Origin of the sequence: Azospirillum thermophilum (genome assembly GCF_003130795.1) — a bacterium.
Taxonomy (GTDB): Bacteria; Pseudomonadota; Alphaproteobacteria; order Azospirillales; family Azospirillaceae; genus Azospirillum; species Azospirillum thermophilum.
In genome coordinates this window covers 828,015-882,321 of record NZ_CP029356.1, presented here as the reverse complement: position 1 = coordinate 882,321, position 54,307 = coordinate 828,015, and the positions used below count along the sequence as shown (strand labels likewise).

Annotated in this window: 59 protein-coding genes (2 of these 59 only partly in view); 29 read left to right on the top strand and 30 right to left on the bottom strand. The window is 68.2% G+C overall.

The features are described from left to right. The 8 genes in view from DEW08_RS25025 to DEW08_RS24990 are tightly spaced (at most 23 nt apart) and all read left to right on the top strand, a layout consistent with a single transcriptional unit that may run on beyond the window. Positions 1-1,739 carry the 3' portion of a methyl-accepting chemotaxis protein gene (locus tag DEW08_RS25025; protein ID WP_109332302.1) on the top strand. 238 nt of this gene lie to the left of the window's left edge, so 1,739 of the gene's 1,977 nt are visible here — the last part of the coding sequence; its start codon lies off the left edge, out of view; its stop codon occupies positions 1,737-1,739. Positions 1,740-1,762: 23 nt separating this feature from the next. Beyond that, complete coding sequence (locus DEW08_RS25020) at positions 1,763-3,322, top strand: chemotaxis protein CheW (RefSeq protein ID WP_109332301.1); 1,560 nt, start codon at positions 1,763-1,765, stop codon at positions 3,320-3,322. A 15-nt stretch (positions 3,323-3,337) separates the two neighbouring features. Then, positions 3,338-4,435 carry a chemotaxis-specific protein-glutamate methyltransferase CheB gene (gene cheB, locus DEW08_RS25015; RefSeq protein WP_109332299.1) on the top strand — a complete coding sequence of 366 codons (1,098 nt, stop codon included), beginning with the start codon at positions 3,338-3,340 and terminating at the stop codon, positions 4,433-4,435. Positions 4,436-4,454: 19 nt separating this feature from the next. Further along, the gene (locus tag DEW08_RS25010; RefSeq protein WP_109332298.1) at positions 4,455-5,069 is read left to right on the top strand and encodes a HEAT repeat domain-containing protein; all 615 of its coding nucleotides are present in this window, start codon (positions 4,455-4,457) and stop codon (positions 5,067-5,069) included. An 8-nt stretch (positions 5,070-5,077) separates the two neighbouring features. Then, entirely contained in the window at positions 5,078-5,938 is an 861-nt protein-coding gene (locus tag DEW08_RS25005) for a CheR family methyltransferase (RefSeq protein WP_109332297.1), read from the top strand. Further along, complete coding sequence (locus DEW08_RS25000; protein ID WP_109332296.1) at positions 5,935-6,339, top strand: response regulator; 405 nt, start codon at positions 5,935-5,937, stop codon at positions 6,337-6,339. Before DEW08_RS25005 ends, DEW08_RS25000 begins: the two co-directional genes overlap by 4 nt. Next, complete coding sequence (locus tag DEW08_RS24995) at positions 6,336-8,471, top strand: chemotaxis protein CheA (protein WP_109332295.1); 2,136 nt, start codon at positions 6,336-6,338, stop codon at positions 8,469-8,471. Before DEW08_RS25000 ends, DEW08_RS24995 begins: the two co-directional genes overlap by 4 nt. Beyond that, complete coding sequence (locus DEW08_RS24990) at positions 8,471-8,704, top strand: hypothetical protein (RefSeq protein WP_109332294.1); 234 nt, start codon at positions 8,471-8,473, stop codon at positions 8,702-8,704. Before DEW08_RS24995 ends, DEW08_RS24990 begins: the two co-directional genes overlap by 1 nt. Here DEW08_RS24990 and DEW08_RS24985 read toward each other — a convergent pair. The 4 genes from DEW08_RS24985 to DEW08_RS24970 form a co-directional block, all read right to left on the bottom strand. After that, entirely contained in the window at positions 8,673-9,110 is a 438-nt protein-coding gene (locus tag DEW08_RS24985) for a response regulator (protein WP_109332293.1), read from the bottom strand. The two genes, DEW08_RS24990 and DEW08_RS24985, sit on opposite strands and share 32 nt — an antisense overlap. Beyond that, positions 9,107-10,969 (bottom strand): sensor histidine kinase, encoded by a 1,863-nt coding sequence (locus DEW08_RS24980; protein WP_109332292.1) that lies wholly within the window; start codon positions 10,967-10,969, stop codon positions 9,107-9,109. Before DEW08_RS24980 ends, DEW08_RS24985 begins: the two co-directional genes overlap by 4 nt. After that, positions 10,950-11,591 (bottom strand): chemotaxis protein CheC, encoded by a 642-nt coding sequence (locus DEW08_RS24975; RefSeq protein WP_109332291.1) that lies wholly within the window; start codon positions 11,589-11,591, stop codon positions 10,950-10,952. The genes DEW08_RS24980 and DEW08_RS24975 overlap by 20 nt, the downstream gene beginning before the upstream one ends. A gap of 192 nt (positions 11,592-11,783) precedes the next feature. Continuing rightward, positions 11,784-12,122: a hypothetical protein gene (locus DEW08_RS24970; protein WP_109332290.1), complete on the bottom strand. Its 339-nt coding sequence runs from the start codon at positions 12,120-12,122 to the stop codon at positions 11,784-11,786. Between the two features lie 341 nt (positions 12,123-12,463). Between DEW08_RS24970 and DEW08_RS24965 the strand changes: the two genes are divergently transcribed. Both DEW08_RS24965 and DEW08_RS24960 read left to right on the top strand, forming a co-directional pair. Further along, positions 12,464-13,258 carry a DUF2076 domain-containing protein gene (locus DEW08_RS24965; RefSeq protein WP_109332282.1) on the top strand — a complete coding sequence of 265 codons (795 nt, stop codon included), beginning with the start codon at positions 12,464-12,466 and terminating at the stop codon, positions 13,256-13,258. Positions 13,259-13,362: 104 nt separating this feature from the next. Beyond that, positions 13,363-13,752 carry a NifB/NifX family molybdenum-iron cluster-binding protein gene (locus DEW08_RS24960; RefSeq protein WP_109332281.1) on the top strand — a complete coding sequence of 130 codons (390 nt, stop codon included), beginning with the start codon at positions 13,363-13,365 and terminating at the stop codon, positions 13,750-13,752. A 19-nt stretch (positions 13,753-13,771) separates the two neighbouring features. Here the strand turns inward: DEW08_RS24960 and DEW08_RS24955 are convergent, their stop codons facing one another. Next, positions 13,772-14,446, bottom strand: coding sequence for a sensor histidine kinase (locus DEW08_RS24955; RefSeq protein ID WP_245986976.1), 675 nt, complete (start codon positions 14,444-14,446; stop codon positions 13,772-13,774). A gap of 278 nt (positions 14,447-14,724) precedes the next feature. Here DEW08_RS24955 and DEW08_RS24950 point away from each other — a divergent pair, with 278 nt between their 5' ends. Beyond that, entirely contained in the window at positions 14,725-15,750 is a 1,026-nt protein-coding gene (locus tag DEW08_RS24950; protein ID WP_109332276.1) for an esterase-like activity of phytase family protein, read from the top strand. Between the two features lie 40 nt (positions 15,751-15,790). Here the strand turns inward: DEW08_RS24950 and DEW08_RS24945 are convergent, their stop codons facing one another. From DEW08_RS24945 to DEW08_RS24940, 3 genes are all read right to left on the bottom strand, one after another. After that, entirely contained in the window at positions 15,791-17,596 is a 1,806-nt protein-coding gene (locus DEW08_RS24945; protein ID WP_245986975.1) for a sensor histidine kinase, read from the bottom strand. 113 nt (positions 17,597-17,709) lie between these two features. After that, a complete protein-coding gene (locus tag DEW08_RS33350; protein ID WP_281262077.1) occupies positions 17,710-17,832 on the bottom strand; it encodes a hypothetical protein in 123 nt (40 codons plus the stop codon). 128 nt (positions 17,833-17,960) lie between these two features. Beyond that, the gene (locus DEW08_RS24940) at positions 17,961-18,140 is read right to left on the bottom strand and encodes a DUF3553 domain-containing protein (RefSeq protein WP_109332275.1); all 180 of its coding nucleotides are present in this window, start codon (positions 18,138-18,140) and stop codon (positions 17,961-17,963) included. 202 nt (positions 18,141-18,342) lie between these two features. Here DEW08_RS24940 and DEW08_RS24935 point away from each other — a divergent pair, with 202 nt between their 5' ends. Then, a complete protein-coding gene (locus tag DEW08_RS24935) occupies positions 18,343-18,999 on the top strand; it encodes a histidine phosphotransferase family protein (RefSeq protein WP_109332274.1) in 657 nt (218 codons plus the stop codon). A 30-nt stretch (positions 19,000-19,029) separates the two neighbouring features. On the opposite strand, the gene DEW08_RS24930 is transcribed toward DEW08_RS24935, so the two are convergent. Continuing rightward, the gene (locus DEW08_RS24930) at positions 19,030-19,221 is read right to left on the bottom strand and encodes a hypothetical protein (RefSeq protein WP_109332273.1); all 192 of its coding nucleotides are present in this window, start codon (positions 19,219-19,221) and stop codon (positions 19,030-19,032) included. A 233-nt stretch (positions 19,222-19,454) separates the two neighbouring features. Between DEW08_RS24930 and DEW08_RS24925 the strand changes: the two genes are divergently transcribed. Genes DEW08_RS24925 through DEW08_RS24905 form a run of 5 tightly spaced genes read left to right on the top strand, consistent with a single transcriptional unit; the run spans position 19,455 to position 25,159 of the window. After that, a complete protein-coding gene (locus DEW08_RS24925) occupies positions 19,455-22,217 on the top strand; it encodes a hybrid sensor histidine kinase/response regulator (RefSeq protein ID WP_109332272.1) in 2,763 nt (920 codons plus the stop codon). Beyond that, complete coding sequence (locus DEW08_RS24920) at positions 22,214-22,714, top strand: chemotaxis protein CheW (protein ID WP_109332271.1); 501 nt, start codon at positions 22,214-22,216, stop codon at positions 22,712-22,714. Before DEW08_RS24925 ends, DEW08_RS24920 begins: the two co-directional genes overlap by 4 nt. A 45-nt stretch (positions 22,715-22,759) precedes the next feature. Continuing rightward, a complete protein-coding gene (locus DEW08_RS24915; protein WP_109332270.1) occupies positions 22,760-23,125 on the top strand; it encodes a response regulator in 366 nt (121 codons plus the stop codon). Between the two features lie 49 nt (positions 23,126-23,174). Next, positions 23,175-24,338, top strand: a complete 1,164-nt coding sequence (locus DEW08_RS24910; RefSeq protein ID WP_109332269.1) for a protein-glutamate methylesterase/protein-glutamine glutaminase — start codon at positions 23,175-23,177, stop codon at positions 24,336-24,338. After that, positions 24,335-25,159 carry a CheR family methyltransferase gene (locus tag DEW08_RS24905; RefSeq protein WP_109332268.1) on the top strand — a complete coding sequence of 275 codons (825 nt, stop codon included), beginning with the start codon at positions 24,335-24,337 and terminating at the stop codon, positions 25,157-25,159. Before DEW08_RS24910 ends, DEW08_RS24905 begins: the two co-directional genes overlap by 4 nt. Positions 25,160-25,192: 33 nt before the next feature. Here the strand turns inward: DEW08_RS24905 and DEW08_RS24900 are convergent, their stop codons facing one another. From DEW08_RS24900 to ctrA, 4 genes are all read right to left on the bottom strand, one after another. Continuing rightward, on the bottom strand, positions 25,193-25,417 hold the full coding sequence (locus tag DEW08_RS24900) for a hypothetical protein (protein ID WP_109332267.1): 225 nt from the start codon (positions 25,415-25,417) through the stop codon (positions 25,193-25,195). Positions 25,418-25,442: 25 nt separating this feature from the next. Next, the gene (locus DEW08_RS24895) at positions 25,443-25,628 is read right to left on the bottom strand and encodes a hypothetical protein (RefSeq protein ID WP_109332266.1); all 186 of its coding nucleotides are present in this window, start codon (positions 25,626-25,628) and stop codon (positions 25,443-25,445) included. An 81-nt stretch (positions 25,629-25,709) separates the two neighbouring features. Further along, positions 25,710-25,919 (bottom strand): cold-shock protein, encoded by a 210-nt coding sequence (locus tag DEW08_RS24890; RefSeq protein WP_109332259.1) that lies wholly within the window; start codon positions 25,917-25,919, stop codon positions 25,710-25,712. Positions 25,920-26,150: 231 nt separating this feature from the next. After that, entirely contained in the window at positions 26,151-26,885 is a 735-nt protein-coding gene (ctrA, locus tag DEW08_RS24885; RefSeq protein ID WP_109332249.1) for a response regulator transcription factor CtrA, read from the bottom strand. A 269-nt stretch (positions 26,886-27,154) separates the two neighbouring features. Here ctrA and fliI point away from each other — a divergent pair, with 269 nt between their 5' ends. The 3 genes from fliI to DEW08_RS24870 all read left to right on the top strand — a co-directional run bounded on the left by fliI (position 27,155) and on the right by DEW08_RS24870 (position 29,949). Then, a complete protein-coding gene (fliI, locus tag DEW08_RS24880) occupies positions 27,155-28,492 on the top strand; it encodes a flagellar protein export ATPase FliI (RefSeq protein WP_245986974.1) in 1,338 nt (445 codons plus the stop codon). Positions 28,493-28,508: 16 nt separating this feature from the next. Then, positions 28,509-28,946 (top strand): flagellar export protein FliJ, encoded by a 438-nt coding sequence (locus DEW08_RS24875; protein WP_109332240.1) that lies wholly within the window; start codon positions 28,509-28,511, stop codon positions 28,944-28,946. A 112-nt stretch (positions 28,947-29,058) separates the two neighbouring features. Then, positions 29,059-29,949, top strand: coding sequence for a prephenate/arogenate dehydrogenase family protein (locus DEW08_RS24870; RefSeq protein WP_109332239.1), 891 nt, complete (start codon positions 29,059-29,061; stop codon positions 29,947-29,949). Between the two features lie 42 nt (positions 29,950-29,991). Here the strand turns inward: DEW08_RS24870 and purU are convergent, their stop codons facing one another. Next, the gene (gene purU, locus DEW08_RS24865; RefSeq protein ID WP_109332238.1) at positions 29,992-30,858 is read right to left on the bottom strand and encodes a formyltetrahydrofolate deformylase; all 867 of its coding nucleotides are present in this window, start codon (positions 30,856-30,858) and stop codon (positions 29,992-29,994) included. Between the two features lie 223 nt (positions 30,859-31,081). Between purU and DEW08_RS24860 the strand changes: the two genes are divergently transcribed. Continuing rightward, a complete protein-coding gene (locus tag DEW08_RS24860) occupies positions 31,082-31,468 on the top strand; it encodes a hypothetical protein (RefSeq protein ID WP_109332237.1) in 387 nt (128 codons plus the stop codon). 168 nt (positions 31,469-31,636) lie between these two features. Here DEW08_RS24860 and DEW08_RS31380 read toward each other — a convergent pair whose 3' ends face one another. Then, a complete protein-coding gene (locus tag DEW08_RS31380) occupies positions 31,637-31,804 on the bottom strand; it encodes a hypothetical protein (protein WP_168220504.1) in 168 nt (55 codons plus the stop codon). Between the two features lie 242 nt (positions 31,805-32,046). On the opposite strand from DEW08_RS31380, the gene DEW08_RS24855 reads away from it, so the two are divergent. The 3 genes from DEW08_RS24855 (at position 32,047) to DEW08_RS24845 (ending at position 35,020) form a co-directional block, all read left to right on the top strand. After that, positions 32,047-32,859 (top strand): N-acetylmuramoyl-L-alanine amidase family protein, encoded by an 813-nt coding sequence (locus DEW08_RS24855; RefSeq protein WP_109332231.1) that lies wholly within the window; start codon positions 32,047-32,049, stop codon positions 32,857-32,859. Between the two features lie 70 nt (positions 32,860-32,929). Next, positions 32,930-33,622, top strand: a complete 693-nt coding sequence (locus DEW08_RS24850) for a BON domain-containing protein (protein WP_245986973.1) — start codon at positions 32,930-32,932, stop codon at positions 33,620-33,622. 51 nt (positions 33,623-33,673) lie between these two features. Further along, positions 33,674-35,020, top strand: a complete 1,347-nt coding sequence (locus tag DEW08_RS24845; RefSeq protein ID WP_109332230.1) for a tetratricopeptide repeat protein — start codon at positions 33,674-33,676, stop codon at positions 35,018-35,020. Positions 35,021-35,196: 176 nt separating this feature from the next. On the opposite strand, the gene DEW08_RS31375 is transcribed toward DEW08_RS24845, so the two are convergent. From DEW08_RS31375 to folK, 3 genes are all read right to left on the bottom strand, one after another. Then, positions 35,197-35,355, bottom strand: a complete 159-nt coding sequence (locus DEW08_RS31375) for a hypothetical protein (RefSeq protein WP_168220503.1) — start codon at positions 35,353-35,355, stop codon at positions 35,197-35,199. A gap of 212 nt (positions 35,356-35,567) precedes the next feature. Then, positions 35,568-36,053: a dihydroneopterin aldolase gene (locus tag DEW08_RS24840; protein WP_245986972.1), complete on the bottom strand. Its 486-nt coding sequence runs from the start codon at positions 36,051-36,053 to the stop codon at positions 35,568-35,570. A gap of 61 nt (positions 36,054-36,114) precedes the next feature. Continuing rightward, positions 36,115-36,648, bottom strand: coding sequence for a 2-amino-4-hydroxy-6-hydroxymethyldihydropteridine diphosphokinase (gene folK, locus DEW08_RS24835; protein WP_109332229.1), 534 nt, complete (start codon positions 36,646-36,648; stop codon positions 36,115-36,117). A gap of 229 nt (positions 36,649-36,877) precedes the next feature. On the opposite strand from folK, the gene DEW08_RS24830 reads away from it, so the two are divergent. The 3 genes from DEW08_RS24830 to DEW08_RS24820 all read left to right on the top strand — a co-directional run bounded on the left by DEW08_RS24830 (position 36,878) and on the right by DEW08_RS24820 (position 38,708). Next, the gene (locus DEW08_RS24830) at positions 36,878-37,318 is read left to right on the top strand and encodes a hypothetical protein (protein WP_109332228.1); all 441 of its coding nucleotides are present in this window, start codon (positions 36,878-36,880) and stop codon (positions 37,316-37,318) included. Positions 37,319-37,512: 194 nt separating this feature from the next. Beyond that, complete coding sequence (locus DEW08_RS24825; protein WP_109332223.1) at positions 37,513-38,199, top strand: SRPBCC family protein; 687 nt, start codon at positions 37,513-37,515, stop codon at positions 38,197-38,199. Between the two features lie 128 nt (positions 38,200-38,327). Beyond that, the gene (locus tag DEW08_RS24820) at positions 38,328-38,708 is read left to right on the top strand and encodes a c-type cytochrome (RefSeq protein WP_109332213.1); all 381 of its coding nucleotides are present in this window, start codon (positions 38,328-38,330) and stop codon (positions 38,706-38,708) included. A 137-nt stretch (positions 38,709-38,845) separates the two neighbouring features. Here DEW08_RS24820 and pepN read toward each other — a convergent pair whose 3' ends face one another. Beyond that, positions 38,846-41,503, bottom strand: a complete 2,658-nt coding sequence (gene pepN, locus DEW08_RS24815; protein WP_109332198.1) for an aminopeptidase N — start codon at positions 41,501-41,503, stop codon at positions 38,846-38,848. 251 nt (positions 41,504-41,754) lie between these two features. On the opposite strand from pepN, the gene DEW08_RS24810 reads away from it, so the two are divergent. Beyond that, complete coding sequence (locus DEW08_RS24810) at positions 41,755-42,459, top strand: class I SAM-dependent methyltransferase (RefSeq protein WP_168220502.1); 705 nt, start codon at positions 41,755-41,757, stop codon at positions 42,457-42,459. A gap of 601 nt (positions 42,460-43,060) precedes the next feature. Next, the gene (locus DEW08_RS24805) at positions 43,061-45,241 is read left to right on the top strand and encodes a methyl-accepting chemotaxis protein (protein WP_109332196.1); all 2,181 of its coding nucleotides are present in this window, start codon (positions 43,061-43,063) and stop codon (positions 45,239-45,241) included. 75 nt (positions 45,242-45,316) lie between these two features. Here DEW08_RS24805 and DEW08_RS24800 read toward each other — a convergent pair whose 3' ends face one another. The 11 genes from DEW08_RS24800 to DEW08_RS30835 all read right to left on the bottom strand — a co-directional run. After that, positions 45,317-45,661, bottom strand: coding sequence for a HesB/IscA family protein (locus DEW08_RS24800; RefSeq protein WP_109332449.1), 345 nt, complete (start codon positions 45,659-45,661; stop codon positions 45,317-45,319). 26 nt (positions 45,662-45,687) lie between these two features. After that, positions 45,688-46,089 carry a DUF59 domain-containing protein gene (locus DEW08_RS24795; protein WP_109332447.1) on the bottom strand — a complete coding sequence of 134 codons (402 nt, stop codon included), beginning with the start codon at positions 46,087-46,089 and terminating at the stop codon, positions 45,688-45,690. 11 nt (positions 46,090-46,100) lie between these two features. Further along, positions 46,101-46,577 carry a Fe-S cluster assembly sulfur transfer protein SufU gene (sufU, locus tag DEW08_RS24790; RefSeq protein WP_109332195.1) on the bottom strand — a complete coding sequence of 159 codons (477 nt, stop codon included), beginning with the start codon at positions 46,575-46,577 and terminating at the stop codon, positions 46,101-46,103. Beyond that, positions 46,574-47,842, bottom strand: coding sequence for a cysteine desulfurase (locus DEW08_RS24785; RefSeq protein WP_109332194.1), 1,269 nt, complete (start codon positions 47,840-47,842; stop codon positions 46,574-46,576). The genes sufU and DEW08_RS24785 overlap by 4 nt, the downstream gene beginning before the upstream one ends. Position 47,843: 1 nt before the next feature. Next, positions 47,844-49,190 carry a Fe-S cluster assembly protein SufD gene (sufD, locus tag DEW08_RS24780; RefSeq protein WP_109332192.1) on the bottom strand — a complete coding sequence of 449 codons (1,347 nt, stop codon included), beginning with the start codon at positions 49,188-49,190 and terminating at the stop codon, positions 47,844-47,846. Positions 49,191-49,194: 4 nt separating this feature from the next. Further along, positions 49,195-49,947, bottom strand: a complete 753-nt coding sequence (sufC, locus tag DEW08_RS24775) for a Fe-S cluster assembly ATPase SufC (protein WP_109332191.1) — start codon at positions 49,945-49,947, stop codon at positions 49,195-49,197. A gap of 55 nt (positions 49,948-50,002) precedes the next feature. After that, on the bottom strand, positions 50,003-51,487 hold the full coding sequence (gene sufB / locus DEW08_RS24770; protein ID WP_109332190.1) for a Fe-S cluster assembly protein SufB: 1,485 nt from the start codon (positions 51,485-51,487) through the stop codon (positions 50,003-50,005). A 27-nt stretch (positions 51,488-51,514) separates the two neighbouring features. Further along, positions 51,515-51,976 (bottom strand): SUF system Fe-S cluster assembly regulator, encoded by a 462-nt coding sequence (locus DEW08_RS24765; protein ID WP_109332189.1) that lies wholly within the window; start codon positions 51,974-51,976, stop codon positions 51,515-51,517. A 266-nt stretch (positions 51,977-52,242) separates the two neighbouring features. Then, positions 52,243-53,217: a hypothetical protein gene (locus DEW08_RS24760; RefSeq protein ID WP_109332187.1), complete on the bottom strand. Its 975-nt coding sequence runs from the start codon at positions 53,215-53,217 to the stop codon at positions 52,243-52,245. Between the two features lie 7 nt (positions 53,218-53,224). Then, the gene (locus DEW08_RS24755; RefSeq protein ID WP_109332186.1) at positions 53,225-53,641 is read right to left on the bottom strand and encodes a phage holin family protein; all 417 of its coding nucleotides are present in this window, start codon (positions 53,639-53,641) and stop codon (positions 53,225-53,227) included. Next, positions 53,638-54,307, bottom strand: partial view of a hypothetical protein gene (locus tag DEW08_RS30835; RefSeq protein WP_146214759.1) — the 3' portion only. 455 nt of this gene lie beyond the right edge of the window; 670 of the gene's 1,125 nt are visible here — the last part of the coding sequence; its start codon lies beyond the right edge, outside the window — the gene reads right to left on this strand; it ends in the stop codon at positions 53,638-53,640. Before DEW08_RS30835 ends, DEW08_RS24755 begins: the two co-directional genes overlap by 4 nt.

Below are 54,307 nucleotides of genomic sequence, written 5' to 3'. Positions count from 1 at the left end.
AGGCCGCTGCCGCCGCCGAGGAACTGCGCAAGGCGATGGAGCAGATCGCTTCCGGCGCCGAGGAGGCCGCCGGCGCCACCCAGCAGTCGCAGCGGATGATCGGCCGCGCCGCCGCCCTCATCGGCGGCGCCAGGGACAATGCCGAGCGGTCGGTCGCCCGGGTCGAGGCGCTGCAGATCATCGTGAAGGACGTGACGGCACAGATTCTCGCCTCCGTCGACGGCATCGTCCAGGCGGCCGAGCGCCAGGACGCCGCGGTGGCCCTGGTGCGCGACCTGGAACGCCATGCGGCGGAGATCGGGGCGACCGTCCAGGGGGTGGCGGCCATCGCCGACCAGACCAACCTGCTGGCCCTGAACGCCGCCATCGAGGCGGCCCGTGCCGGCGATGTCGGCAAGGGCTTCGCCGTCGTCGCCGACGAGGTGCAGGCGCTGGCCGAACGGTCGGAGCGCAGTGCCGGTGAAATCCAGGCCATGGTCGCCGAGATCCAGGAGGCGGTCGGCCGGATCGCCGCGGGCATCGTCGGATCGGCCCAATCGGCCCAGGCGGAGGTCGCCCGCGGGCGCGAGGTGGCCCAGCGCCTGGAGTCGGTGCGCGTCGACATGGCCGCCATCGTGCGTGGCGCTCAGGAGACGATCCGTGCGGCGGCCGAGGCCGACCTCGCCGCCCGCGAGGCGCTGAGGGGGGCCGAGGCCATCGCCGCCGCCGCCGAGGAGCAGTCGGCCGCCAGCGAGGAGGCGTTGAAGACCGTCGGCCAGCAGGCCGAGGCGCTGGCCGAGAGCGAGCAGGCCGCCGCCCAGATGTCCAACGTGGCCGACGAGCTGGAGGCGACCGCCAATGTCCGGGCGACGGCGGAGGAGCTGGCCTCCGCCGCGGAGGAGCTGTCGGCGACCATCGAGGAGATCAACCGCGCCGCCGCGCAGATCATGATCGCGATCAACCAGATCGCCGCCGGTGCCCGCTCCCAGAGCGCGGCTACCCAGCAGCTCACCTCCGCCGTCGCCGAGATCGAGGCGGGCGCCCACCTCAGCCGGACCCGTGCGGACGAGGCGTCGTCCCGCTGCGCCGCGATGACCGCCTTGCTGGGCGAGACGCACGAGAATGTCGGCCAGCTTTCCGTCGGCGTGCTCGGCTCGGTCGAGGCCGCCCGCGCGACGGTGGCGCAGCTCGATTCCCTCGACCGTGTCGGGCGGCGGATCGACAAGGTGGTGGACGCCATCACCGTCGTGTCGATCCAGACCGGCATGCTGGCGGTCAGCGGATCGATCGAGGCGGCGCGGGCCGGCGACTACGGCCGCGGCTTCACCGTGGTCAGCAACGACATCCGCAACCTGGCCCGCGACAGCGGCGAGAGCGCGGAGAAGGTCAAGGACATCGTCCGGACCCTGCAGGACCAGGTGGTGCGCGTCCGCCGCGACATGGAGGAGATCGCCGCCGCCGCCGGGCAGGAGGCGGCCCGCCACCGCAGCCTCGCCGTGACGCTCGCCACCGCCGTCCAGGACCTGCAGGCCGTCGCGGAGGGCAGCCGTCAGATCGCCGATGCCGCCACCGAGATCGGCGGCGCCGTGCAGGAGGTCCAGAAGGGCGTCGATCAGGTCGCCTCGTCCGCGTCCGCCGCCAACCTTGCCGCCGGCGAGGCCGCCAAGGCCGCGCGCGAGCAGGCCAAGGGCGCGGAGGAGCTGGCCTCCGCGATCGAGGAGATCGCCGCCATGGCCGACGAGCTGCTGGGTGGAAGCTGAACAGCGCCGCAGGAGGCCCGACCATGGCTGACCAGGCCGAAGAGACGGACGGCGAGCTGCGGCTGGTGACCTTCACCGCCGGCGGCTTCGGCTTCGCCCTGCCGTTGCCGGACGTGCTGGAGGTGGTGCGACCGCCGGCGCTGGTCCGCATCCCGCTGGGGCCGCCGGCCCTCGAGGGGCTCGCCCAGCGCCAGGGACTGGCGATCCCGGTGCTCGACCTTGCGCGGGCGATGGGGCTGGAGGCGGAAGCGGCCACGGCGGGCCGCGGAACCGCTGCCCGGGTCGTGATCGTCCGCCATGGCGGGCAGGCGGTCGGGCTTCTGGTCGACCGGATGGCCGGGCTGGTCGCCGTCCCCGCCGATACCGTCGATCCGGTGGACCCGGGGGTGGAGAGCGGGCTGGACCCTGAGCTTCTGTCGGGGATGCTGCGGGCGCCGCCGCTGATGCTGCTCGATGCCGGGACCGTCATCGACCGCCAGTTCCGCGACCTCGCCCGCAGCGACGGCGGCGACGCCGTGCCGGTGGTCGCGGCCGGTCCGGCGGCCGGGGCGGCAGTCAGGGCGGCGGTGGACGAGGTGGGGCTGCTGGTCTTCCAGGTCGGCGGACAGGAGTTCGCCCTGCCGGTCGACCGGGTGGCGGAGGTCGTGCCGGCTCCGGCCGGTGTTACGCGCCTGCCGAGGGCCGGGGCGCATCTGCTGGGAGTGATGACGCTGCGGGACGGGCTGCTGCCGCTGGTCGCCCTGCGGGCGCTGTTCGCCCTGGACGACGGGAGGGATGGCGACGGGGCCGATGGCGGCAAGGTGAACGGGGGCGGACGGCGGGTGGTCGTCGCCCGGACCCGCGACGCCGCGACCGGCCGCGAGGAGCCGGTCGGCCTTCTGGTCGACGATGTGCGGGAGCTTCTGCGCATCGAGCGGGCGCGCATCGACCCGGTGCCGCCGCTGCTGGCACGGGAGGCGGAGTTCGAGGATCTCGACGGCATCGTCAGGGCGGACGGCGGGCGTCGTCTCGTTTCCCTGCTGTCGGCGGAACGGCTGTTCCGGCACGGCGTTGCTCTGGCGGGTGGGCAGGAGGAGACGGCGATGAGCCAGCCGGCGCCGGCGGGCGCAACGGAGCGGAGCGAGAGCGTGCTGGTCTTCCGGCTGGCCGGGGCGGAGTACGGCCTGCCGGTCGCGGCGGTGCAGGAGGTGCTGCGCCGGCCGGATGCGCCGACGCCGCTGCCGAACGCTCCGGAATTCGTCGCCGGGGTGGTGACGCTGCGCGGGGCCGTCGTGCCGCTGATCGACCAGCGCCGGCTGCTCCATCTGCCGCAGGCGGTCGGGCAGGGCGACCGCGGCCGGGTGGTGGTGGTCGCCTCCGGCGAAGCGCGGGCCGGGCTGCTGGTGGATGGCCTTGCCGGACTGCAGCGCATCCCCGACCGGGCCATCGGGCCGGCCCCGGCGGTGTCGCAGGCACAGCATCGCCTGATCCGCCGTGTCGCGACGCTGGAGGAGGCCGGCGGCGGGCGGCGGATGATCCTGCTGATGGACCCGGCCGAGCTGCTGGACATGGAGCGCCTCGCCGCCCTCCTTCCGGCCAAGTGACGACGGCGGATGGGAATGACCAAGGTTCTGGTGGTCGATGATTCCGCCCTGATGCGCCGGCGGATCGCCGGGATCCTGACGGAGGCCGGCTTCACCGTGGAAACCGCGGCCACCGGTGCCCAGGCGCTCGCCAGCCTGCCGGTGTTCGACCCGGACGTGGTGACCCTCGACGTGACGATGCCGGGCATGGACGGTCTGACCTGTCTCGGCCGCATCATGGTGGAGCACCCCAAGCCGGTCGTCATGGTCTCCGCCCTCACCGGCGAGGGGGCGGAGGAAACGCTGGAGGCGCTGCGGCTCGGTGCCGTCGAGGCGGTGCAGAAGCCCGGAACCGGCGGGCTGACCGCCATCGCCGACGCTCTGGTCGAGACGGTGCGGGCGGCGGCCACCTCGCGTCCGCGCCGCACCCGCGGGCTGCGCGAGCGTCTGCGGCTCGCCCGCGCCCGCATCGCCGGCGAGGATTTCGTGACTCCGGCCGATGAGGTCGCGGCCCCTGCGCCCCCGCGTCAGAATTCCCTGGGAACCGTCGAGGGTCTGGTGCTGGTCGGCGTGTCCACCGGCGGCCCCGGCACGCTGGAGGAGATCCTGCCGGCCCTGCCCGCCGGATTCGCCTGGCCCGTCCTGGTCGCCCAGCACATGCCGGCCTCCTTTACCGGCACGCTGGCGCGGCGGCTCGACGACATCTGCGCGCTGCGGGTGGTGGAGGCGGAGCGGGCGATGCCCATCGAGCCCGGCACGGTCTACATCGCGCGTGGCGGGGCGGATCTGCAGGTGGCGCGGCGCGGCGGGCGGCTGATCGCCACGCCGATTCCGCCGGTCGAGGGCAAGCCCTGGCACCCCAACGTCGACGTGCTGGTGGAGAGCGCCTTGCGTCTCCTGCCGGCCGGGCGTCTGGTCGGGGTCCTGCTGACCGGCATGGGCTATGACGGGGCGGAGACGATGGCGACGCTGCACCGCCTGGGCGGCCGCACCATCGCCGAATCCGAGGAGAGCGCGGTCGTCTTCGGCATGCCGCAGGAATTGATCCGCCGGGACGGCGCCGATCTGGTGCTGCCCTCCGAGAAGGTCGCCGGGCAGCTTCTGCGCTGGATCGGCACCGACGGCACGGCGTGAACGGAAAGGGAAGACGGCGATGGCACTCGTGAAACCGAAGAAGGATGCGTCGGCCCGTCAGGACACCGGGGCCGGCGTCGATCCCGTCGCCGGGCTCGCCGATGCCGATCCGGCCGTCCGCCGCCGTGCCGCCCTGGCGCTGGCCGGGCGGGCCGACGGCGCCGGGGCGCTGGCCGGCCGGTTGCCGCAGGAGGACGACCCGAGCGTGCGGGAGGTCGTCCTGACGGCTCTCGCCCGGCTGGGAACGGCGGAGGCCGCCGCGGCCCTGGTGCCGCTGCTCGACAGCGAGGATGCAGGCCTGCGCAACGCCGTCGCCGAAAGCCTGCAGCAGATGCCCGGGGAGGTGGCGGCTCCGGCGGTCCGGCCGCTGCTCGACTCCTCCGACCCGGACCTGCGCATCTTCGCCGCCCTTCTCGTCGGGCGCCTTCCGGTGGCGGAGCGGTTCGATTGGCTGACCGGCGTCCTGCAGCGGGATCCGGACATCAACGTGTGCCTGGCGGTTGTGGAAGCTCTGCTGGAGACCGGCCATCCGGAGGTCCTTCCGGCGCTGGAAGGGCTGGAGGCCCGCTTCCCCGGCGACCCCTTCGTCACCTTTTCCGTCGCCTCGGCGCGGCGCCGGTTCGTGGACAGGTGACGGGCCGCATGGCGATTTCTCCCGAGGATGCTCCTCCCGGCCTGACCCCGCAGGACTACGCCGAGTTCTGCGACTTCCTGCGGGACCGGACCGGCCTCTCCTATACCGAGGCCAAGCGCTACTATGTCGACCGGCGGGTGGCGGCCCGCATGGCGGCGGCGGGGGTGGAGCGCTTCCCCGACTACCTGAACCTGTTGCGCTTCCAGGCCTCCGGCGAGGAGTTGCAGACCCTCGTCAACCTGATGACGGTGAACGAGACCTATTTCTTCCGCGAGAAGTACCAGTTCGACTGTTTGGTTCACGATGTGCTGGACGAGGTGGTGCAGGGCAGGCCGAAGGGGGAGCGGCTGCGGATCTGGTCGGCCGGCTGCTCGACCGGGGAGGAGCCCTATTCGATCGCCATCATGCTGCTGGAATATTGGAGCAAGGTGGACGACTACGAGATCGAGTTGTACGCTTCCGACATCGACTCCAAGGTGCTGGCCCGGGCGCAGGAAGGTGTCTATGAAGAACGCGCACTTCAGATGCTGCCCGCCGAACTGAGAGAGAAATACTTCAGCCCGGTCGGGTCCGGCCGCTGGCAGATCATGCAGGAGCTGCGGGAGTCCATCGACTTCTCCCGGATCAACATCGTCGAGCCGGAGGATGTGCGGCCGTTCCGCGACATCGACGTGATATTCTGTCGCAACCTTCTGATCTACTTCGACGATTTGGGGCGCCGCGAGGCGGCGGCAATGTTCTTCGACGCGCTCGCCCCCTGCGGTTTCATCGCTCTCGGCCATTCGGAAAGCATGAGCCGCATGTCCTCCCTCTACATCCCGCGCCGGTTCCCCGACGCGATCCTCTATCAGAAGCCGAGGGCGAAATGACCGATACCGGCGCCAGACCGCGGGTCCTCGTGGTGGACGATGCCGCGACCGTGCGGGCCTACAGCCGGGCCGTGCTGGAAGGCGACGGATTCGCGGTGGACGAGGCGGTCAACGGACTCGACGGGCTGGAACACGCGCTGGCCGCACCGCCCGACCTGCTGATCGTGGACGTCAACATGCAGAAGATGGACGGATTCTCCATGCTGCGCGCGGTGCGCCGGGAGCCGGACCTGCGCGACGTCCCAGCCGTGGTCGTCAGCACCGAGGCGAAGGACAGCGACCGCGAGCAGGCGCTGCTGGCCGGCGCCAACTGGTACTTCGTGAAGCCGGTGCGGCCGGAAGACCTCACGGCCGCCGCCCGCCTGCTGACCGGCCGTCCGCTGACGGAGCGTCCCCGGTGAGCGCCCTGTTCGCCCAGTTCCTGGTCGAGGCGCGGGAGCTCCTGGAGAGCGCCGGCGCCGCTCTGCTGCGGGCGGAGCGCGATCCCGGTGACGCCGCCGCCGTCCATGACCTGTTCCGTGCCTTCCACACGCTGAAGGGCGCTACCGGCCTGTTCGACCTCGCCCCCTTCACGCGGCTGGTCCATGCCGGTGAAGACGCGCTGATGGCGGTGCGCGACGGGCGCGGCCGGATGACGGCGGAACTCGCCGACCTGCTGTTCCAGGCGATCGATCAGGCCGCGCGCTGGCTCGACGGGCTGGAGGAAACGGGGGCGCTGCCCGACGATGCCGCCGCCGCGGCGCAGGCCCTCGCCGTGCGCCTGTCGGGCGGTGCGGGGCCGGCGGGGGCCTCCTCCGCCGCGCCGGGGTGGGTGGAGCGGCTGAGCGAGGCCGACCGGCGCAGGGCCGGGCTGGAAGGTGCCTGGTCCGGCACGGCGCTGTCCTACCGACCGGATCCGGACTGCTTCTTCAATGGCGACGATCCCCTGGCGCTGTGCCGCCGCATTCCCGATCTGCGGCTTCTGCTGATCGAGCCGACCGGCCCCTGGCCGGCTTCCGCCGAGTTCGATCCCTATCGCTGCGCGCTGCGTTTCCATGCGTTGAGCACCGCGCCGGTCGAGGCCGTGGCCGCGGTCTTCCGGACCTCCCCCGACCAGATCGAGGCCGCCGCGATCGCCCTGGAGCCGTTGGCCAAGCCGGTCGCCTCCACCGCGCCGGAGGGGCTGGCCCAGGCGATGCTGCGCGAGCAGGCGCGCATCCTGTCCCTGCCGGGACCGGAGGCGGAGCAGGATGCCCGACGGGCCGCCGTCGTCCGTGCCGTCAGGGCGATCCTGTCCTCGCTCGGCCGCGCGGAGGCGGTGCCGGACGGTCCCGAGGCCCTGGGCGCGCTGATCGACCGGATCGTTGCACCGCCCCCCGCCGCCCCGGTGCAGTCCGCCCGCCGTGCGCTGAGGGTCGAGCCGGAGCGGATGGACAGCCTGATGGGGGTCGTCGGCGAACTCGCCGTGGCCCGCGCCGCCCTGCCGCCGCTCGCCCGGCAGGCGGCGGACGAGACGCTCGCCCAGGCGATCCGCGACGTCGCGGCGCGCATCGACGGGCTGGTGGGGGACCTGCAGCACGCCGTCCTGCGCCTGCGGATGCTGCCGCTGTCCCGTGTGCTGGAGCCGTTGCCGCGGCTGGTGCGCGACACCGCCCGGCGGCTCGGCAAGCCGGTGGATCTCCTTATCGCGGGGGGCGAGACGGAAGCCGACAAGGATATCCTGGACGCGCTGGGCGAACCGCTGCTCCATCTCGTCCGCAACAGCCTGGACCACGGGATCGAGACGCCCGACCGCCGCCGCGCCGCCGGCAAGCCGGAGACCGGCACCATCCGGGTGCAGGCGACGCAGGAGAGGGACGGGGTGGTGGTGGAGGTGGCCGACGACGGCGCCGGGATCGACGCCGCCACCATCCGCCGGTCGGCCGTCGCCAAGGGCATCGTCGACGCGGCAACCGCGGAGGCGATGAGCGAGGCCGAGGCGCTGCGGCTGGTCTTCGCCCCCGGCTTCAGCACTTCGGCGACCGTGTCGGAACTTTCCGGCCGCGGGGTCGGCATGGACGTCGTCCGCTCCACCGTCGAACGGACGGGCGGCCGGGTGGAGATCGCCTCCACCCCTGGCGAGGGCACGCGGATCCGGCTGGTCCTGCCGCTGACCATGAGCATCACCCGCGTCCTGGTGGTGGAGACGGCGGGCGAGCTGTTCGGCATTCCGGTCACGCTGGTCGGCGGCATGGCGCGCATCCCCGGCAGCGACATCCGTTGCGTGAAACATGCCGAGAGCATCGTCCTGCGCGACGAGGTCGTGCCGGTGTGGCGTCTGCGCCGTCTGCTCGGCTTCGCCGAGGACGGCCGCGACCGGCAGGCCGAGGCGGTTCTGCTGCTCGACCTCGGCGGGGCGACGGCGGGCCTGGTGGTGGACGGCTTCCGCGAGCGGGCGGACGTCGTGCTGCGGCCGATGACCGGGGTGCTGCGCGGCCTGCGCGGCTACAGCGGCACGGCGGTGCTGGGCGACGGACGCCTTCTCCTTGTCCTCAATCCGAGGGAGCTTCTGTGATGGCGATCCGGTTCGAGGACGCGACGGCCCGGTTCGACGGCGCCTGCGCGGCGGAAGAGGCCCTGCCGCTGCTGGAGTGGCTGGAGGCGACGCCGGGTGCGCGGGTGGATCTGTCGGGCTGCACCGCGCTCCATACCTCGCTGCTGCAGGTCCTGCTGGCGGTCCGCCCCCAGGTGGCGGCCGGGCCGGAAGAGGACTTCCTCAGACGCTGGGTGGCACCCCTGCTCGGCTGAGCGGCGGTGGCTCGAACAGTTCCATCGTTTCCGGAACCCGGCCTGGAGGGCGTCCGGAGAGGACCGCGCGCGCGACCTCCACGGCGCCCAGCAGGGAGCGCTCGGTAAAGGGCTTGGGCAGGCAGCCGATGGTGAAGCTGCGGCCGGGCTTCACCTCCTCCCTGAAGGAGGTGATGAACAGGCTGGGAATGCCGAGCGCACCGAGCGAGTCCGCCACGTCGAGCCCGCTGTTGCCCTGGGCCAGATGGATATCGACCAGTGCGAGGTCGGGCTTGATCGCCAGTGCCATCTCCACGGCTTCGGTGGTGGTGGCCGCCGGACCGAACACGTCGTCGCCGATGGCCTCCAGGTAGAAGCGCTGTTCCATGGCGATGAGGATCTCGTCCTCCACCAGCAGGATCCTCATGGATGGGACTCCGCTGCCGAGACTGCCTCGCCCTGACCCTCGGTGTCGGGCAAGGGCACGATGATTCTGAAACAGGTGCCGCGCTCGACCGGCACGATCTCGACGGTGGCGCGGACCTGACCGGCGAGGCTGGTGATCAGCCTCATGCCGAGGCTGCGGGTCTTGCGCATGTCGAATCCCGGCGGCAGACCCGGCCCCTGGTCGGCGACGGTCAGCTCCACCTGGTCGCCGTGGCGCAGGAACTCCACCGACATCTCCGCCTTCCGCCCACCGCGATGCTTGATGGCGTTGGTGATCAGCTCGTTGGCGATCAGCCCCAGCGGGGCCGCCATGTCGATGGGCAGGTCCACCACGTCCGACCGGATGGCGATCGAGCAGGTTTCCTCGGTGCCCGAGGCCCGGGCGAGGTCGCTGCACAGCTCGTTCAGATAGGTGCCGAACTCGATCGACTGGAACTGGTCGGCCTGATAGAGCCGGTTGTGGACGCGGGCGATCGCCTCGATGCGGCTGCGCGCCTCCTGGAAGTGCGGGCGCATGGCCGGGTCCGGCAGGCTCAGCGTCTGCAGGGTCAGCAGGCTGGACACGAGCTGCAGGCTGTTCTTCACCCGGTGGTTGACCTCGCGCAGCAGGGTGGATTTCTGGTCCACCAGCTTGCGCAGCGCCGCCTCCATCGACTTGATCTCGGTGATGTCGATGTGCATCAGCACGGTGCCGCCGAACGGTCCGCTCGGCATCGGCGCCGCCAGACAGCGGTACCAGTGCTGCCCGGCCTCGGACCGGCCGGCATATTCGATCGAGCGCGGCGCCGGACCGTCGTCGAGCATCGTCCGCAGTTCCGCCGCCGCCGCCCGGGCCTGCAGGCTGTGTTCGGCCGCCCGGCCGCAGGTCGCCAGATAGTCTTCCCCGACCATGGAGCCCTGGCCGAGGAAGCCGGCCTCGGGCCCCGCTTCGGCCCAGGCGCGGTTGACCGAGACGATGCGGCCGGTGCGGTCGAGCACCGCGATGAAGGCGGGCAGCGCGTCGAGCGTCGCCTTGGTCTGTTCGGCGAGCTGGCGCATGGCCAGGGCGTTGGCGCGCAGCTCGTCGCGGGTGCGCCGCCGTTCGCTCACGTCGCGCAGGATGCCGGTGATGAAGCTCCGCCCCTCCGACATCCAGCGGGCCATCGACAGTTCCAGGTCGATGCGCGTGCCGTCGCGGCGCCGTCCGCCCAGCTCCATCGCCTCCACCGAGCCGCCGGCATGGCTGCCGAGTTCCGACAGCTCGACCCAATCCGGCGAATCCTCGCCCAGCAGGACGCGGACGTTCTCGCCGATCAGCTCCTCCGGGCGATAGTCGAAATGGCGGGCGGCGGCGCCGTTCATCCACTGGATCGTGCCGCGGGTGTCGGTGGTGACGATGGCGTCCGGGGCCGTGTCGACGATGGCGCGATAGCGGGCATCGCGCTGTTCGCGCAGCACCCGTTCGCGGTTCACAGCCGCGGTGACGTCGGTGATCTGGATCATGCAGCGCGACGGCCCGTCGCCCGGCAGGGGTCCGACCAGCGCGTTGTGCACCATCCGCCGCCCGTCCGGGTAGCGCAGCGGGAACAGCATCGGGTTCAGGGTATGGGACAGGATGCTGGGCGCGCCGGTCGCCAGCACGTCCCGCACCGCCGTGTGCAGCCGCGATTCGCGCAGGTTGGGCAGGACGTCGAACAGGTCGTGGCCGAGGACGGTGCGCGCCGCCATGCCCGAGGCCCGCTCCATCCACCCGTTCCAGAACTGCACCTGCCCATGGCGGTCGAGCAGGACGATTCCGGCGTCGAGCGCGTTCAGCACACCCTCGGCCCAGCCCGGCGGCTCAAACTGGATCGGACCCATGCGGCGTTCCGGACTCGATGCTGGCGATGAAGCCATGGATCAGGGACTTGAGAGATTCGAGGGAGGAGACGCCCATCAGCAAGGCGATGTATCCCCGGATGCTCCGGCTGCGGATCATGAAATCGATGTAGAGGAATAGCACGAGCGCGCTGGAGTTTCCGTCCTTGTCCTTCAGGATCGCCGGGCTGTCGCCGCGCAGGACGCTGGGCAGCGAGATGCTCAGCCGGTCCTTCAGCGTGTCGGCGATGACGACCAGACAGCCGTTCAGGATGATGTTGCCGATCTCCGCCAGCGCGTCCTGCTCCAGATCGACGATCTCGGCCAGGGTCAGGTCGGCGCCGAGCACGGCGCGGACCAGTTCCAGGCTGTTGGTCTCCGGAAAGATCAGGAGGGCGCGCCCGGCGAAGGAGCCGCGGAAATCCTGCTCCACCGCGACGAGGCCGGTGCGTTCCCTGGTCGACAGGAAGCTCGTCGCCTCCTCCAGGGTCACGATCCCGACGGATGGAACCGACAGCAACACCTGGTCGGACACCATGCGGCTGAGATGGGTCGCCGCGCGGCTGACACCCATGTTCACCAGTTCCGTCAGGGCATCCCGTTCCAGGTCGGTCAAATCCACCATGCCCGGTGCTTCATTCCCCATGCTTCCGGTCCCATCGCCGACGCGCCAGCACTGTGCGACAATTGCCGGACGAAATCTCTCCCGTCAAAGGTATAGGGCGGGGGAGGAATGGCCATAACCACCCTATGTCGTTCCGCTTCGCCGGAACGGCAGGAGCGCCACCCGTCCCGAGCTTCGGGAAGCGGAGCCGCGTCAGAGGGAACCGCCGTAGGGGAAGGGATGCCGTTCCCGGGTTGGCGAGTGACGCCGGTCGTAGGGATTGGGGAAGCGCAGGCAGGTCTGGCGGAAGAGGCGGGAGAGACGTTCCATCTCCGTCTCGTCGCCGCGCCGCCGGGCGTCGAGCAGGACGTCCCACACCATCTGCCGCAGCGCCGCGTGTCCCCAGGGCTCGCGCAGCATGGCATGGCCGCGCTGGTCGGCTTCGGTCAGGGTCAGGTGCTCGTGCAGGGCGATGACGGCGATCTCGTCCGGCGTCAGGTCGCCGGTGCGGCGGTCGAGGCAGTGATCCGGCATGGACAAGACCATGGTCATGGCGATCCTCCCTCCCTGTTGTTCCGGAGGCGCCGCCAGGAGACTCGGCAAAAACGCCCCTTCGGCTGACGCCCTTTCGGCTGATGCCTTTTCGGCTGATGCTCGTCCCGACCGGGCAGGACCGTCCGGAACGAGCATTGGAAAATAGTATAGACACGACCCTGTTTACGCAACGAACGGAAAGTCTGTCAGACGAACCGCGGGGTCCTATTACCCGGCGCAGGCGCCGAAACCGCCGGAAGCTGCACCGGACCGGCACACCGGCAGCGGGGTCTTGTTTATCCGGGGGGAGCGACGCCACATTCATGGGGCGCCCGATCAGATGCGCTCAGGAGATTCAGATGACGCCCGAGGAACGTAACCTCCTCACCGATCTCTTCCGCCACCTGCGTGAGGTGGAGTCCCAGCCCCGCGACCAGGAGGCCGAAGCGCTGATCCGGCAACTGGTCCAGGCCCAGCCGCTGGCGTCCTACTACATGGCGCAGACCGTGCTGGTGCAGCAGCAGGCGCTGACCGCCGCCCAGCAGCGGATCGAGGAGCTCGAGCGGAAGCTGAAGGAGGCGGAGAGCCGCAGCCAGCAGACACCCCAACCCTCCGGCGGCAGCTTCCTGTCCGGTGCGCTCGGCCTCGGCCGCAGCCCCTGGGGCGGCGCCCGCGCGCCCGAGCCGCAGCAGCTTCCGCAGCAGCCTCAGCCGGCGCAGCGCGGGCCCTGGGGGGCGCCTCCTCCCGGCTTCGGGCAGCCGGCCTACGGGCAGCCGGGTTATCAGCCGGGCTATGCGCCCCAGATGATGGGCGGGCAGCCCGCCCGGGGCGGCGGCTTCCTGGCCGGCGCCGCGCAGACCGCTGCCGGCGTGGCCGGCGGCATGCTGGCCGCCAGCGCCATCTCCTCCATGCTCAGTCACTCGCCCGGTCCCTTCGGGGAGGCCGCGGCCGGCGCCAGCCATGCGGCGGCGGGCGGTGAGACGATCATCAACAACTTCTATGGCGACAGCGGCGCCCAGGGCGGCGCCCCGACCCATGACGTCAGCTACGACCAGGGGGCGGGCGTGCAGGATGCCGGCTACCAGTCGGACGATCCGGGGTCGGATCCCGGCTTCGATGGTGGCGACGGCGGTGGGGACGACAGCTGGATCTGAGCGGTCCGGCCCGGACCGTCGCGGTACGCGATTGACATCGCTCAGTGCGGCCCTTCCTGCGCGGGTGCCAGAGTCAGACTCCGCAACCAGCAGGGAGGGCCCTCATGAGGATCGCCGTCGGCACGCAGGATTTCCGCAGCATCGCCACCCATGGCGGCCGTACCCGCCGCTTCCTCGTCTTCGAGGCGGAAGCGGGGGCCGAGCCCATCGAGGTGAAGCGACTCGATCTGGCTCCGGACGAGGTGCTGCATCATTTCGGCGATGGCCGGCCTCATCCGATCGACGAGGTGCAGGTGATCATCACCGGGTCCTCCGGCGGCGGCTTCGTCGCCCACATGAAGCGGCGCGGGATCGAGCCTGTGGTCACGTCGGAGCACGACCCGCTGCAGGCGATCCGCGACTGGTTCGCCGGCACGGTCAAGCCGGCCGAACCGGTCCACCACCCGCACGATCATCACGACCATGACGAGGAGCCTGCGGAGCGGCGGGGCTGACCGGGCAGGGCCTGCGCGGTCAGATCGGAAAGCTGACGCTGGCGGTCGTTCCGGCAGCGTCGCTGTCGGTGGAGAGCGTGTCGCCGAGCTGGGCCGCCAGCGCCTCGGCCAGCATCAACCCGTCCTCGGCCGTGGTGTCGAAGCCGGCCGGCAGGGCGCGGCCATTGTCCTCCACGGTCAGGCGCGCCCGGCCGTTCGCCTGATTCGCCACCGTCACCTGGATCCAGCCATTGTCGGGAAAGGCATGCTGGAGGCTGTTGGTCACCAGCTCCGCGATGATGAGGCCGAGCGGCATCGCCTCGTAGAGTCCGACCTGTACCGCTTCCGAGGTAACGGTGATCGGGACATTCGCCGCGGCCCCGGGCGTTCCCTGCTGGACCGCCTCGCACAGCGCCTCGACATAGCGGCCGAGGTCGACATGGGTGCCGGAGCCGGTTTCGTGGAGCTGGCGATAGAGGATCGCCAGCGCCTCGATGCGCAGCATCGTCTGCTCGTAGGCGGCCCGCGCATCGGGATCGCGGATCCGGCCGGCCTGCAATTTCAGAAGACTGATAACCAGTTGCAGGCTGTTCTTCGCCCGATGCTGCAACTCGCGCAGCTCCGCTTCCAGCTCTTGGATCCGGGCGACGAGCCGGTCTTCGGGAGCGGCCGGGGCCGCGCCCGTGGCGGGGCGGTCCGGGGGAAGTGTGGTCACACTGGGCCGCATAGGCATCGGCATCGCTCGGGTCTCGGCTTTCGCTGGCAGGCGCGGTCATTCAGGAACAGGACCAATCTAGGCGCTTGGAGGCGCTCCAAAACGGTTTCTGACGGATTACCCCCGTTCGCCTAAGCGGAAGGTCCGGCGGTGCCGGTACCTGCGGTCCGGCACCTTCCGACGGCATCCGCCGGGCCGCAGCGACCGGTCGGGTTACCGGGGTGGGATGGCGCGGAATTCCCGTTCCCCGACGCCGGGCGCCGTGGCACAAGGTGCGCATGGCGAAGCGATCCATTTTCTTCAACCTCCTGCTCCTCCTGGTGGCGGCGGGAGGCTGTGCGGCCGGCGTGCAGGAGATGCGCCCGTCCCCATCCGTGTCCCGGGTTCCGCTCGATCGCGAGCGTCCGGCTGCGGAAACGGTGGGAAGCCTGCAGTTCCGCGGCGCGCTGGACCTGACCGGCGTGCAGGGCGTCGTCGGGCTGTCCGGCCTGTGGGTGGCGCCGGACGGCAGCCGGTTCGTCGCCATCGGCGATTCCGGGACGGTGGCTGCCGGCGGTCTCGCCTACGACAGCGCTGGACGGCTTGCCGACGCGCGGAGCGTGTCCTCGCGACCGCTGCCGATCGATGAGGGAACCAGCCGGAAGGGACGCCGGACCGACGCGGAGGAACTGGTGCGGATCCCGGACGCAGCCGGCGGCGGCTGGCTGGTGTCGTTCGAGCGGGACCACCGCTTCCTCCATTATGGAGAAGGGCCGGACGGGCCGGCCGGCAAGCCGCTGCGCATCGAGATGCCGCTGGACGCCGCCGAGACCGCCCCGCGCAACGGCGGGCTGGAAGCCGTGACCATCCTGGCCGACGGGCGGCTCCTCGCGATCGAGGAGGGGGAGGAAGCGGCCCGGCAGGAACACCGGCTCTGGGTATCGAAGAAGCGCTTCGACGCCGCCTCTCCGCCCGGGCGACAGGATTGGGAGCAACTCACCTACCGCTCGGCGCCGCAGTTCCGTCCCGCCGGTGCCGCCGCCCTTCCCGATGGCGGGCTGCTGGTGCTGGAGCGCCGCTTCTCGCTGATCGGCGGTTGGGGATCGCGCATCGTCCGTGTCGCCGCCCCGGCCCTGCGGCCCGGCGGAACGGTCAACGGCAAAGAGCTCGCCAGGCTGGAGCCGCCGATGATGAACGACAACTTCGAAGGAATCGCGGTTCGCCAGGACCCGGCGGGCGAAACGCTGGTCTACCTGATCTCCGACGACAACGGCAGCCCGCTGCAGCGGACGTATCTCGTCATGTTCGCCTTGCCGGCGCCCTGACGGCCACGCATCCCGGCGCAGGCATTGCCCTGCCGTCCCCTCAGCCGACCGACATGGCGGCGGTCAGGACGGACTCGATGCTGCGCAACCGCTCCGCCGGGAACAGGATCGTCGCGGTGGTTCCCTTGCCGACCCGGCTGGTCAGGGTGAAGGCGCCGCCCATGAGATCGACCAGCGCCCGGACGAGAGGAAGCCCCAGCCCGGTGCCGGGATAGCGGCGGGTGTGCGAGTTGTCCACCTGATGGAAGGGCTCCATCACCCGGTCCAGGTCGCTTTCGGCGATGCCGATGCCGGTGTCGGAGACGCGCAGGCGCATCCCGGCCCGCGTCACCGCGGCAGCCACTTCGGTCCGCCCGCCGGGAGGCGTGAACTTCACGGCGTTCGACAGAAGATTCAGCAGGATCTGCCGCAGGGCCCGCTCGTCGGCGAACAGCGGCGGCAGGTCCCGCGGCAGGCTGGACAGCAGGGCTATTCCCTTCTCGTGGGCCAGCGGCTCCACCTGCCGGACGCATTGGGCGACGATGTCGGAGAGGTCCAGCAGGTCTTCGTGGAGGACGTATTTCCCCGACTCGATCTTGGTCGTGTCGAGGATGTCGTTGATCAGGGACAGCAGATGCTGGCCGGAGCGGCGGATGTCGGCGACATATTCCGTCTGCTTGCCGGTCATGGGACCGAAGATGCCGCTCTCCAGCGCCTCCGCAAAGCCGATCACCGCGTTCAGCGGGGTCCGCAGCTCGTGGCTCATGTTGGCGAGGAACTGGGTCTTCGCCTGATTCGCCGCATCCGACGCCTGCTTGGCCGCGATCAGTTCGGCTTCGGCGCGGTGGCGGGCGGCGATGTCCTGGATCAGGCGGGACTGGCTTGCCCGCAGGGCCCGTTCGCTCTCCTGCAGGCTGGCGAGCATGTTCTCGCGCCGCCCGATCTCGCGCAGCAGCAGGGCGGTCAGCAGGGCCAGCATGGCGCTGCCTCCCGCGCCGACCAACAGGGCGGTCTCGGTCTTCTGCCGCCAGGGGGCCAGCACGGCGTCGCGCGACAACGAAACGGTGACGACCAGCGGCACGCCGGACGACGCCCGGTAGCTGAATATCCGGCGGGGGCCGTCGCCCGGCGCGTCCAGGCTCTCCGTCCCCGCCTTGGCCTCCTTCAGCAGGGCGGTGAAAAGCGGGAGGTGGCGGGCCGAGCGGCCGATGAAGGTTTCATGATCGGGGAAGCGGGCCACCACCGGCCCGTCGGCGTGGTAGAGCGTGACCACCGCGTCGTGGTCGAGCGCCAGCGTCTCGTAGAAGCTGCGGAAGGCGGCCGGTTCGACCACCGCCACCACGACGCCGGCGAACCGTCCGTCCGGTGCCGTCAGGCGCAGGCTCATGCTGATGAACCAGGTGCCGGACGTCCGTCCCTTGACGGGAATGCCGAGATGGACGCCCGGCGCCGGCCGGTCGCGGTGCGCCATGACATAGTCGCGGTCGGAGAGGTCGAGGTCGACCGGGCTGTCCGTTTCGCTGTCGTGGATCAGCCGTCCCTCGGGCGACACCACCAGAAGCGCCCGCGTCAGCGGCGACAGGGCGAGCTGACGGCGCAGCAGGGCCAGGACCTCCGGATCGCCGCGGTCCTGGCTGTCGCTGCGGACGGCCAGCACCTCCGCGATGCCGGAGAGGATCTTGGCAACTCCGGCGAAGCTGTCGGTGGCATGCCGCTCGAGCACGAGCGTCAGGTTTTCCGTCTCGTGCTTGGCCGTCGCGAGCAGGGCGCGATGCTCGCGCATCAGGTCGTAGCCGATCATGGCGTTCAAGCCGACGATCAGCAGGACACCGAACAGCCCGGTTCCCCATTTCAGGCGCGAGACCACTGCCGCCTCCCCTGCGGTGTGGTGCGGACGGACCCAATCCTATACCCGAGGTGGAATGGCGGGAAGACGTGTTCGCGCCTCCTGCGAAGCTGTGTCGCGCCGCAGGCCGCCGGTCAGAGGCGGACGGCCGGGGTGGAGAAGCGGGCGGCGCTGCTGGCATCCAGGCCGTTCAGCACGACGGCGGCGCCGGCCGCGATCAGCGCGGCGGCGGCGAACCCGAGGAACATGGCCTTCATGGTGGAACCCCTCCCGGTCGTTGGCGGGGCTGCCGGTTCCGGTGCCCCGCGATCATCGTCAGGCCTGCATAAAAGCAGATTGCGACCGTCGGCTTCAACGGCCCGCCGAGCCGCCCGGGCCGAACCGGTCAGATCTCGTCCGGGTCGACGATGGTGAGGGAGACGACGTCGGTATCCACCAGCACCTTGCCCGCATGCTCGAAGTTCACCGTCACGCGGTTTCGGATGGCGGACTGGACCTGCCCCAGCCCCCAGTCCGGTCGGGTCGGGAGGCGCACCCATGCGCCGGGCACCAGCGTATCGTCCATGTCGGTTCCTTCCGCATCGTCACGATGGTCCGCCATTCCGGCTCCCGCCCCGGGGCCTTTCCGGGACCGCTCCCGGCAAAAAAGGCGGCATCCGCGTCTGCCGGGTGTTACAACAACCCTGGTATCCTACGCCATAGAATGGATGGCGGGCACGGAGGGCGGACGGCCTGCCGTGCCGGACTATCGGCCGGAGTTTGGTGCCTTGACCCTCGACATCCGCGTGCTTGAACTGCTTGCGTCCCGGATCTGCCACGATCTCGTCAGTCCGGTGGGCGCGATCCGCAACGGGCTGGAACTGATCGAAGAGATGGAGGACGAGGAGTCCGGCGGCGGCGGTGCCGGCTTCCTGGGGGAGGCGGTCAAGCTGATCGAGCACTCCTCCTCGCAGGCGGACCGGCGCCTCCGGGTGTTCCGCCTCGCCTACGGGCTCGGCGGGCGCGACCAGAGGGGCTTCGGCGAGGCGCGCGCCGCCGCCGCCGGCTGGCTGGACGGCGGGCGCACTTCGCTCGACTGGCCGGCCGGCGTGCCGGGCGAGGGGATCGCCCAGCGCCGCGGAGCGGTCAAGGTGCTGCTGAACGTCGTGCTGCTGGCCGAGGAGGCCCTGACCCATGGCGGAACCATAACGGTCGCCGGGACGGGAACCGAGGAGTCCGCCAGCCTGACCGTCACGGCCGACGGACGCCCCGGCAGCCTGCGCCCGGAGGTGGCGGAGGCGCTGACCGGGATGGTCGCGGCGGCCGACCTGTCGCCCCGCTCGGTCCACGCCTATGTCACCGGCCGCCTCGCCGAGGATTGCGGAGTCTCGCTCGCCGTCGCTCCGGCCGGACCGGACCGGCTGGTCTTCACCATGTCCTGGTAAGGACCGGCCGGCGGCGGCTGCCGGCCGGGGTTAAAGCAGTTTGAAAATCCGGGGCTCGACGACCACCTGCTCGGCCCCGGTGGCGGTCTGGTGCGCGGTCGTGCGCAGGGTGACCGCCACATTGTGGCGGGCGGCTTCCGCCAGCGCCTGGTTGAGTGCCGCCACGGCGTCGCGCACGGCCTTCGCGATCTGTTCGTCCGTCATCGTCTGTTCCTTCACCATCCGGTCCATTCTGTGACAACCGCCCGTGGAGCCTCCGCCGGCGGGCCGGCGGGCTTCGCCGGCCGCACCGCTATCGGAAGAGGTAAGGTTCTCTTAATCAGTGTTTGACAGGCTCCGGCCTTACTTGGATTGGCACGCGCCGCCAGGGGTGCGATCTGCGCCTCTCGCGGGCCGACCGCCCGCGGAGCGGCGGGGCAGCGCGGACCATATCATCGGGCCTGGGGAACGCCACTATGGATGATCTGCTCTCCGAATTCCTGACGGAAACCAACGAAAACCTGTCGGTACTCGACGTCGAGTTGGTCCGACTGGAGCAGAATCCCAACAACCCGGAGCTGCTTTCCAACATTTTCCGCCTCGTCCACACCATCAAGGGCACCTGCGGCTTCCTCGGCCTGCCGCGCCTTGAGAAGGTGGCGCACGCGTCGGAGAACGTGCTGGGCAAGTTCCGTGATGGGGAACTGACCATTACGCCGGAGGCGGTGTCGCTGATTCTCCAGGCGCTCGACACCATCAAGAGCCTGCTGGCCGTCCTGGAAGCGACGGAAGCCGAGCCGCCCGGCGATGACCTGCCGCTGATCGAGCGGCTGAACCTGTGCGCCGAGGGCAAGCTGGGAGGGAATGCGCCGGCCGCCGCGCCGCCTCCGCCCCCGCCGCCTCCGCCGCCGGTCCCGGCCGCCGAGGAGCGCCCGGCCACCCTCGACGAACTCGAGGCGATCTGGAACGCGACCCCCGGTCCGAACGACGCGCCGGCCGCCGGCACCGCGCTGACCCCGGTCGCCGCCGCTGCCGAGGAGCCCGCCCCCTCCCAGGATCTGGTCGTTCCGGAGCCGGAACCCGCTCCGGCCGCCGCCAAGATGCCGGCGCCGGTCTCCCCCATGGCCGGGGCCGGCGGTGGGGCCGCCGGCGGCGACGGCGAGGCCGCGACCAAGGAATCGGCCGTCGCCGCGCAGACGATCCGCGTGAACGTGGACCTGCTCGAAAACCTGATGACCATGGTCTCCGAGCTGGTGCTGACCCGCAACCAGCTCCTGCAGATCCTGCGGTCGCAGAAGGAGAGCGAGTTCGCCGCCCCGCTGCAGCGCCTGAACCATGTGACGTCGGAGCTGCAGGAAGGCGTCATGAAGACGCGCATGCAGCCCATCGGCAATGCCTGGGCCAAGCTGCCGCGCCTGGTGCGCGACCTTGCGCACGAACTGAACAAGAAGATCGACCTCCAGATGCTCGGCGCCGACACCGAGCTCGACCGCCAGGTGCTGGAGCTGATCAAGGACCCGCTGACCCACATGGTCCGCAACTCCGCGGACCACGGGCTGGAGACCCCGGCCGAGCGTCTGCGCTCCGGCAAGGCGGAGACCGGCCGCATCACGCTGAACGCCTATCACGAGGGCGGTCACATCATCATCGAGATCCAGGACGACGGTAAGGGTCTCGCGATCGACAAGATCAAGCAGAAGGCGATCCAGAACGGGATGGCGTCGGAACTCGAGCTCGCCTCGATGACCGACCAGCAGATCATCCAGTTCATCATGAAGCCCGGCTTCTCGACCGCGGCGAAGGTCACCAACGTGTCCGGCCGCGGCGTCGGCATGGACGTGGTGAAGACCAACATCGAGAAGATCGGCGGCACGATCGAGATCAAGTCGGCCCAGGGCAAGGGCTCGACCTTCGTCATCAAGATCCCGCTGACGCTGGCCATCGTCTCCGCCCTGATCGTCGAATGCGCCGGCGAGCGCTTCGCCATCCCGCAGATCAGCGTGGTCGAGCTGGTGCGCGCCGCCGCCGACAGCGAGCACACGATCGAGCGGCTGAAGGGCACCCCGGTCCTGCGCCTGCGCAACCGCCTGCTTCCGCTGGTGTCGCTGCAGGAGCTGCTGCGGCTCGACGACAACGAGAACGTCAAGAAGACCGAGGACGAGACCTTCATCGTCGTCACCCAGGTCGGCACCTACACCTTCGGCATCATGGTCGACCGGGTGTTCGATACCGAGGAAATCGTGGTGAAGCCGGTGGCGCCGATCCTGCGCCATATCGAGATGTTCTCGGGCAACACCATCCTCGGCGACGGCTCGGTCATCATGATCCTGGACCCCAACGGCATCGCGTCGGCCACCGGCGAGATGGCGATGGGCGAGGCCGCCGGCAAGGAGACCACCGCCGTCCAGACCCAGCGCCAGGAGGACAAGATGGCGCTCCTGCTGTTCCGCGCCGGCGACGGTGCGCCGAAGGCGGTGCCGCTGTCGCTGGTCGCCCGCCTGGAGGACATCGACCTCGCCTCGGTCGAGCTGTCGAACGGCATGCCGGTCGTCCAGTACCGCGGCAAGCTGATGCCGCTGGTGCCGATCGACCCGAACTTCTCGATGGGCAACGAAGGCCGCCAGCCGGTTCTGGTCTTCGCCGACGGCGACCGCTCCATGGGCCTGATCGTCGACGAGATCGTCGACATCGTGGAGGAGAAGCTGAATGTCCAGCTCGCCGCCGAGCGTCCGGGCCTGATGGGATCCGCCATCATCGCCGGCAAGGCGACCGAGGTGATCGACGCCGGCTTCTTCCTGACCCAGGCCTACAAGGACTGGTTCGGCTCCTCGTCCAACGACGCGTTCGAGGAAGAGAAGCTGCAGCGTGTTCTTCTGGTTGACGACAGCCCCTTCTTCCGCAACCTTCTTACTCCGCTCCTGTCGGTGGCGGGCTACGATGTGACGGCGGTGGAGAATGCGAGCGATGCGCTGGCCCTGTGCGAGGCGGGCGAGGATTTCGACGTGATCGTGTCCGACATCGAGATGCCGGGCATGAGCGGCTTCGACTTCGCCGAGACCGTCCGCCAGAGCAGCCGCTGGAGCCATGTGCCGATGGTCGCGCTGTCCAGCCACGCCAGCCCGCGCGACCTCGACCGGGGCCGCCTTGCCGGCTTCAACGACTATGTCGCGAAGTTCGACCGTGATGCGCTGCTCTTTGCTCTGCAGCAGACGCTGACCGAACAGAAAGGTGCCGCATGAGCAACGCCAAGCTCCCGACCACCACCCGGAAGTCCAAGGGCGACGACCTCGTCGCCACCGGGAACCAGGACTATGTGACGATGACGATCGCCGACCAGATGTTCGGCATCCCGGTGTTGCAGGTCCAGGACGTGCTCGGCCATCAGCGGATCACCCGCATTCCCCTGGCCCCGCCGGAGGTCGCCGGCTCGCTGAACCTGCGCGGCCGCATCGTCACCGCGATCGACGTCCGGCTGCGTCTCGGCCTGTCGTCGCGGCCGAAGGACAAGCCGGGCATGTCGATCGTGGTGGACCTGCGGGGCGAGCTCTACAGCCTCATGGTCGACTCGGTCGGCGAGGTGTTGAGCCTGACCAACGAGGATTTCGAACGGAACCCGGCGACCCTCGACCCGCGGTGGCGCGAGGTGTCCACCGGCATCTACCGGCTGAACGGCCAGTTGATGGTTGTGCTGGACGTGCCGCGTCTGCTGAACTTCACCACCATCGAAGCGGCCTGATCGGCCGATGCACGGTCCTGGCGCAACCCGTGAGGCTTCCGCGAAATGAAATCCTGCCTTGTCGTCGACGATAGCCGCGTGGTGCGCAAGGTCGCGCGCAAGATCCTGGAAGAGCTGGACTTCGTCTGCACCGAGGCGGAAGACGGCAAGCAGGCGATGGAGGCCTGCGCCCGGCAGATGCCGGACGCGATCCTCCTCGACTGGAACATGCCGGTGATGACGGGGATCGAGTTCCTGCGCCGCCTGCGCAAGATGAGCGGCGGGGATGCTCCGAAGGTCGTTTTCTGCACCACGGAGAACGACCTGGCACACATCCAGGAGGCGCTGTCGGCCGGGGCGAACGAGTACATCATGAAGCCGTTCGACAGCGACATCATCCAGACGAAGTTCCAGCAGGTCGGGCTGCTCTGAGCCCGCACCGGACTTTGTGGTTTCTCCTGTCGAAAGGCGGTTTGTCCTAATGTCCGACAGTTTTGGCAGAACCCCCTCCACCGCGGCCCGACCGGCCAATCCTGATCCCGTGCGGGTGATGGTGGTGGATGATTCTGCCGTCATCCGCGGCCTGTTGACCCGCGCCCTGGAAGGCGACCCGGACATCCGTGTCGTCACCTCGGTCGGCGACGGTCAGATGGCGGTCAACGCCCTGCAGCGCAACTCGATCGACGTCATCGTCCTCGACATCGAGATGCCGGTGATGGATGGCCTGACCGCCATTCCGAAGCTGCTGGCGGTGGCGCCGCAGGTGAAGATCATCATGGCCTCGACGCTGACGCTGCGCGGGGCCGACATTTCCATCCGCTGCCTGTCCGCGGGTGCGGCCGACTACATCCCGAAGCCGACCTCGACCCGCGAGATCGGTGGAGCGGAGGATTTCAAGCGCGAGCTGGTCTCCAAGGTCAAGGTCCTGGGCGCGGCGGCCCGGCGCGCCGGGTCGCGCAGCCGCGGCGAAATCCGCCCGCTGACCCCGGCCCCGGTTCCGGCCGCCTTCAAGCGCGAGCAGGGGCCGGTGACCCTGCGGCCGGCGCCCGCCGGCCTGCCGGTCAAGCCGGACATCATCGCCATCGGCAGCTCGACCGGCGGCCCGCAGGCGCTGTTCGAAGTGCTGAGCCATATGAAGGACGGGGTTACCCAGCCCATCCTGATCACCCAGCACATGCCCGCCACCTTCACCACCATCCTGGCGGAGCACATCTCGCGCCAGTGCGGGATCGACGCGCGCGAGGCGAAGGACGGCGAGCCGATCGTCTCCGGCCGCTGCTACATCGCGCCCGGCGACTTCCACATGCTGGTGACGCAACGGGCCGGCACCAACACGGTCCAGTTGACGAAGGATCCGCCTGAGAATTTCTGCCGGCCGGCGGTCGATCCTATGATGCGGTCCATCGTGCGCGCCTATGGCGGCCGCAAGATTCTCGCCTGCATCCTGACCGGCATGGGGCAGGACGGGCTGAAGGGCTGCACGGACGTGGTCAATGCCGGCGGCACCCTGATCGCCCAGGACGAAGCCTCCAGCGTCGTCTGGGGCATGCCGGGGGCGGTCGCCAACGCCGGTATCTGCTCCGCCGTGCTGCCGCTCAAGGAAATCGGCCCCTATATCCGCAAGTTCGCATCGAGGGCAGCATGAGGGTCGAAGATTTCGACATGTTCTCCACGCTGCTCAAGCAGCGCTCCGGCCTGGTGCTGACGCCCGACAAGGCGTACCTGCTGGAGTCGCGGCTGATGCCGGTGGCGCGCAAGTGGAACATGAAGGGGCTGGACGAACTGGCCTCCACCGTCCGCACCCGCAAGGACGAGGCCTTGCTGCGCGACATCACGGAGGCGATGACGACCAACGAGTCGTCCTTCTTCCGCGACCAGAAGCCCTTCGACCAGTTCAAGCAGGTCGTGTTGCCGCGCATGTTGCAGGCGCGGGCGGCCAAGCGGTCGCTGCGGATCTGGTCGGCTGCCTGCTCGTCCGGGCAGGAGGCCTATTCCCTCTCCATGCTGCTGCTGGAAGAGCAGGCGAAGCTGGCCGGATGGCGGATCGAAATCGTCGGCACGGATATTTCCGGCGAGATGGTCGAGCGGGCGAAGTCCGGTGTCTACACCCAGTTCGAAGTGCAGCGCGGACTACCGATCACCATGCTGGTGAAGCACTTCAAGCAGAACGGCGACAAGTGGCAGATCAACCCGCAACTGCGGCAGATGGTCAGCTTCCGCGAGTGGAACCTGCTGGGCGACCTGTCGGCGCTGGGGCAGTTCGACATCGTCTTCTGCCGCAACGTGCTGATCTATTTCGACCAGCCGACCAAGGCGAAGGTGCTGGAATCGATCGCCCGGCAGATGCCGGCGGACGGCGTCCTCTACCTTGGCGGGGCGGAGACCGTCCTCGGCATCACGGAGCGGTTCAAGCCGGTCGAAGGGCAGCGGGGGCTCTACAGCCTGGGCGGCTTCACCCCCCCCTGATCCCGTGGCAACTGCCCGATCCGGGGTGCCCGGTCAGGCCGATCGCGCGATCGTCTTGATCGGACCCCGCGGGTTCCCCGACAATTCGGCGATCTTACGGTCCTGCGCCTCGATGAAGGCGCGCACGGAGGCGTCCGGCTCGAAACTGTCGATTTCGGCCGTGGGGACCTTGCGGTTGGAGGTGCGTGCGCCGTCCTGGTAGAAGACGTCGTACAACACATAGCCGGCATCGGCCGGCTGCTTGCTTTTCTTGGCCATGGAACTGAACTCCGTTAAGCGGTCGTTAGGCGGCGCCGGACGTGGCGTCGTCCTCGCCGGACTGCGGCGGTAGGCTGTCGTCCTGCTCTTCCGGCCCGGCCTTGCGGCGGGCGCTCTCCTCCTGGCGGCGCTGGAGCTTTTCCTGCTTCTTCTGCTCCTTCGCGCGATTGCGTTCGGCACGCTGCTGGTTGTAGTTGGGCTTGAAGGCCATGGCCGGTCCTTTCCTCGGACGAAACACGGAAAAAGGGCATCAGTTTCCTGATGCCCTTCTGTCGGACGGGGAAGAGAGCGGTCAGACCGCCTTGAGGTTTTCCGCCGAGGTCTTGCCGCGCTTCGGGTCGCGCTGTTCCTCGTAGGACACCTTCTGGCCCTCGATCAGGCTGCGCAGACCGGCCCGCTCCACGGCGGACACATGCACGAACACGTCGTTGCCGCCGGCCTCCGGCTGAATGAACCCATAACCCTTGGTGCTGTTGAACCACTTGACGGTGCCGACGGGCATCGCGCTCTCCCATAACGTTCGGTGGCATCGCGCCACCGGCACGATGCATCAGACTGAATGTGGGAATAGCCGCATCTGCAGAGCCCGAAAGCAGGACAGGCCCGGCAACCCGAAACAGAATGATAAGGAATAAGTGGGCATTCCGCCGGCGGGTTCAAGCAAAAAACCCGCTGCAAGCGAAAACCAGGCCGGACGTGGCGGATGCCCAGCCTGGGGACGGCCTCCCGGACCTCAGTTCGCCGCCTGATGGGCGACGCGCGGCGGGGGCACGGAAGACGCCTCCGCCTCCTCGTGCGGGTCGCGCAGCACATAGCCGCGGCCCCACACCGTCTCGATGTAGTTCTCGCCCTGGGTGGCATTCGCCAGCTTCTTGCGGAGCTTGCAGACGAAGACGTCGATGATCTTCAGCTCCGGCTCGTCCATGCCGCCGTAGAGATGGTTCAGGAACATCTCCTTGGTCAGGGTGGTGCCTTTGCGCAGGCTCAGAAGCTCCAGGATTCCGTATTCCTTGCCGGTCAGGTGCAACGGCTGGTTGTCGACCTCGACCGTCCGGGTATCGAGGTTGACGGTCAGGCGGCCGGTGCGGATGACGCTGTCGGAATGGCCCTTCGAGCGGCGGACGATCGCCTGGATGCGGGCGATCAACTCGCGCTTGTCGAAGGGCTTGGTCAGGTAATCATCGGCGCCGAAGCCCAATCCCTTGATCTTGTTGTCCATTTCGGTCAGGCCGGACAGGATCAGGATCGGCGTCGTCACACGGGCCGCGCGCAATCGGCGCAGCACCTCGTACCCGTCGATGTCCGGCAGCATCAAGTCCAGGATGATGATGTCGTAATCGTACAGCTTGCCGATTTCGAGGCCATCTTCACCCAGGTCGGTAGAGTCGACGATGAACCCCTCGGTGTTCAGCATCAGTTCGATGCTTTTGGCGATGGAGGTATCGTCTTCAACCAGCAGAACCCTCATGGCGATATCCCGACGTTTGATGGCGCGTTCCTGGCGACCTGACGTGACGCTTTACGGCTTGCGATGCCGATTGCGCCCTCTGCTGACTTTTGCCCGCTCGCCCGTTTAATAGAGGTTAACAGACGATTCAGCTTAACGCCATAGGTAAGGCGCTTCATTTAACGTTAATATCTTCAGTCAAGAATGCAAAGAGTGGTGGCCCGGGCATGATCCGTCCACCGGTCTACCTCTTTTGGGTTCGCACCCATTCGTTCCGGGACTTAGCCACCGTGCCCGCCGACATCGTCCAACTGTTGCGCGAAATTGACGCACTGCCCAGCCAAAGCCGTTTCGGCCGGGTTACTGCGGTGCTTGGTCTTATGGTCGAGGTCGGCGGGATCGAGAAGGAACTGTCGGTCGGCGGCCGCTGCATCGTCGAGGCCCGCGACGGCCGGCAGGTGCCCTGCGAGGTGGTGGGCTTCCGCCAGGGCCGCGCCCTGCTGATGCCCTTCGGCACGCTCGACGGCGTCGGGCTCGGCTGCCGCGCCCTGGTTGCCGACGGGCAGCCCTCCGTCTTTCCCTGCGAAGCGTGGCTGGGGCGCGTGGTCAACGCGCTCGGTGAGCCGGTGGACGGCAAGGGGCCGCTGCCCAAGGGGCCGCGCGGGATCCCGATCCGCAACGCGCCGCCCAGCGCCCACGCCCGGGCGCGGGTTGGGGAGAAGCTGGACCTGGGCATCCGCGCGATCAACGCCTTCCTGACCTGCTGCCGCGGCCAGCGCATGGGCATCTTCGCCGGCTCCGGCGTCGGCAAGTCGTCGGTCATGTCGATGCTCGCCCGCTTCTCTGCGGCCGAGGTGGCGGTGATCGGGCTGATCGGCGAGCGCGGCCGCGAGCTTCAGGAGTTCATCACCGAGGATCTGGGCGAGGAGGGCCTTGCGCGCAGCATCGTCGTCTGCGCCACCTCGGACGAGGCGCCGCTGCTGCGCCGGCAGGCGGCCTATCTGACGCTCGCGGTTTCGGAGTATTTCCGGGACGAGGGGCGGGACGTGCTGTGCATGATGGACAGCGTCACCCGCTTCGCCATGGCGCAGCGCGAGATCGGCCTGTCCGCCGGCGAGCCGCCGACCACCAAGGGCTACCCCCCGACCGTCTTCGCCGAACTGCCGCGCCTGCTGGAGCGGGCGGGTCCGGGCCTCGCCGGGTCCGGCTCCATCACCGGCCTCTTCACCGTGCTGGTGGAGGGCGACGACCACAACGAGCCGATCGCCGACGCGGTGCGCGGCATCCTGGACGGCCATATCGTGCTGGAGCGCCAGATCGGCGAGCGCGGCCGCTACCCGGCCATCAACATCCTGCGCAGCGTCTCGCGCACCATGCCCGGCTGCAACACGCCGGCGGAGAACGAACTGGTCGGGCGGGCGCGCCGCCTGCTGTCGGCCTACGACAACATGGCGGAGATGATCCGGCTGGGCGCCTACCGCCGCGGTTCCGATCCTCAGGTGGACGAGGCCATCCGCTACCAGCCGGCGCTGGAAGCCTTTCTGAAGCAGGGCAAGCGGGAAGCCACGGACCTTCCCGCCAGCTATGCCATGCTGGCCGAAATCCTCGGCGTGCCGTGGCCGCAATGACGTATAGTGCCGAGCCATGAACAGCCTGAAGACCGTCATCCGCCTGCACAAGCTGCAGCTCGATGAAAAGCGCCGCGTCCTGGCCGAGCTGCAGACGCTGGCCGACCGCCTGAAGTCGGAGATCGAGCGCCTGAAGGAGGAGATCGCGCACGAGCAGCAGACGGCGCGGGAGGATTTCTCCGTCTCCTTCACCTATTCCAACTTCGCCCAGGCGGCGCTGGAGCGGGGCCGCAGGCTCGGCGAATCGCTGGCCCAGGTCGAGGCGCAGATCGCCGTCGCCACCGACGAGATGGCCGAAGCCTTCCAGGAGTTGAAGCGTTTCGAGCTGGCGGAGGAGGAGAGGCTGAAGCGCGAGCGCGAGAAGCAGAAGCGCAAGGAGTCGCTGATGCTCGATGAAACCGCCCTGGTCGGCTTCCGCCGCCGCCAGCAGGAGGACGAGGCGGCCAACGGCTGACCCGCCGCCCCGCCGGGCCGCGCCGAAGTTTCGCTTGGTCCCGCATCGGCGAGGTGCTTTAAAACGGGACGCAAATCCGTTCCGTTCACAACCTGCCTTCGGTACCCCTCCCATGACCGATATCTCTCCCCTGTTCGGCCGCGTCGCCATCATCGGCATCGGCCTGATCGGATCGTCCCTCGCCCGGGCGCTGGTGGAGTATCGGCTGGCGCAGGAGGTGGTCTGCGCCGACCGCAGCGCCGAGGCCTGCGCCAAGGCGATGGAGCTGGGGATCGTCGCGACGGCGACGACCGACCTGGCGGACGCGCTGGAAGGCAGCGAACTGGTGGTGCTTGCAACGCCCGTCGGCAGCTTCGCCGAGGTGGGGGAGCGGATCGGCCCGCACCTGCGGCCGGGCACCATCGTGACCGACGTCGGTTCCGTGAAGCAGGCCGTGCTGCGGGACGTCGGGCCTCACATTCCGGCCGGCGTCCACCTGATCCCCGGCCATCCCGTGGCGGGCACCGAGCATTCGGGACCCGAATCCGGCTTCGCCACGCTGTTCGAAGGGCGCTGGTGCATCCTGACGCCGCCGCCGGCCGCCAACCCTGAGGCGGTCGCCAAGGTGGAGGAGATGTGGCGCCGCGTCGGCTCCAAGGTCGAGCTGATGGAGGCCAACCACCATGACCGGGTGCTGGCGATCACCTCGCATCTGCCGCACCTGATCGCCTATACGATCGTCGGCACCGCCTCCGACCTGGAGGAGTCGACGCAGTCCGAGGTCATCAAGTTCTCGGCGGGCGGTTTCCGCGACTTCACCCGCATCGCCGCGAGCGACCCCATCATGTGGCGCGACATCTTCCTGAACAACCGCGAGGCGGTGCTTGAGGTGCTGCAGCGCTTCACGGAAGACCTCACCGCCCTGCAGCGGGCCATCCGCTGGGGCGAGGGCCAGCATCTGCAGGACCACTTCACCAAGACCCGCGCCATTCGCCGGGGCATCATCGACGCCCGGCAGGCCTGAGGCGGAACGGGGCCGGACGGCGGTCCGGCTCCGCCGGGAGACCTACCGGAAGACCACCGTCTTGTTGCCGTTCAGCAGGACGCGGTGCTCGATGTGGTAGCGCACCGCGCGGGCCAGGACGATGTTCTCGATGTCGCGGCCCATGGCGACCAGATCGTCCGGCGTCATGGTGTGGTCCACGCGCTCGGCCTCCTGCTCGATGATCGGCCCTTCGTCGAGGTTGGAGGTGACGTAATGGGCGGTGGCGCCGATCAGCTTCACGCCGCGGGCGTGGGCTTGGTGGTAGGGCTTGGCGCCCTTGAAGCTCGGCAGGAAGGAGTGGTGGATGTTGATGATCCGCCCGGCCATCCGCTCGCACAGCGCGCCCGACAGCACCTGCATGTAGCGGGCAAGCACCACGAGGTCGACCTTCTCCTCCTCCACGATCTCCAGCAGGCGGGCTTCCTGCTGCGCCTTGTTGTCGGAGGTGACCGGCAGGTGGTGGAACGGAATGTTGTGCCACGCCGCCAGTTGGTAGAAATCCCGGTGGTTGGAGACGATCGCCGGGATCTCGATCGGCAGGTAGCCGGTCCGGTAGCGGTAGAGCAGGTCGTTCAGGCAGTGGCCGAACTTCGACACCATGATCAGGACGCGCGGCCGGTGGCTCAGCCGGTGCAGCTTCCAGGTCATGGAAAAGCGGTCCGCCACCGCGGCGGAGAATTCCGCCTCGAGCTGCGCGGCGGAGGGGCCGCCGGCACTGGCGGAGAAGTGGACGCGCAGGAAGAACAGGTTGGAGATCCGGTCGCCGAACTGTGCGCTGTCGATGATGTTGCAACCTCGCTCCGCCAGAAAGCCGGACACCGCAAAGACGATGCCCACCGTATCGGGGCAAGAGATGGTCAGGATGTAGTCGGAAGCGGTCTCGGACATCTGTGCCAACCAGTTCTGATAGCGGGATGGTAAACGGCCTTTGGGACGGCTTGCCTAGCACGAAGCCACCCTGAACGCACCCCGCCTTTTTCTCTGGCAGGGTATCGCTGCCGTAGGGGCGCCACCCGATCTGGCGTCACCGTCGGAAGGATGCCAGAATACGAACGGTTGTCGGGGGCGCCGGGCCCTTTCCGGCATGCGGTCGCAAGCGGTGGAGCGTTCCATGGCCTCGGGTGGCAAGATCATCGGTGAATTCGTGAAGGGCAAGGTCGACAAGCTGATGACCCCGGATGCGGTCGACAACGAGAACCGCCTGCGCATCCGCCATTTCCTGGAAAACATGGACGCCGCCATCCTGGAGGCGAACCTGGAGGTGATCGGGCGGGAAATCCCGAACCTGAACCGGGAGTCCTTCATGCGGCTGGCGGTCCGGGTTGCGGAGCTGCGGGCCGACTACATCCGTGCCGGCCTGAAGGTGGCGGAAAACCGTCACCCCGATGCGGCCGCCGTCGATGAACTGGTCCGCTTGCGGCACGCCTATGAGGAGATGCTGGCGGTCTATGAGGCGGCCGAGCGTGTCATCGAGCGGGGGTACGTGCGGCTGGGCTGAGAGAGTTCGGTCGACCGACTGCGGCCCGCAGGAACAGAGGGGCAGGCAGGCGGCCCGCCGAAACACCGTATGGGCAAAAAACAAACCCCTCCGCCACCAGGTCGTGGGGGAGGGGGGCGAAACCGCCGACGGAGATGGGCCGGTGCCGCAGCGCCGGTCCGTTGACGCTCAGACGTCGTGGAAGTGCTCCAGTTCGCGCCGAAGGCTGGTGACCTCCTGCCTCAGGCTGACCAGACGCGCGACGTCGGGCGTTGAGCTGCGCTCCTCCTTCTCGAGTTTGTCCTCGATCTCGCGCTGCTCCTGCCGAATGATGTTGAACAGGGCTTTCCTCAACATCGGCACCTCCCGAGCTTATCACAGAAAATTTAGCTCTTCTGCTGTGCATCTTCAAGGAAGCTGGAGCGGGAGTCGACTCCTCATTCGACCACAGGTCTCTCCGGAATCCTTAATTTGCGACAATCCCGCGCGTTACCTCCCCGCCGCTTGACAACACTTTTGCGCGGCCTCAATGGTTAACGCAAAGCCCGCGCCCGAACCGTCGTGGTTGCGGCAATTCAGCGCACAAAACGGTTCGACCCATGGAACGCAGACGACTTCTTCGACTGGCGATGACCGTCCCGCTCGTGGCCGCTGCGGGACTCGGGGGTGGTGCTGCGGCCGAGGCGGCGGAGCCGCAGCGGCCCGCGGCGAAGCCCGTTCAGGCGAAGCCGCGGCTGATCATGCTCGATCCCGGCCATGGCGGGGCCGATCCCGGCGCCATCGGCACCCGCGGCACCCAGGAGAAGGACGTCACGCTGGATATCGCGCAGGAGATTGCGCGGCTGCTGACTGCCCGGCACAGGCTGGCGGCGAAGCTGACCCGCCGCGACGACCGTTTCCTGGCGCTGGAGGAGAGGGTGGACCTGACCCGCAAGGCCGGGGCGGACCTGTTCATCTCCATCCACGCCGACAGTGCGCCCAACCACGACGCCCGCGGGCTGTCGGCCTACACCCTGTCGGATCAGGCGTCGGACAGCTTCGCCTCGAAGCTGGCGGCGCAGGAGAACAAGGCGGACCGCTTCGGCGGCATCGACCTGAAGGCCGCAAAGCCGGCGGTGCGGGACATCCTGCTGGACCTGACCGCCCGCCACACCAAGCATGCGGCACTGGTCGCCCGGCAGGCTTTGGTGAAGGGGGCGGGGAAGGACCTGCGGTTGCTGGACAATCCCATGCGGTCGGCGAACTTCGCCGTCCTCAAGGCGCCGGACGTGCCGTCGGTGCTGGTGGAGACCGGCTTCCTGTCCAATCCCCAGGATGAGGAGGTCCTGCGTGACGTGCAGGCTCGTCGCGTCGTCGCGCGGGTCCTGGCGCGCGAGATCGCCGCCGTGGTTTCCCGCAGTCCGTTCGCCTGAATTTTGCCGCTTCCGCCAGCGAGCATATCGCAAGTGCAACATCCCTGCATCACTCCGGGACAAAACGAAGATGAAGCGCATGAACCGCCAGATTCCCCATTGCGTTCGGACCCTGGGCATGACTTTTTCGCGCCGCCCGCATCAGTGGCGGGACGGGGAGCGGAGGCGTACGGTGGGCAGGTGGATCCGCCTTTTTTCGCTTGTGGGAGTGGCGGTCGCATCGGCCGGCGCGTCCGGCTGCGCGCCCCTCGTCATCGGTGGGGCCGCCGGAACGGCAGTGGTGGCCTCCGAGCATCGCGGGCTGAAGGGTTTTGCCAGCGATACCGACATCCGGGCGCAGATCAACCACCTTTGGCTGCAGCACTCCCTGTCCCTCGCCAACCGGATCGGCCTGACGGTCGATCATGGCCGCGTGCTGCTGACCGGACGCGCGGCCGATGCGCAGATGCGGCTCGACGCCGTCCGGCTCGCCTGGCAGGCCGACGGTGTGAAGGAAGTGATCAACGAGATCCAGGTGGACAATGAGTCCGGGATCCTCGACAGCGCGCGCGACACCTGGATTTCAACCCAGCTCCGCACAAAGATCACTTTCGATGGAGACATTCATAGCCAGAACTACAGCATCGATACGATCAACGGCGTTGTCTATCTGATGGGTACGGCGACCACCCAGGACGAGATGGACCGTGTCGTCCAGCACGCCCGGTCGGTGCCGAACGTCCAGCGTGTCGTCAACTACGTGCGTCTGCTTTCCAGCCTGTGACCCCCAGCCTCTTACCCAGGCAAGCCCGTTCTCCGAGGTATCCTGACTGCCATGGCCCCCGCCTCCACCCTTGTCCGCCGCGTGATCGCCGCCGCCTTCGCTCTGGTCGTGGCGCTTTCGGTGGCGGCCGGTCCCGCCATGGCGGAGGAGAGCGGGCCTGCCAACCGTCTGTTCATCCAGGCGCTGCAACTGGTCAAGCAGGCCGACAACACCTATGACGTGGCGGAGGAAGCCCGCTTTCTGCGCGAGGCGGACAAGCTGTTCAACGAGATCGTGACGAAGTACCCGGACAGCTCGCTGGCGGTGCAACTCGTCACCAATCAGTTCGTCGGCGACTTCGATTTCTACGAGTTCCGCTCGCGCATCCGGGCGCTGGTCTGCAACGAGCCGCTGACCAGCCTCTGCTTCCTTCATCGCATCGGCGAGATGCTGCCGCCGGTGGAGACGCCGATCGTCGCCGCGCGCTGGGACTGGCTGTCGCTGGCGGTGGCCTATCAGCAACTCGGCGACATCGGACGGGCGAAGGAGATCGTCGCCCCCTTCGTCAGCGCGGTGCGCCGCGGTTCGGCCGCCGACGGCACCAGCCAGGACCTGTTCGTCGCCCGGGCGCTCGCCCTGATGGGGCAGATGCAGCTTGCGCTGGACATCACCCGGCAGATCGCGGACTGCTCGACCCGCATCTACAATCTGGCCGACATTGCGAAGGCGGCCGCATGGCGCGGCGACGCCGCCATGGCCGTCGCCCTGGCGGACGAGGCCAAGTCCTATGCGTCGGCCCGCGGCTGCAACTGGGAACTGGGGCTGGTGTCCCAGGCCCTGCTGCGCGCCGGCAAGGAGGCGCAGGCCCGCACGCTGTTCCTCAACACGGTCGAGACGCAGTTCTCCAAGTTCAAGGAAACCAAGGGCGACTGCTGCCCGCCGGAACTGGCGGTGGCGGCGGCGGAGCTGGGTGACGCCAATCTGGCGCTCGGCCTGCTGCGCACGGTGCAGGACGAAAATCCCTGGACGATCCCGGCGGTGCTCGGCCGGCTTGCCCGCCGGGGCGAGACCTCTCTCGCCATCGCCTACGCCGAGCAGGTGTCGGACATCGACGTCCGCGGCGAGGCGTTCGCCGAACTGGTGGAGGCGACGCAGAAGCGGGGCGACCCGTCGACCGCCAACGACCTGATGCGGCGGCTGAACAGGCTGGTCGACGAAGCCTCGGGCCGCCGGCCGGGACTGCTGGCGCAGAAGGCGAAGGCGGAGAAGGCCTTCTTCAACGACGACCGCTGGCGCCGCACCTTCCAGGCCGCTTTGAACTCCGCCGACAAGGCCAGCAACTTCGTCCGCCGCGACATCGGTGCGCCGTTGCTGGCATCCCTGGTCCGCATCGAAACCGGGCTGCCGATGTTGGATTGACGCCGCCCGATCGACGCCGCGGCGCCTCGTCGATCCGCAGCGAAGCCTTCGTCCAGCGGCCCATCAAACGACAATGCCCTTTCCCGGAGCTGGGAAAGGGCATTGCGTGTTCGAGAGGAGGGTAGCAACCGCCTCTTGCGTGCCGGCACGGCGTTTCGTGGGCTTGAGGTCCGGGGTCAGGCGGCGAGACGATGCTGCTGGTCGCGCAGGCTGTCACGGACGCGGTTGAACAGTTGCTGGATGGCTTCCCGGCTGACGCCGTCGCGCTGCATCATCGCGATGACGATGGGCTCTTCCAGGAGTTCGGAAAGGGTAGGCGTCGTCCTGTCGTCCATGCGTCCCTCCCTGACTATCCGATTTAGGCTCCGATGCAGATTGTACGTGAGGGCGACATTTTTGCAACCTTGCAATCGCCGGCCGCGAAAGAAAACGCGAAGCCTGATCATCTTCCGCGCGAGAAATCCGCACGATCGATATCTGTTTTCAGGGCCTGCCTTGCTTTCGTTATATTGCGTCCGTTGCCGGTTCAGGCGTCAGGATATGTCCATCAGGATTTGCTGCGTTGCACCCTTGTCACGGCGGCGCCAACGGCTGTGCCTTGATCGCCCTGGGCGCCGATAGCCGGCAGTTCCACCTCCACTTCGGCGGTCAGGACTTCCGGATGGGCGAGGCAGAGGCCCGCCGTCCGTTCGGCGAGGTGGTCGGGGCTCGGCAGGGACTCGCGGGCACACACCCGGCGCAGATCCTCCACGATGTCCTCATAGGACATGACGGCGGCGATGTCGTCCGGGAACCCCGGCCCAGGGTGTGCCACCGTCAGGCGCAGATTGATGCGAACCTCGGGACGTCCCGGCCAGCCGTCCATGGCGACGGTGGCGGCGAAGCCGCGGAGAAGGATCGTATAGGTCGACGCCCCCGGATGGCGGGGGCGCGTCGCTGAAGCATATCGTCGGACAAAGAAAAAGCCTCCCGGCGCCGGGCGGCCATGCCGTAGCGCGAAATCGACTATAGCGCAATGGCGAAGGCTCGCCACCCGCGCGGGACGAACCTGTCAATACGCAAACCCGTCCGTACCGCGGCGGGCTGGTCCGTCCTCAGGCGGACATCAGAAGGGGACGGACGCTCTCCAGCCTGTCCGCCAGCCGGACGACGGTATCCTTTCCCGGCACCTGCGCCGCCAGTTCCCCTACGGTCATCGCCAAGGTCGGGTGCATCAGGTCGGCCGCGATGTCGGCCAGCGGGCAGAGGACGAAGGCCCGCTCGGCGATGCGCGGGTGCGGAATCTCCAGATCGGCGGCATGCATGATCAGGGAGCCGTACATCAGGATGTCGATGTCGACCGGCCTGGGCCCGAACCGCTCCCCGCCCTGCGTCCGGCCGAGGGCGGCTTCGATCCGCTTGGCGAGTCGCAGCAGTTCCCAGGGTCCGAGGGTCGTCGTGCCGCGCACGGCCATGTTGAGGAAGGCCGGCTGGTCGGTCACATACATCGGCGCCGTCTCGTAGACCGCCGACATCCGGTCGATCCTGACACCGGTACCAGGGTCGGCGCCAAGTGCGGCGATCGCGCCCGACAGGTTCGCCGCGCGGTCCCCGAGATTGCTGCCGAGAGCGAGATAGACGATGGTCATGGATGTGCCGTCGCTACTCGAAACCAATGATGAGTCACTCATAACACGAAGCCGCCTTTGCACGAGGAACAAACCGTCATACTCCTACTAATGTCCCGGCGGGATGCGCCGTCCAGCAAATCCGGCGGTCAGCCGATCGCACCGGGACCTTCGCGGGAACCGCCGCCGCTCGAAAGGGTTGGTTGACCGCCGGAGTCCGAAATACGAGATGCGTGAAAGGAGCCTCGCCATGACGGGACGTCGCGTCCTACCTTCGACCGGGCTGGCACTGGGGCTGGCGACAGCCATGCTGGCCGCCTGTGCGAGCGGACCGGGAGCGGAGGTCGCGCGCCGGGCGCAGACGGAGCTGATCGGCATGCCCAAGGACGCGCTGCTGTCCTGTGCCGGCGTGCCGGAACGCCATGCGGCAGCCAACGGCCACGAGTACTACACATACGTCGCTCATCCCTCCGCCGCGATCAGTCCATTGGGCAGCGTCGGGATCGGCGGCGGGAGCGGTGGAGTCGGGCTTGGAGTCGGCCTTGGCGTTCCGATCGGCACCACCGGAAGCGACGGATGCGAGGCGACCGTGGTGCTGGGAGCGACGGGCCGGGTGGAGCAGGTGTCGTATCCCGCCGGCGCCTCGCTGTCGGCCTGCGCGCCGCTGGTCCAGAACTGCGTTGCCCGATAGTAGGACAAGCAGCTTTGGGACTGTTGCGGCAGGGGGGCAATATCCTATCTTGAAGCTCTGCCTTGGCTGAGGATGCGTTCCATCCGCGGCCGGCTGGCGGCAATGGATGATCCGCGGCTGCGATGCCGCGGGGAAACTCGGCGGCCACAGGGCCGCGAGGATAACCGGAAGACGGGCGAGGAGGGACGACGAGCATGGACATGAGCGGAAGCCAGCGCATCGAGGCGCCCCGGGATCGCGTATGGGCGGCGCTGAACGATCCGGAGGTGCTGCGCCAGTGCATTCCCGGCTGCGAGGAGGTGATCAGGCAGTCCGATACCGAGCTCACCGCCAGGGTCGTCGCCAAGGTCGGCCCGGTCAGCGCCAAGTTTTCCGGCAAGGTCACCCTGTCCGACCTCGATCCGCCCAACGGCTATACGATCACCGGTGAGGGGTCCGGCGGGGCCGCCGGCTTTGGCAAGGGCGGCGCCAAGGTGGCCCTGGCCGACGATGGAAGCGGCACCCTGCTGACCTACTCGGCCCATGCCCAGGTCGGCGGGAAGCTCGCCCAGATCGGTTCCCGTCTGGTCGATGCCACGGCCCGCAAGATGGCGGACGATTTCTTCGTCCGCTTCACCAACCTCGTCGGCGAACCTGCTGCCGGTGAGGCGGCCACCGAGGGTGAACCTGCAGCCGCCCAGCCCGTCGCCGCCGGTGTCTATCCGGCCGGGCCGGCCGCCGCGGCCGCAAACCCGGCCGCGATCACTCCGGCGCGCGAGGCGCCGCCTCCGGAAGTGCCGCTGCCCAGCCTCAAGGGACGCGGCGGAAGCGGCTTCTACGTTCCGTGGGCCGCGATCCTGGTGGTTGTCCTGCTGCTTGCCATGCTCTCGTGGATGAAGTAGCAGGCCAGAGGTGTTCATTCATCGGCAGCGACTATTCGGGGGGTTGGCGCGACCCCAAGAATGTGTATGCTGCGGCGCGATTTCAGCCGGTGCTCAAGCCGGCGCCATCCGGAAGGGAAGCGAAACCAATGAAGAAGCATCTTTTGGGCGCCGTGCTGGCCGCCGTCGTCGCCACGGGCGCTGGTTCGGCTCTGGCGGGTGATGCCGCGGCCGGCAAGGACGTGTTCAAGGTCTGCATGGCCTGCCACACCACCGAGCAGGGCAAGAACAAGGTCGGCCCGTCGCTGTTCGGCGTCGTCGGCCGTCCGGCCGGCTCGATCGAGGGCTTCAAGTACTCCAAGCCGATGCAGGAGAAGGCCGCGGCCGGCTTTGCCTGGACCGAGGACAACCTGAAGGCCTACATCACCGCCCCGAAGGAAGTCGTCCCCGGCGGCACGATGGCCTTCGCCGGTCTGAAGGACCCGCAGAAGGTCGACGATCTGGTCGCCTTCCTGGGCACCCAGAAGTAATCGCTTCCCCAGCGGATGCGAAGCGGGCCGGAGGAGCGATCCTCCGGCCCGTTCCTTTTGCCTGAAAGGGCGCCCGCCGGGGGCACCCGCCGGGGCCACCCGCCGACGGGGGTGGCGTCCCCGGCGGGCGCCGATTGTCAGCCGGCCGCCTCCAGGCTCTTGCTCGCGACCTCGAACACGTCCGGCGACAGGCCCGGAGTAGCGACGATCCGCTCGAGCTGCGCCTTCATCAGCGCCTGACGTGCCGCGTCATAACGACGCAGACGGGAGAAGGGCCCCATCATCCGCGCCGCGACCTGCGGGTTCATGGGGTCGAGCCGCAGGACCTGGTCGGCCAGGAAGCGGTAGCCGCTGCCGGTGGCGTCGTGGAAGCGGACGGGGTTCCCGTTGGCGAACCCGCCGATCAGCGCATAGACCTTGTTGGGGTTCCGGATCTCGAAGGCAGGGTGCTTCAGAAGCTCCGTCACCCGTTCCAGCGCGTCCGGGCGGTAGGACATGGCCTGCACGCCGAACCACTTGTCGACGACCAGCGGTTCGCCCTTCCAGCGCTCGTAGAAGCCGGCCAGCACCTCGTCGCGCTGCGGGGCGTTGCTGTTGCTTAGGAACTGCAGGCTGGCGATCACGTCGGTCATCGCGGTGGCGCCGTGATACTGGCCGAGACAGAGGGACAGCGCCTCCTCGTCCTCCAGCGCCATCAGATAGGCGAGGCAGAGGTTCTTCAGCGCGCGGCGGCCGATGGCGTCGGCCTCGACGGAGAAGGACTGGTTGCCGGCGTGCCGCCTGTAGGTGGCGAGCCAGTCGGGCCTGAGGCGCGCCGCCAGCGTCTTGCGGGCGAACTCCCGCACGGTATGGATGGCCTCGGGGTCGACCACGTCCATCTGGGTGCCGAGATAGGCCTCCGTCGGCAGGACCAGCGCCTGGGCCGCAAAGGCCGGGTCCGCGTCGGCGTCCCTCAGCACGGCGCCCACCGCATCGACATAGCTCTGCGGCAGGTCCAGGAGCCGGCCGGCCTGCTGGTCGGCGACGAGGCCGAGCAGGATGCGCCCGCCCAGAATCTGGCCGGCCTCCCATCGGTTGAAGGCGTCGCTGTCGTTGGCCATCAGGAAGGTGAGGTCGGCGTCGGAGACGTCCGCCTTCACCTTCACCGGGGCGGAAAAGCCGCGGAGGATCGAGGGCACGGGGCGGGCCGGGACGTCGACGAACTCGAACACCTCCTCGGCCTTTCGGACATGGAGCAGGCGGCTGGTGCCGGCCGGCGCCGCCTCGCCCGTCAGGCGCAGCGGCAGGTCCGCGCCGTCCGGCCCAAGCAGGCCGACGACCACCGGGATGTGCATCGGCTGCTTGTCCGGCTGGCCCGGCGTGGGGGGCACGGTCTGCCGGATGGTCAGGCGATAGGTCCTGGCCGCCTCGTCATAGGCGGTGGCGACGGACAGGTCCGGCGTGCCGGCCTGCCGGTACCAGAGCTGGAACTGCGAGAGGTCGACGCCCGATGCATCGGCCATGGCGGCGACGAAGTCGTCGCAGGTCACCGCCTGTCCGTCGTGGCGCTGGAAATAGAGATCCATGCCCTTGCGGAAGCCCTCCGGCCCCAGCAGGGTGTGGATCATCCGGATGACCTCGGCCCCCTTGTTGTAGACCGTGGGGGTATAGAAGTTGTTGATCTCCACATAGCTGTCCGGCCGCACCGGATGCGCCATGGCGCCGGCATCCTCCTGGAACTGCACGGTACGCAGCCCCTGGACGTCGGCGATGCGCTTCACCGCGCGCGAGTTCATGTCGCTGGAGAATTCCTGGTCACGGAAGACGGTCAGGCCTTCCTTCAGCGACAACTGGAACCAGTCCCGGCAGGTGACGCGGTTGCCGGTCCAGTTGTGGAAATACTCGTGCGCCACCACCGATTCGATGCCGAGGAAGTCGTTGTCGGTCGCGGTCTCCGGCTTTGCCAGGATGTACTTGGTGTTGAAGACGTTGAGGGACTTGTTCTCCATCGCCCCCATGTTGAAGTCGCCGACCGCGACGATGTTGAAGATGTCCAGGTCGTATTCCAGACCGTAGACCTCCTCGTCCCAGCGCATCGACTTCTTCAGCGAGCGCATGGCGTGGTCGACCTTGTCCTCGTTCCCCGGCTCCACATAGATCCGCAGCGTCACCTCGCGGCCGGAGAACGTCCGGAAATGATCCTCCGCGTGGCGCAGGTTGCCGGCGACCAAGGCGAACAGATAGCAGGGCTTGGGGAAGGGGTCTTCCCAACGTGCCCAATGGCGGCCGTCTTCGTGCTCTCCGGAGGCGACGAGGTTGCCGTTGGACAACAGGACCGGATAGCGCGCCTTCTCCGCCGTGATGGTGGTGGCGTAGCGGGCCATCACGTCCGGCCGGTCGATGAAGTAGGTGATCTTGCGGAAGCCCTCGGCCTCGCATTGGGTGCAGAAGTTGCCGGAGGACTTGTAGAGGCCTTCCAGCGCCGTGTTCTCCTGCGGCTTGATGCGGACCACCGTCTCCAGCGAGAAGCACTCCGGCACCTGATCCACCGTCAGATGGTCGGCGGTCACCGTGTAGCGGTCGGGGGCGACCGGCGTGCCGTCCAGTGCGACCGACACCAGATCCAGTCGCTGCCCGTCGAGCGTCAGGGGAAGCCCGGCGGCGTCCGGGCGGTCGGGGTTCCGCCGGATGCCGAGCGTGGAGCGGACGGTGGTGACCTCCTCCCCCAATTCGAACTGCAGGTCGACCGTATCGATCAGATGCGCCGGCGGGCGATAGTCCTGGAGGCGGATGGCCTTCGGCGTGCCTTTGTCCATGTCGGGTGTCTCTGTCCGTTCCGGGTTGACGACGGGAAACAGTCGCGAACGGAAACTGTAGCAAGCACAAGGGCATCTGTCCCGTGCCGGGATGGGAGAGCCGTTCCGCCCGGCCAGGCTTCGGCTACTGCTGGCGGCCTCCGCGGAAAAGAGGTAGAACCGATCGTCAGGCTCAACCTGCATCGCTACCCGGAATGGCCGCAGCTCCGTTCAGATTGAAGGACAGGCTTCGTACTCTGCCGGGATTCCCCGTGCTTCGCTTCGCCGTCCGCTGCGTGCGCGGCGGACAATCACGGCGGGAGGCATTGTTCGAGCTGCTCCGGCCGGAAGGGGTTTTCCAGCCCTTCGCCACCACCGCGCCGAACCGCTATCCCGGAATCTTCCGGTTTGTCCGCGACACGGTCGGCGACGGCCCGGACATCCGGATCCTCTCCTTCGGCTGCGCCTCCGGGGAGGAGGTGTTCTCGCTCCGCGACTATTTTGCGAGCGCGGCGATTGTCGGCATCGACGCCAATCCCTTCAATATCGCGGCCTGTCGCCGTCGGGCGCGCAGGAAGGGAATGAGCGACCTCGTCTTCCGGACGGCGACGGTCATGGACGGCGAAGCCGACGCGAGCTACGACGCGATCTTCTGCATGGCGGTGCTGCGGCATGGCGGGCTGAAGGCGACGGATACCACCTGCAGTCACCTGATCCGGTTTGCCGAGGGCGAGCGGCTGCTTGACAGCCTGGCCCGCTGCCTGAAGCCCGGTGGACTGCTTGCGGTCATGCACAGCAATTTCAGGATCTGCGATACGCGGACATCACGACAGTTCACCCCCGTGCTGCGCGTCGACCCGGCGCTGCTGCCGGCGACCCCTCTGTTCGGACCGGGCGACCTCCGCCTGGACAGCGACCTTTACGGCGAGGTGGTCTTCCGCAAGGACCGCGCAGGCGGGCAACCCGCGTCGATGTAGCGGCGGTACTGGCCGCGCCGGAGCGCATATGGATCGACTCCGGGCCCCGCCCGCATCCCGGCAGGTGCGGCTATGGCAAAAAGTCGCAGCGATGCCGAGGCCTGAAGGATGCGGACGGAGGCGGCCGGCAGGAATGGTTGGGAGTTGGATGTTTCAATCCGCTTCCACGTCATTTCGGCAAAACCTCAGGATGCGGTAAGCAATCTCATAATGAACCACAGCTCGTGATCCGGCCGGATTTCATGGTTGGAATGGCGACACGCCGTCTGGCTGATGCAAGTTGTCGCATTTCTCCGGTTCGGGAATGCTGACATACGGCAGTATGATTGATTGGTCATCTCCGGTTTGTATAGTTGGGGACCGCGAGAGAAATTATGCAATTCCTCAAGGTAACAAAATATCACGCTACGGATTTGAAAGCACAACGGTCGAAAGATCGCGGCGAGTTTTCCGGATCAACTGGTCACTACTCGTTAATATATACGCTCTATACGGAATTGAAGGGTGTCCGGATCGGGGTGTTTCACCGCCCAGCCATCCGTTTTACCGATGGGTCCGCAGAATCAAGAAGCGACTGCGTGGCGCGAAGGGAGTGCCAGGAATGCAAATCAAATCGCTACAGGTCAAAATTGCGTCCCTTGCGGGGCTTTGCGTCGCGGGCACGATCGCCGTCCTGGTCGGGTTTGGCATTGCCTCGACCAACGCGACGAACGAGTTCGTCGGCCAGAACGTCTCCGACATTCTGGAGAAGAAGACGAAGGAAGCCATTCAGAACCTGGCTTCCACCCAGGCGGGCCTGGTCCGCTCGGAGTTCGAAACGGCGCTCAACGCCGCCCGGACCATGGCGCACAGCTTCGCGACCATGATCGATCCCAAGAACCCCGGGGCCGTTCCAGTGGATCAGCGCCGCGAAGCGCTGAACGGGATGCTGCTGAACGTGCTGAAGAACAACGAACTGTTCAACGGTACCTACAGCGCGTGGGAGCCGGATGCGCTCGACGGGCGGGACGAGCAATTCCGCAACAAGCGTGAAACAGGCACCGACGCCACCGGCCGCTTCATTCCCTACTGGAACCGCGACCAGAATGGCCGCATCGCCATGCAGCCGCTCGTCGAGTACGACAGCCGCGACCTGCACCCCAACGGCGTCATGAAGGGCGGCTGGTACATCGGTCCCAAGGAAAACGGCAAGGAAAGCGTGCTCGACCCGCTGCCCTACATCGTGCAGGGCAAGCAGGTCTTCCTCGCCACCCTCTCCGTACCGATCAAGTTGGACGGCAAGTTCTACGGCGTGGCCGGCGCCGACTTCAACCTGGACTTCGTCCAGAAGCTGACGACCCAGGTCAGCAAGTCGATCTTCGATGGCCGCAACGAAGTGGTGATCGTGTCCAACATGGGCCTGATCGTCGCGCACAGCACGAAGCCGGAACTGATCGGCCAATCCCTGTCGAAGATCAACAGCGGCTGGGAACGGGACCTTGCCGTGGTCCGTTCCGGCCAGCCGAAGGTCGAGATGGACGCCGGCTCCATGATGCTGCGCACCTTCGCCCCGATCCAGCTCGGCCATACCGGCAAGCCGTGGGCGGTGCTGATCCAGGTTCCGCAGAGTGTGGTTCTGGCCGACAGCGTCACGCTCGACGCCGCGCTGAACGACCGGGCGAATTCGAGCGTGCTGTGGCAGGTCGCCATCGCCCTGCTGGTGGCGGTCGCCGCGGTCGGCGTGATGTGGGTGATGGCCGGCGGCGTCGCCCGCCCGATCCGCGCCTGCGTCGGCTTCGCCGAGGGAATCGCCGCCGGCCGCTTCGACCAGACGCTGGAGGTCAAGCAGGTGGACGAGGTGGGGCTTCTGGCCGATGCGCTGCGCAAGATGCTGGCCGACCTCGTGCGGATGAACGCGCAGCGGGCCGAGGACCAGAAGCGGGCGGAGGAGGAGCGGCGGACCGCCATGCTGCAACTCGCCGACGACCTGGAGGCCCGCGTGATGAGCGTCGTGGAGGGGGTGGACGGTGCCGCCCGCGCCATGAGCACGACGGCCCAGAGCATGACCAGCACCGCACACCAGACAAGCCAGCAGGCCACCGTCGTCGCGTCGGCGTCGGAAGAGGCCAACGTGAACGTCCAGACCGTCGCCGCCGCGACCGAGGAGCTGTCCGGATCGATCCGCGAGATCGGTCAGCAGGTCAACCGGTCCGCCGACATCGCCCGCGAGGCCGTCAGCGCGGCTCAGCAGGCGAACGGACAGGTGATGGGCCTGAACGAGGCCGCGATGAAGATCGGCACGGTCGTGCAGCTCATCCAGTCGATCGCCGCCCAGACCAACCTGCTGGCGCTGAACGCCACGATCGAGGCGGCCCGCGCCGGCGAGGCGGGCAAGGGCTTCGCCGTGGTCGCCGGCGAGGTCAAGAACCTCGCCAACCAGACCGCCAAGGCCACCGAGGAGATCGCCGGCCAGGTCAACGACATGCAGCGCGTGACCAACGAGACGACGACGGTGATCAAGGGGGTCGGCAGCATCATCGGCCAGATCAACGACATCGCCACCACCATTGCCGCTGCGGTGGAGGAACAGAACGCCGCGACGCTGGAGATCGCCCGCAATGTCCAGCAGGCGGCCAGCGGCACGCAGCAGGTGACGTCGAACATCGACGGCGTCCGTCAGGCCGCATCGGAAGCCAGCGAGTCCGCCGGGCAGGTGCTGACCGTCTCCGGCCAGCTCGCCGACGAATCCACCCGGCTGCGCGACGTGGTGACGAGCTTCCTGTCGAAGATCCGCGCCGCCTGATCCGGGAGGCAAGGCCCGAAACGAAAAGAGCCGGGGAACTCCCCGGCTCTTTTTCTTATCGGCGTCGATCCATCATCAAACGTGGAAGCTCTCGCCGCAGCCGCAGCGGCCCTTCTCGTTCGGATTGTTGAAGACGAAGCCGGCGTGGAACTTGTCGTCCACATAGTCCATCTCGCTGCCGATCAGGAACATGACGGCGGAGGGGTCGATCAGGATGGTGACGCCCTTGTCCTCCACCACCTCGTCGAACTTCATCTTCTCCTTGGCGTACTGCACGTCGTAGCTGAGGCCGGAGCAGCCGCGCGCCTTGACGCCGATGCGCAGGCCGATGATCTCGTCCGGCGCCTTGGACATCAGGGCCTTGACGCGTTCGGCGGCGGCGTCGGTGATGGTGATCGCCTTGGGCAGGGTGCGGGCCATGATCGTCATGCTCCCTTCTTTACTGTTCAGAACATGTCGAGCGCGACGCGGGCGACTTCGGACATCATGTCCTGGCGCCATGGCGGGTCCCAGACCAGCTCGACCTTGCAATCCTTGACGTCGTCCAGCGAGCGGACGGCCTCCTGCACCTGGAGCGGCAGTTCGCCGGCCACCGGGCACATCGGGCTGGTCAGGGTCATGTCGATCTCGACATTGTAGTCGGGATCGATGTCCACACGGTAGATCAGGCCGAGTTCCCAGATATCCACCGGGATCTCCGGATCGTAGCAGGTCTTCAGCGCCGCCACGACGCGGTCCATCAGCTCGTTGCGCGGGTCGAATCCCTCCGGCGGCGTCGTGGCGGCCGCGGTGGGGGAGCTGGCCGCTGGAGCGGACTGAGGCTCGTTCGTCATGGTATCGTCGGGCATCGTCGTCACCCCTAATCCCGGTCCTCGCTGGACACCTTGTCCTCGCCGTCGATGGCCGCGTTCAGCGCGTGCCAGGCGAGCGTCGCGCACTTCACCCGCACGGGAAACTGGCGAACGCCGGACATCACCATCAGCTTCTCCATGGCCTCCTCGTCGACCGGGCCATGGTCGCAGTGCTCGTGGTCGTCCTTGGTGCACAGGTCGTGGAAGGTCTCGAACAGGGCCTTGGCCTGCTCCGCCGTCTTGCCCTGCACAACCTCGGTCATCATCGACGCGCTGGCGGTGGAGATGGCGCAGCCGCGGCCCTGGAAGGCCACGTCCTCGATCACCCCGTCCTTCAGCTTCAGGTAGACCATGAAGCGGTCGCCGCACATCGGGTTCTCGCCCTTGGCCTCGCGGTTGGCGTCGTCCGGGTGGCGGAAGTTGCGGGGATTCTTGCCGTGGTCCAGGATGACTTCCTGATACAGCTCACGCAGATCGTCCATCATGCTCCGAAGAACTCCTTGACCGCGAGGACCGAGGCGACGAGCGCATCGACCTCGGCCCGGGTGTTGTACAGCGCGAAGGAGGCACGGATCGTCGGACCGACCTCGAACCGGTCGGCCAGCGGCTCCGCACAGTGGCGGCCGACGCGCACGGCCACCCCATACTGGTCAACGATGGTCCCGACGTCGTGCGGATGCACGCCGTCGAGCGCGAAGGAGACGATCGGACCCTTGCCGGGAGCGGTCCCGATGATCCGCAGCCCGTCGACCTGCGACAGCTGCTGCGTCGCATACTGCAGCAGATCGTGCTCGTGGGCGGCGATCGCCTCGCGTCCGATGCTCTCGACATAGTCGATGGCGGCGGCCAGCGCGATCACTTCGGTGATCGGCGGGGTGCCGGCCTCGAAGCGCGAGGGCGGGGCCTTGAAGGTGGTGCCGGCGAAGCTGACGGACTCGATCATGTCGCCGCCGCCCTGGTAGGGCGGCATCGTCTTCAGCAGGTCGTACTTGCCGTAAAGGACGCCGAGACCGGTCGGCCCATAGAGCTTGTGCGCCGTGAAGACATAGAAATCGGCATCGATGTCCTGCACGTCAACCGGCCCATGGACCACGGCCTGGCTGCCGTCGAACAGCACCGGGATGCCCCGCTCGTGCGCCAGGGCGGCGATCACCCTGGCCGGCGTGACGGTGCCCAGCACGTTCGAGCAGTGGGTTATCGCCACCAGCTTCGTGCGCTCTGACAGCAGGTCCCTGTAGGCGTCGAGGTCCAGCACGCCGTCGTCGTCCACCGGAACGACCTTCAGGACGATCTTCTTCTCGGCCTGCAGGAGCTGCCAGGGGACGATGTTGGCGTGGTGCTCCATGACCGACAGGATCACCTCGTCGCCTTCCGACAGGAAGGTCCGGCCGTAGCTGGCGGCCACGAGGTTGATGGCCTCCGTCGCGCTGCGGGTGAAGACGATCGAGCGTTCCGACGGTGCGTTCAGGAACGTCGCGACCTTCGCCCGCCCGGCCTCGAACTGGTCGGTGGCGGTCTGGGAGAGGAAATGGACGCCGCGATGGATGTTGGCGTAGTCCTCCTCCAGGAAGCGGCTGATCGCCTGGATCACCTGCCGCGGCTTCTGGGCCGAGGCGGCGCTGTCCAGATAGACCAGCGGCTTGCCGGGCTTGCCCTTCCGGTCGTGCACGGTGCGCGACAGGATGGGGAAGTCCGCGCGCACGCGCTCCACATCGTAGGCAAGATCGGTCGTTGCGACGGAGTCCGGCATTTCAGCGCTTCTCCAGCCAGTTTGCCACGATGGCCTGGAAAGCCTCGCGGATCGGATCCTCGGCGATCTCCTCCAGCGATTCCGCCAGGAAGGCACCGATCAGAAGGCCGCGCGCCTCATCCTGGGGGATGCCGCGGGACCGCAGGTAGAACATGGCCTGGTCGTCCAGCTCGCCGGCGGTGCAGCCGTGGCTGCACTTCACGTCGTCGGCATAGATTTCCAGCTCGGGCTTGGCGTCGATCTCCGCCGTGTCGGACAGCAGGAGGGCGCGGTTGAGCTGATGGCCGTCCGTCTTCTGGGCGCCCGGGCGGACCACGATGCGGCCCTGGAACACGGCGCGGGCGGTGTCGTCGATGGTGCCCTTGTAGACCTCGCGGCTGGTGCCGTTGGGCTGCGCATGGTCGATGAAGGTGGTGGTGTCGACATGCTGGCCGCCGCGCACCATGTAGCCGCCGCTGACATGGGTGCGGGCGTTGGTGCCGGCCAGCACGCTGGTCACTTCGTTGCGCGACAGCCTCGCCCCGGTGGTCAGGATGAAGTTGTCGTAGACGGCGTCCGTCGCCACCGTGGCCGCGGTATGCGACAGGTGGAAGGCCGACAGCCCTTCGCGCTGGGCCTTGTAGTGGCGGACCGTGGCGCCCTCGCCGACGAAGACCTCCGCCACATGGTTGACCAGCGTCGTCGCCGCTCCGAGGCCGACGTGCTGCTCGACCACGGTGATGCGCGAGCGGGGCTCCGCGACGATCAGCGTTCGGGGATGGAAGGAGGTCGGCTGCGCCTCGTCCCCGGCGGAGACGAAGACCAGTTCGACCGGCTGTTCCACCGACACGCCGCGCGCCACGCGCAGCACGGCGCCATCCGCCAGGAAGGCGGTGTTGAACGCCACCAGAGGCAGGTCGTCGGCCGCGGCCAGCCGGCCGAGATGCTCGCCGACCAGATCAGCATGGCTGGCGAAGGCGGCGGCGAGGCTCAGCAGCTCAACGCCGGCCGGCAGCCCGGCCGTGGAGGACAGCTCCGCCCGGAAGCGGCCGTCGACGAAGACGAGGCGCGGGCCGGCGCTCCCGTCCGTGCGGACGGTCGGCAGCCAGTCGATGCCGACCGATGCCGGGGCTTCCGACGCGGCGACGAAGCGCAGCTTATCCAGCGGGCGGAGGTTGGTGTATTTCCAGGCCTCGTTCCGGACAGTCGGCAGGCCCAGCTCCGCAAAGCGGGCGCGTCCCTGCTCGCGCAGATCCCGCATCCAGGTCAGAGCGGCGCCGGGCAGCTCGCCGCGCACGCGGTCGAATTGCTCGAGGAAGGGGACGGCGGTCGCCGGATCGGCGCCACGGGAGGAATAGGTCGTCGCCATGGCGTTACGCGGCCTCGTTCACGCCGAAGTCCCGGTAGCCGTTCTTCTCCAGCTCCAGCGCCAGCTCCTTGCCGCCGGAGCGCTGGATGCGGCCGTGGGCCAGCACATGGACATGGTCGGGCACGATGTAGTCGAGCAGGCGCTGGTAGTGGGTGATGACCAGCATGGAGCGCTCCGGCGACCGCAGGGCGTTGACGCCCTCGGCGACGATGCGCAGCGCGTCGATGTCGAGGCCGCTGTCGGTCTCGTCGAGGATGGCGAACCGCGGTTCCAGCACGGCCATCTGCAACGTCTCGTTGCGCTTCTTCTCGCCGCCGGAGAAGCCGACGTTGACCGCGCGCTTCAGCATCTCGTCGGTCATGTTCAGCGACTTGGTCTTCTCGCGCAGCAGCTTCAGGAACTGCATGGCGTCGAGCTCCTTTTCGCCGCGATACCTGCGCACGGCGTTGATCGCGGACTTCAGGAAGGTGGTGTTGGCGACGCCGGGAATCTCGACCGGATACTGGAAGGCGAGGAAGACGCCCTCGGCGGCCCGCTCCTCCGGCTCCATCGCCAGCAGGTCCTTGCCGAAGAAGGTGACGGAGCCCTCGGTGACCTCGTAGCCCTCGCGGCCGGCCAGGACGTAGGAGAGCGTGCTCTTGCCCGAGCCGTTCGGCCCCATGATGGCGTGCACCTCGCCCGGCCCGATCGTCAGGTCGATGCCCTTGAGGATCTCCTTGCCGTCCACCGTGGCGTGCAGGTTCTTGATTTCGATCATCGTGTCGTCCGTCCTATTCATCCACAGCGGCTGACGTCGCGTGCCGCGCCCGCCATTACCCCACGCTTCCCTCGAGGCTGATGCCGACCAGCTTCTGCGCCTCCACGGCGAACTCCATGGGGAGCTCCTTCAGGACCTCCTTGCAGAAGCCGTTGACGATCAGCGACACCGCGTCCTCCGCCGACAGGCCGCGCTGGCGGCAGTAGAAGAGCTGGTCCTCGCTGATCTTGGCCGTGGTCGCCTCGTGCTCGACGCGGGCGCTGCGGTTGCGGCTTTCGATGTAGGGCACCGTATGGGCGCCGCACTTGTCGCCGATCAGCAGACTGTCGCACTGCGTGTAGTTGCGCGCCCCCTCCGCCTTCGGCAGGATCTTGACCAGCCCGCGGTAGGTCTGCTGCGCCTTGCCGGCGGAAATTCCTTTCGAAACAATCGTCGAGCGGGTGTTCTTGCCAATGTGGATCATCTTGGTGCCGGTGTCGGCCTGCTGATGATTGTTGGTGATGGCGACCGAGTAGAACTCCCCAACCGAATTGTCGCCCTGCAGGATGCAGCTCGGATACTTCCAGGTGATGGCGGAGCCGGTCTCCACCTGCGTCCAGGAGATCTTGGAGTTGCGGCCGCGGCAGGCACCGCGCTTCGTCACGAAGTTGTAGATGCCGCCGACGCCGTCCTCGTTGCCCGGATACCAGTTCTGCACCGTCGAGTACTTGATCGTCGCGTCGTCCAGGGCGACCAGCTCGACCACCGCGGCGTGAAGCTGGTTCTCGTCGCGCTTGGGGGCCGTGCAGCCCTCCAGGTAGCTGACGTAGGCGCCCTCGTCGGCGATGATCAGCGTCCGCTCGAACTGGCCGGTGTTCGCCTGGTTGATGCGGAAGTAGGTCGACAGCTCCATCGGGCAGCGGACGCCCTTCGGCACGTAGACGAAGCTGCCGTCAGTGAAGACCGCCGAGTTCAGCGTCGCGAAGAAGTTGTCGGTGTAGGGGACGACGGAGCCCAGATACTTCTGGACCAGTTCCGGGCACTTGTGCACCGCCTCCGAGATCGAGCAGAAGATGATCCCCATCTCCTCCAGCTTCGCCTTGAAGGTGGTGGCGACGGAAACGCTGTCGAACACCGCGTCCACCGCGATGGCCGGGCTCTTCCCTTCCGACCCTTCGACGCCGGCCAGGATCTCCTGCTCGCGCAGGGGAATGCCCAGCTTCTCGTAGGTCTTCAGCAGTTCCGGATCAACCTCGTCGAGCGACTTCGGCCGCTCCTTCATCTTCGGGGCGGCGTAGTAGTGTGCATCCTGGTAGTCGATGGGCGGATAGTCCAGCTTGGCCCAGTGGGGCTCCTCCATCGACTGCCAGGCCTGGAACGCCCGCAGCCGCCATTCGAGAAGCCATTCCGGCTCCTCCTTCTTGGCGGAGATGAAGCGGATGATATCCTCGTTCAGGCCTTTCGGCGCCAGTTCGGCGTCGATGTCCGTCGTGAAGCCGTACTTGTACTTCTGCTCGGTGACGGCGCGGACCTGATCGATGGTTTCCGGCTGGGCGGCCATGCTGTACCTCGTCCCTCAGAAAATCGGTTAAACCACCGGACGCACGGCGGCCGGTTCCGGCGCCGGTGCGAACGGCAGGCCCTTCACGGGCGTCATCATGTCGGCGAGCGTCACCTGTTCCAGGGCGCCGCGGATCGCGGTGTTCACCTTCTCCCAGCCGCCGCGCATCGGGCAGAGCCGCTCCACGCCGCACTGGCTTTCCGCACCGTCCACGCAGGCGGTCAGCGCGATGGGGCCGTCCAAAGCGGTGATGATTTCCGCGATCGATATTGCATCGGCGGTGCGGCTTATCGCATAACCACCCGAAGCCCCCCGGTGGGAGGTGGTAAGCCCTGCCGGGGTCAGCATCTTCATCAGCTTGGCGACGGTGGGGGCGGGCACGCCGGTGCGGTCGGCCAGAACGGTCACGGTGTGGACCGTGCCGGTGTGACGGGCCATCTCGCTCAGGACGACGATGGCGTAGTCGGTCAGCTTGCTAAGCCGGATCATGACGGGCCCGATGGGTGATCGCGATACAGGACCAAATTGGTACTGATTACGTGGGCGCCGCCGGGAATTTGTCAAGCGAAACCGTAGCCGCTTCCCCCCGGTTTTTGCTCGGATATCGTAGACCCGGCGTTTGGGCGGCGCTCTGCGGCTTTGCGACGCAGTATGTGTACAAAAGGAACGACCCCGCGCCGGGCTGGAGCGGGGTCGCGAGTGGCCTCGACATGAAGCCGGGGAGATCAACCGGGGAGGAAGCGCCGCCCGGCTGCTCAGCCGGGCTTGTTCGCCTCTTCCCGGGCCGCTTCGCCGACGGCGGCGACGGCGTCGCTCATTTCCTCCCTGGCGGTGGACACGGCGGCCTGGGCCACGCGGGTGCCGCGGTCGAGAGCCTCCATCGCCGCTTCCTTCGCGCGTTCCGTCGCCTGGTCGGCATAATCGCCGACCCAGCGGTTCTCATAGCGGGTGGAGGGCAGGCTGGCGGCGACGGCGGCGCCCAGCGCCACCCCCATCACGCCGGCGACCAGCGGGTGGTCATCCACCATGTCCCAGAACCCGCCCGACATGCTGCCGACCCAGCGCCCGGTCGAGTGCTGCATGCGCGACAGGCCGCCCCCGGCGGAGGACTGGCTGCGCCCGCCCCCCGACATCTGGCCCCCTGACATCTGGCTGCCCGGTATCTGGCCGGCCGACATGTGGTGACCGGCATCGTCGTCGTGGTGGCCGCCGCCGACCATGCCGGCCGCCCGGTCATAGGCGCTGCCGGCGGTATGCCGCACGCTCTCGGCCGCACCGTAGAAGGTCTCGCGGGCGTGGTGGGCGGCATCGCCCGCGCGGTCGCGCATACGGTGCATGGTGCTGCTGTGGGCGATGCGCCGGTCATAGCCGGTGCCCGACAGCGCCAGCCAGCCGAGCCCGATTCCCACCATGGCGAGCGGGATCGGGTTGCTGCGGACCACCTCCATCATCGAAGAGCCGGAGGATCGGCCGGAGGTCATCGGGGTCCTGCCCGAGGTGGTGTAGACATCCGGATCGTAGCCGAGGTCGTTGTCGTGGCTCCGAGAACCCGACGCGTCGTGCTTGCGGTTCATCGTGTGCTCCATGAGATGGCTGGGGGAGAACTGCGCGAAGCGCTGCCGGAGTGCGCCGACGGTGCCGTCGATGCGCGCCCGGCTGTCGCGGATCTCCCGCTCCAGCGCGTCGTAGGGGGGTGTCCCGTCCTTGTCGGTGTTGTCCTGGCCGGCCATGGCGCCGTCACCGGGCGAGCTGGGACTTGGCCCAGCGCTTGTCGTCGCGCAGCGTCCCGATGGTCCGGTTCGGCTGCAGGTTCTGCGGCTTCAGCCGGTTCTTGCCCATCATGGCGAGGATGCCGCCGATGGCGAGCACCACCACGCCGACGATCACCGCGGCGAGCCAGGGCGCCACGACGTTGGACAAGCCCAGAACCGCCGCCGCCAGCAGCACCAGGATGCCGGCGAAGGCGATGAACCCGCCGGCCGCGATATAGGCGACGCCGCCCGCCGCCTCCGTCGCCTTTTCCGTCAGCTCCGACTTGGCGAGTTCGATCTCGGCGCGGGCGAGGTTGGTGGTCTCCCGCGCGAGGTCGGCGAACAGGCCGGTGATCGGCCTGTCCTGCCGCGGGTCATAGTCGCGGTCTTCGGCGGCACTCATGGGAGCGTCCCCTGCGGCTTGGTGCCCACCGCCGGCCGGTCGGCGTCGGAGGTGCCGCCGGCCGGGGCGCCGGTTGCCGCCGGCTTGGCCGACGGGCCGTTGCCGGTGTTGGCGATCATGTCGGCGGCATCGCGGGTGCGGGCGGCCGTGGTCGCCGCGGTCGCGGTGTTCTGAGGCAGGCCGCTGGTGCCGGCCCCGGCGGTGCCGGTCGGGCCTCCGGGGCCGGTGGTGCTGCCGACCCCGGAGGCGCTGCCGCCGGCGGTCGGGGCGCTGCCCAGCGTGCGGGCCGGGGTATCGGATGCGGTGGGGGCGGCGCGCAACGGCATGCCGGTCGCCGGGCGCATGGTCCCGCTGATGCCGCCCGACCTCGTCTGGCCGCCGGGCGCTCCGGCGGTTTGGCCGACCCCACCGGTCATGCCCCCGCCCGCCGTGGTGCCGGATCGGCGCGGCGTGGTGCCGGATTCGGCGATGCCGCCGGCCATGGCACGGCTCGGAGTGCCGGAGAAGCCGCTGCTGCGGGCGTATCCGCGGCCATAGTCCTGGCTGCCGCCGCTCACGGTGCCGTAACCGGCGCGCTGGCTGCCGTAGCGGGCCTGCTCGCCGGAGCTCTTGATGAAGCGCGCGGCCAGGAAGCCGACCGCGAAGGCGGCGCCGAGGAACATCTCG

Excerpts from the sequence above, each read along its gene's own strand:
- DEW08_RS25020 (WP_109332301.1), top strand. The coding sequence starts at position 1,763 with ATGGCTGACCAGGCCGAAGAGACGGACGGCGAGCTGCGGCTGGTGACC.
- cheB (WP_109332299.1), top strand. The coding sequence starts at position 3,338 with ATGACCAAGGTTCTGGTGGTCGATGATTCCGCCCTGATGCGCCGGCGG.
- DEW08_RS25010 (WP_109332298.1), top strand. The coding sequence starts at position 4,455 with ATGGCACTCGTGAAACCGAAGAAGGATGCGTCGGCCCGTCAGGACACC.
- DEW08_RS25005 (WP_109332297.1), top strand. The coding sequence starts at position 5,078 with ATGGCGATTTCTCCCGAGGATGCTCCTCCCGGCCTGACCCCGCAGGAC.
- DEW08_RS25000 (WP_109332296.1), top strand. The coding sequence starts at position 5,935 with ATGACCGATACCGGCGCCAGACCGCGGGTCCTCGTGGTGGACGATGCC.
- DEW08_RS24990 (WP_109332294.1), top strand. The coding sequence starts at position 8,471 with ATGGCGATCCGGTTCGAGGACGCGACGGCCCGGTTCGACGGCGCCTGC.
- DEW08_RS24985 (WP_109332293.1), bottom strand. The coding sequence starts at position 9,110 with ATGAGGATCCTGCTGGTGGAGGACGAGATCCTCATCGCCATGGAACAG.
- DEW08_RS24980 (WP_109332292.1), bottom strand. The coding sequence starts at position 10,969 with ATGGGTCCGATCCAGTTTGAGCCGCCGGGCTGGGCCGAGGGTGTGCTG.
- DEW08_RS24975 (WP_109332291.1), bottom strand. The coding sequence starts at position 11,591 with ATGGTGGATTTGACCGACCTGGAACGGGATGCCCTGACGGAACTGGTG.
- DEW08_RS24970 (WP_109332290.1), bottom strand. The coding sequence starts at position 12,122 with ATGACCATGGTCTTGTCCATGCCGGATCACTGCCTCGACCGCCGCACC.
- DEW08_RS24965 (WP_109332282.1), top strand. The coding sequence starts at position 12,464 with ATGACGCCCGAGGAACGTAACCTCCTCACCGATCTCTTCCGCCACCTG.
- DEW08_RS24960 (WP_109332281.1), top strand. The coding sequence starts at position 13,363 with ATGAGGATCGCCGTCGGCACGCAGGATTTCCGCAGCATCGCCACCCAT.
- DEW08_RS24950 (WP_109332276.1), top strand. The coding sequence starts at position 14,725 with ATGGCGAAGCGATCCATTTTCTTCAACCTCCTGCTCCTCCTGGTGGCG.
- DEW08_RS33350 (WP_281262077.1), bottom strand. The coding sequence starts at position 17,832 with ATGAAGGCCATGTTCCTCGGGTTCGCCGCCGCCGCGCTGATCGCGGCC.
- DEW08_RS24940 (WP_109332275.1), bottom strand. The coding sequence starts at position 18,140 with ATGGACGATACGCTGGTGCCCGGCGCATGGGTGCGCCTCCCGACCCGA.
- DEW08_RS24930 (WP_109332273.1), bottom strand. The coding sequence starts at position 19,221 with ATGGTGAAGGAACAGACGATGACGGACGAACAGATCGCGAAGGCCGTG.
- DEW08_RS24925 (WP_109332272.1), top strand. The coding sequence starts at position 19,455 with ATGGATGATCTGCTCTCCGAATTCCTGACGGAAACCAACGAAAACCTG.
- DEW08_RS24920 (WP_109332271.1), top strand. The coding sequence starts at position 22,214 with ATGAGCAACGCCAAGCTCCCGACCACCACCCGGAAGTCCAAGGGCGAC.
- DEW08_RS24915 (WP_109332270.1), top strand. The coding sequence starts at position 22,760 with ATGAAATCCTGCCTTGTCGTCGACGATAGCCGCGTGGTGCGCAAGGTC.
- DEW08_RS24910 (WP_109332269.1), top strand. The coding sequence starts at position 23,175 with ATGTCCGACAGTTTTGGCAGAACCCCCTCCACCGCGGCCCGACCGGCC.
- DEW08_RS24905 (WP_109332268.1), top strand. The coding sequence starts at position 24,335 with ATGAGGGTCGAAGATTTCGACATGTTCTCCACGCTGCTCAAGCAGCGC.
- DEW08_RS24900 (WP_109332267.1), bottom strand. The coding sequence starts at position 25,417 with ATGGCCAAGAAAAGCAAGCAGCCGGCCGATGCCGGCTATGTGTTGTAC.
- DEW08_RS24895 (WP_109332266.1), bottom strand. The coding sequence starts at position 25,628 with ATGGCCTTCAAGCCCAACTACAACCAGCAGCGTGCCGAACGCAATCGC.
- DEW08_RS24890 (WP_109332259.1), bottom strand. The coding sequence starts at position 25,919 with ATGCCCGTCGGCACCGTCAAGTGGTTCAACAGCACCAAGGGTTATGGG.
- ctrA (WP_109332249.1), bottom strand. The coding sequence starts at position 26,885 with ATGAGGGTTCTGCTGGTTGAAGACGATACCTCCATCGCCAAAAGCATC.
- DEW08_RS24875 (WP_109332240.1), top strand. The coding sequence starts at position 28,509 with ATGAACAGCCTGAAGACCGTCATCCGCCTGCACAAGCTGCAGCTCGAT.
- DEW08_RS24870 (WP_109332239.1), top strand. The coding sequence starts at position 29,059 with ATGACCGATATCTCTCCCCTGTTCGGCCGCGTCGCCATCATCGGCATC.
- purU (WP_109332238.1), bottom strand. The coding sequence starts at position 30,858 with ATGTCCGAGACCGCTTCCGACTACATCCTGACCATCTCTTGCCCCGAT.
- DEW08_RS24860 (WP_109332237.1), top strand. The coding sequence starts at position 31,082 with ATGGCCTCGGGTGGCAAGATCATCGGTGAATTCGTGAAGGGCAAGGTC.
- DEW08_RS31380 (WP_168220504.1), bottom strand. The coding sequence starts at position 31,804 with ATGTTGAGGAAAGCCCTGTTCAACATCATTCGGCAGGAGCAGCGCGAG.
- DEW08_RS24855 (WP_109332231.1), top strand. The coding sequence starts at position 32,047 with ATGGAACGCAGACGACTTCTTCGACTGGCGATGACCGTCCCGCTCGTG.
- DEW08_RS24850 (WP_245986973.1), top strand. The coding sequence starts at position 32,930 with ATGAAGCGCATGAACCGCCAGATTCCCCATTGCGTTCGGACCCTGGGC.
- DEW08_RS24845 (WP_109332230.1), top strand. The coding sequence starts at position 33,674 with ATGGCCCCCGCCTCCACCCTTGTCCGCCGCGTGATCGCCGCCGCCTTC.
- DEW08_RS31375 (WP_168220503.1), bottom strand. The coding sequence starts at position 35,355 with ATGGACGACAGGACGACGCCTACCCTTTCCGAACTCCTGGAAGAGCCC.
- folK (WP_109332229.1), bottom strand. The coding sequence starts at position 36,648 with ATGACCATCGTCTATCTCGCTCTCGGCAGCAATCTCGGGGACCGCGCG.
- DEW08_RS24830 (WP_109332228.1), top strand. The coding sequence starts at position 36,878 with ATGACGGGACGTCGCGTCCTACCTTCGACCGGGCTGGCACTGGGGCTG.
- DEW08_RS24825 (WP_109332223.1), top strand. The coding sequence starts at position 37,513 with ATGGACATGAGCGGAAGCCAGCGCATCGAGGCGCCCCGGGATCGCGTA.
- DEW08_RS24820 (WP_109332213.1), top strand. The coding sequence starts at position 38,328 with ATGAAGAAGCATCTTTTGGGCGCCGTGCTGGCCGCCGTCGTCGCCACG.
- pepN (WP_109332198.1), bottom strand. The coding sequence starts at position 41,503 with ATGGACAAAGGCACGCCGAAGGCCATCCGCCTCCAGGACTATCGCCCG.
- DEW08_RS24805 (WP_109332196.1), top strand. The coding sequence starts at position 43,061 with ATGCAAATCAAATCGCTACAGGTCAAAATTGCGTCCCTTGCGGGGCTT.
- DEW08_RS24800 (WP_109332449.1), bottom strand. The coding sequence starts at position 45,661 with ATGGCCCGCACCCTGCCCAAGGCGATCACCATCACCGACGCCGCCGCC.
- DEW08_RS24795 (WP_109332447.1), bottom strand. The coding sequence starts at position 46,089 with ATGCCCGACGATACCATGACGAACGAGCCTCAGTCCGCTCCAGCGGCC.
- sufU (WP_109332195.1), bottom strand. The coding sequence starts at position 46,577 with ATGATGGACGATCTGCGTGAGCTGTATCAGGAAGTCATCCTGGACCAC.
- DEW08_RS24785 (WP_109332194.1), bottom strand. The coding sequence starts at position 47,842 with ATGCCGGACTCCGTCGCAACGACCGATCTTGCCTACGATGTGGAGCGC.
- sufD (WP_109332192.1), bottom strand. The coding sequence starts at position 49,190 with ATGGCGACGACCTATTCCTCCCGTGGCGCCGATCCGGCGACCGCCGTC.
- sufC (WP_109332191.1), bottom strand. The coding sequence starts at position 49,947 with ATGATCGAAATCAAGAACCTGCACGCCACGGTGGACGGCAAGGAGATC.
- sufB (WP_109332190.1), bottom strand. The coding sequence starts at position 51,487 with ATGGCCGCCCAGCCGGAAACCATCGATCAGGTCCGCGCCGTCACCGAG.
- DEW08_RS24765 (WP_109332189.1), bottom strand. The coding sequence starts at position 51,976 with ATGATCCGGCTTAGCAAGCTGACCGACTACGCCATCGTCGTCCTGAGC.
- DEW08_RS24760 (WP_109332187.1), bottom strand. The coding sequence starts at position 53,217 with ATGGCCGGCCAGGACAACACCGACAAGGACGGGACACCCCCCTACGAC.
- DEW08_RS24755 (WP_109332186.1), bottom strand. The coding sequence starts at position 53,641 with ATGAGTGCCGCCGAAGACCGCGACTATGACCCGCGGCAGGACAGGCCG.